At 41.4% G+C, this 57,671-nt stretch carries 51 protein-coding genes (1 of these 51 running past the window's edge); 29 read left to right on the top strand and 22 right to left on the bottom strand.

Annotation, left to right across the window (positions count from 1 at the left end; genetic code table 11):
* Positions 1 to 1,604, bottom strand: partial view of a threonine--tRNA ligase gene (gene thrS / locus U5J89_RS07690; protein WP_322575028.1) — the 5' portion only. 343 nt of this gene lie to the left of the window's left edge; the window shows 1,604 of its 1,947 coding nt (coding positions 1–1,604); its start codon is at positions 1,602 to 1,604; its stop codon lies off the left edge, out of view.
* Between the two features lie 209 nt (positions 1,605 to 1,813).
* On the opposite strand from thrS, the gene U5J89_RS07685 reads away from it, so the two are divergent.
* On the top strand, positions 1,814 to 4,285 hold the full coding sequence (locus U5J89_RS07685; RefSeq protein WP_322575027.1) for a PAS domain S-box protein: 2,472 nt from the start codon (positions 1,814 to 1,816) through the stop codon (positions 4,283 to 4,285).
* A 38-nt stretch (positions 4,286 to 4,323) separates the two neighbouring features.
* Here the strand turns inward: U5J89_RS07685 and U5J89_RS07680 are convergent, their stop codons facing one another.
* The gene (locus U5J89_RS07680) at positions 4,324 to 7,032 is read right to left on the bottom strand and encodes a UPF0182 family protein (RefSeq protein WP_322575026.1); all 2,709 of its coding nucleotides are present in this window, start codon (positions 7,030 to 7,032) and stop codon (positions 4,324 to 4,326) included.
* A gap of 218 nt (positions 7,033 to 7,250) precedes the next feature.
* Between U5J89_RS07680 and U5J89_RS07675 the strand changes: the two genes are divergently transcribed.
* The 4 genes from U5J89_RS07675 (at position 7,251) to U5J89_RS07660 (ending at position 8,928) form a co-directional block, all read left to right on the top strand.
* Positions 7,251 to 7,892, top strand: a complete 642-nt coding sequence (locus tag U5J89_RS07675) for a SatD family protein (protein ID WP_322575025.1) — start codon at positions 7,251 to 7,253, stop codon at positions 7,890 to 7,892.
* A 95-nt stretch (positions 7,893 to 7,987) separates the two neighbouring features.
* Positions 7,988 to 8,179, top strand: a complete 192-nt coding sequence (locus U5J89_RS07670; protein ID WP_322575024.1) for a hypothetical protein — start codon at positions 7,988 to 7,990, stop codon at positions 8,177 to 8,179.
* On the top strand, positions 8,139 to 8,636 hold the full coding sequence (locus tag U5J89_RS07665) for a hypothetical protein (protein ID WP_322575023.1): 498 nt from the start codon (positions 8,139 to 8,141) through the stop codon (positions 8,634 to 8,636). The genes U5J89_RS07670 and U5J89_RS07665 overlap by 41 nt, the downstream gene beginning before the upstream one ends.
* Before the next feature lie 100 nt (positions 8,637 to 8,736).
* On the top strand, positions 8,737 to 8,928 hold the full coding sequence (locus U5J89_RS07660) for a hypothetical protein (RefSeq protein WP_322575022.1): 192 nt from the start codon (positions 8,737 to 8,739) through the stop codon (positions 8,926 to 8,928).
* 611 nt (positions 8,929 to 9,539) lie between these two features.
* Here U5J89_RS07660 and U5J89_RS07655 read toward each other — a convergent pair.
* From U5J89_RS07655 to U5J89_RS15925, 8 genes are all read right to left on the bottom strand, one after another.
* Complete coding sequence (locus tag U5J89_RS07655) at positions 9,540 to 10,382, bottom strand: S1 RNA-binding domain-containing protein (protein ID WP_322575021.1); 843 nt, start codon at positions 10,380 to 10,382, stop codon at positions 9,540 to 9,542.
* Positions 10,383 to 10,467: 85 nt separating this feature from the next.
* On the bottom strand, positions 10,468 to 11,457 hold the full coding sequence (locus U5J89_RS07650; RefSeq protein WP_322575020.1) for a metal-dependent hydrolase: 990 nt from the start codon (positions 11,455 to 11,457) through the stop codon (positions 10,468 to 10,470).
* Between the two features lie 71 nt (positions 11,458 to 11,528).
* Positions 11,529 to 11,876: a cupin domain-containing protein gene (locus tag U5J89_RS07645; RefSeq protein WP_322575019.1), complete on the bottom strand. Its 348-nt coding sequence runs from the start codon at positions 11,874 to 11,876 to the stop codon at positions 11,529 to 11,531.
* Positions 11,877 to 11,951: 75 nt separating this feature from the next.
* A complete protein-coding gene (locus U5J89_RS07640) occupies positions 11,952 to 12,464 on the bottom strand; it encodes a GNAT family N-acetyltransferase (RefSeq protein ID WP_322575018.1) in 513 nt (170 codons plus the stop codon).
* An 8-nt stretch (positions 12,465 to 12,472) separates the two neighbouring features.
* On the bottom strand, positions 12,473 to 13,402 hold the full coding sequence (locus tag U5J89_RS07635) for a matrixin family metalloprotease (RefSeq protein ID WP_322575017.1): 930 nt from the start codon (positions 13,400 to 13,402) through the stop codon (positions 12,473 to 12,475).
* A 118-nt stretch (positions 13,403 to 13,520) separates the two neighbouring features.
* Positions 13,521 to 14,279 (bottom strand): lytic murein transglycosylase, encoded by a 759-nt coding sequence (locus tag U5J89_RS07630; RefSeq protein WP_322575016.1) that lies wholly within the window; start codon positions 14,277 to 14,279, stop codon positions 13,521 to 13,523.
* A gap of 107 nt (positions 14,280 to 14,386) precedes the next feature.
* On the bottom strand, positions 14,387 to 15,046 hold the full coding sequence (locus tag U5J89_RS07625; protein WP_322575015.1) for a DsbA family oxidoreductase: 660 nt from the start codon (positions 15,044 to 15,046) through the stop codon (positions 14,387 to 14,389).
* A 146-nt stretch (positions 15,047 to 15,192) separates the two neighbouring features.
* Entirely contained in the window at positions 15,193 to 15,402 is a 210-nt protein-coding gene (locus U5J89_RS15925) for a zinc ribbon domain-containing protein (RefSeq protein ID WP_416208506.1), read from the bottom strand.
* Positions 15,403 to 15,660: 258 nt separating this feature from the next.
* Here U5J89_RS15925 and rmuC point away from each other — a divergent pair, with 258 nt between their 5' ends.
* Together rmuC and U5J89_RS07615 are read left to right on the top strand one after the other, a co-directional pair.
* Positions 15,661 to 17,043 carry a DNA recombination protein RmuC gene (gene rmuC / locus U5J89_RS07620; RefSeq protein WP_322575014.1) on the top strand — a complete coding sequence of 461 codons (1,383 nt, stop codon included), beginning with the start codon at positions 15,661 to 15,663 and terminating at the stop codon, positions 17,041 to 17,043.
* Between the two features lie 108 nt (positions 17,044 to 17,151).
* Positions 17,152 to 17,673 (top strand): hypothetical protein, encoded by a 522-nt coding sequence (locus tag U5J89_RS07615; RefSeq protein ID WP_322575013.1) that lies wholly within the window; start codon positions 17,152 to 17,154, stop codon positions 17,671 to 17,673.
* Between the two features lie 6 nt (positions 17,674 to 17,679).
* Here U5J89_RS07615 and U5J89_RS07610 read toward each other — a convergent pair whose 3' ends face one another.
* The 3 genes from U5J89_RS07610 to U5J89_RS07600 all read right to left on the bottom strand — a co-directional run bounded on the left by U5J89_RS07610 (position 17,680) and on the right by U5J89_RS07600 (position 20,269).
* Positions 17,680 to 18,567 (bottom strand): hypothetical protein, encoded by an 888-nt coding sequence (locus U5J89_RS07610; protein WP_322575012.1) that lies wholly within the window; start codon positions 18,565 to 18,567, stop codon positions 17,680 to 17,682.
* Between the two features lie 127 nt (positions 18,568 to 18,694).
* On the bottom strand, positions 18,695 to 19,573 hold the full coding sequence (locus U5J89_RS07605; protein WP_322575011.1) for a class I SAM-dependent methyltransferase: 879 nt from the start codon (positions 19,571 to 19,573) through the stop codon (positions 18,695 to 18,697).
* Positions 19,574 to 19,576: 3 nt separating this feature from the next.
* Positions 19,577 to 20,269 (bottom strand): RluA family pseudouridine synthase, encoded by a 693-nt coding sequence (locus U5J89_RS07600; RefSeq protein WP_322575010.1) that lies wholly within the window; start codon positions 20,267 to 20,269, stop codon positions 19,577 to 19,579.
* 183 nt (positions 20,270 to 20,452) lie between these two features.
* Between U5J89_RS07600 and uvrC the strand changes: the two genes are divergently transcribed.
* The 7 genes from uvrC (at position 20,453) to U5J89_RS07565 (ending at position 26,992) form a co-directional block, all read left to right on the top strand.
* Positions 20,453 to 22,318, top strand: a complete 1,866-nt coding sequence (gene uvrC, locus U5J89_RS07595; protein ID WP_322575009.1) for an excinuclease ABC subunit UvrC — start codon at positions 20,453 to 20,455, stop codon at positions 22,316 to 22,318.
* Between the two features lie 435 nt (positions 22,319 to 22,753).
* Positions 22,754 to 23,401, top strand: coding sequence for an RNA polymerase sigma factor (locus tag U5J89_RS07590; protein WP_322575008.1), 648 nt, complete (start codon positions 22,754 to 22,756; stop codon positions 23,399 to 23,401).
* A complete protein-coding gene (locus U5J89_RS07585; protein ID WP_322575007.1) occupies positions 23,385 to 24,068 on the top strand; it encodes a hypothetical protein in 684 nt (227 codons plus the stop codon). The genes U5J89_RS07590 and U5J89_RS07585 overlap by 17 nt, the downstream gene beginning before the upstream one ends.
* A gap of 70 nt (positions 24,069 to 24,138) precedes the next feature.
* On the top strand, positions 24,139 to 24,876 hold the full coding sequence (gene recO, locus U5J89_RS07580) for a DNA repair protein RecO (RefSeq protein WP_322575006.1): 738 nt from the start codon (positions 24,139 to 24,141) through the stop codon (positions 24,874 to 24,876).
* Between the two features lie 2 nt (positions 24,877 to 24,878).
* Positions 24,879 to 25,889: a S1C family serine protease gene (locus U5J89_RS07575; protein WP_322575005.1), complete on the top strand. Its 1,011-nt coding sequence runs from the start codon at positions 24,879 to 24,881 to the stop codon at positions 25,887 to 25,889.
* Complete coding sequence (locus U5J89_RS07570; RefSeq protein ID WP_322575129.1) at positions 25,810 to 26,424, top strand: PDZ domain-containing protein; 615 nt, start codon at positions 25,810 to 25,812, stop codon at positions 26,422 to 26,424. Before U5J89_RS07575 ends, U5J89_RS07570 begins: the two co-directional genes overlap by 80 nt.
* Positions 26,425 to 26,440: 16 nt before the next feature.
* Complete coding sequence (locus U5J89_RS07565) at positions 26,441 to 26,992, top strand: hypothetical protein (RefSeq protein WP_322575004.1); 552 nt, start codon at positions 26,441 to 26,443, stop codon at positions 26,990 to 26,992.
* A gap of 180 nt (positions 26,993 to 27,172) precedes the next feature.
* Here the strand turns inward: U5J89_RS07565 and U5J89_RS07560 are convergent, their stop codons facing one another.
* Both U5J89_RS07560 and icd read right to left on the bottom strand, forming a co-directional pair.
* Positions 27,173 to 28,393: a ScyD/ScyE family protein gene (locus U5J89_RS07560; protein ID WP_322575003.1), complete on the bottom strand. Its 1,221-nt coding sequence runs from the start codon at positions 28,391 to 28,393 to the stop codon at positions 27,173 to 27,175.
* Positions 28,394 to 28,690: 297 nt separating this feature from the next.
* Positions 28,691 to 29,938 carry an NADP-dependent isocitrate dehydrogenase gene (gene icd / locus U5J89_RS07555; RefSeq protein WP_322575002.1) on the bottom strand — a complete coding sequence of 416 codons (1,248 nt, stop codon included), beginning with the start codon at positions 29,936 to 29,938 and terminating at the stop codon, positions 28,691 to 28,693.
* 458 nt (positions 29,939 to 30,396) lie between these two features.
* On the opposite strand from icd, the gene mutL reads away from it, so the two are divergent.
* From mutL to U5J89_RS07535, 4 genes are all read left to right on the top strand, one after another.
* Positions 30,397 to 32,244: a DNA mismatch repair endonuclease MutL gene (gene mutL, locus U5J89_RS07550; RefSeq protein WP_322575001.1), complete on the top strand. Its 1,848-nt coding sequence runs from the start codon at positions 30,397 to 30,399 to the stop codon at positions 32,242 to 32,244.
* Positions 32,245 to 32,305: 61 nt separating this feature from the next.
* Positions 32,306 to 33,439 (top strand): tRNA-queuosine alpha-mannosyltransferase domain-containing protein, encoded by a 1,134-nt coding sequence (locus U5J89_RS07545; RefSeq protein WP_322575000.1) that lies wholly within the window; start codon positions 32,306 to 32,308, stop codon positions 33,437 to 33,439.
* A 389-nt stretch (positions 33,440 to 33,828) separates the two neighbouring features.
* Positions 33,829 to 34,362, top strand: a complete 534-nt coding sequence (locus tag U5J89_RS07540; RefSeq protein WP_322574999.1) for a hypothetical protein — start codon at positions 33,829 to 33,831, stop codon at positions 34,360 to 34,362.
* A 16-nt stretch (positions 34,363 to 34,378) separates the two neighbouring features.
* Complete coding sequence (locus U5J89_RS07535) at positions 34,379 to 35,059, top strand: hypothetical protein (protein WP_322574998.1); 681 nt, start codon at positions 34,379 to 34,381, stop codon at positions 35,057 to 35,059.
* A gap of 15 nt (positions 35,060 to 35,074) precedes the next feature.
* Here U5J89_RS07535 and U5J89_RS07530 read toward each other — a convergent pair whose 3' ends face one another.
* Positions 35,075 to 37,060: an alpha-ketoacid dehydrogenase subunit alpha/beta gene (locus tag U5J89_RS07530; protein WP_322574997.1), complete on the bottom strand. Its 1,986-nt coding sequence runs from the start codon at positions 37,058 to 37,060 to the stop codon at positions 35,075 to 35,077.
* Positions 37,061 to 37,443: 383 nt separating this feature from the next.
* On the opposite strand from U5J89_RS07530, the gene U5J89_RS07525 reads away from it, so the two are divergent.
* Positions 37,444 to 38,343 (top strand): DMT family transporter, encoded by a 900-nt coding sequence (locus U5J89_RS07525; protein ID WP_322574996.1) that lies wholly within the window; start codon positions 37,444 to 37,446, stop codon positions 38,341 to 38,343.
* 36 nt (positions 38,344 to 38,379) lie between these two features.
* Entirely contained in the window at positions 38,380 to 39,129 is a 750-nt protein-coding gene (locus U5J89_RS07520) for a DUF1499 domain-containing protein (RefSeq protein WP_322574995.1), read from the top strand.
* 138 nt (positions 39,130 to 39,267) lie between these two features.
* Here the strand turns inward: U5J89_RS07520 and U5J89_RS07515 are convergent, their stop codons facing one another.
* Entirely contained in the window at positions 39,268 to 40,308 is a 1,041-nt protein-coding gene (locus tag U5J89_RS07515; RefSeq protein WP_322574994.1) for a hypothetical protein, read from the bottom strand.
* Positions 40,309 to 40,736: 428 nt separating this feature from the next.
* Between U5J89_RS07515 and recC the strand changes: the two genes are divergently transcribed.
* The 5 genes from recC to U5J89_RS07490 all read left to right on the top strand — a co-directional run bounded on the left by recC (position 40,737) and on the right by U5J89_RS07490 (position 50,383).
* Positions 40,737 to 43,943, top strand: coding sequence for an exodeoxyribonuclease V subunit gamma (gene recC / locus U5J89_RS07510; protein ID WP_322574993.1), 3,207 nt, complete (start codon positions 40,737 to 40,739; stop codon positions 43,941 to 43,943).
* Positions 43,944 to 43,953: 10 nt separating this feature from the next.
* A complete protein-coding gene (gene recB / locus U5J89_RS07505) occupies positions 43,954 to 47,574 on the top strand; it encodes an exodeoxyribonuclease V subunit beta (RefSeq protein WP_322574992.1) in 3,621 nt (1,206 codons plus the stop codon).
* Complete coding sequence (locus U5J89_RS07500; RefSeq protein WP_322574991.1) at positions 47,543 to 48,028, top strand: hypothetical protein; 486 nt, start codon at positions 47,543 to 47,545, stop codon at positions 48,026 to 48,028. The genes recB and U5J89_RS07500 overlap by 32 nt, the downstream gene beginning before the upstream one ends.
* On the top strand, positions 47,985 to 49,406 hold the full coding sequence (gene recD / locus U5J89_RS07495; protein ID WP_322574990.1) for an exodeoxyribonuclease V subunit alpha: 1,422 nt from the start codon (positions 47,985 to 47,987) through the stop codon (positions 49,404 to 49,406). The genes U5J89_RS07500 and recD overlap by 44 nt, the downstream gene beginning before the upstream one ends.
* A gap of 281 nt (positions 49,407 to 49,687) precedes the next feature.
* Positions 49,688 to 50,383: an inorganic pyrophosphatase gene (locus U5J89_RS07490; protein ID WP_322574989.1), complete on the top strand. Its 696-nt coding sequence runs from the start codon at positions 49,688 to 49,690 to the stop codon at positions 50,381 to 50,383.
* 67 nt (positions 50,384 to 50,450) lie between these two features.
* On the opposite strand, the gene U5J89_RS07485 is transcribed toward U5J89_RS07490, so the two are convergent.
* Positions 50,451 to 51,185, bottom strand: coding sequence for an FKBP-type peptidyl-prolyl cis-trans isomerase (locus U5J89_RS07485; protein WP_322574988.1), 735 nt, complete (start codon positions 51,183 to 51,185; stop codon positions 50,451 to 50,453).
* 179 nt (positions 51,186 to 51,364) lie between these two features.
* Here U5J89_RS07485 and U5J89_RS07480 point away from each other — a divergent pair, with 179 nt between their 5' ends.
* From U5J89_RS07480 to U5J89_RS07470, 3 genes are read left to right on the top strand one after another with little or no spacing between them, the layout of a single operon-like run.
* Positions 51,365 to 52,990: a DEAD/DEAH box helicase gene (locus tag U5J89_RS07480; protein ID WP_322574987.1), complete on the top strand. Its 1,626-nt coding sequence runs from the start codon at positions 51,365 to 51,367 to the stop codon at positions 52,988 to 52,990.
* Between the two features lie 18 nt (positions 52,991 to 53,008).
* Complete coding sequence (locus U5J89_RS07475; RefSeq protein WP_322574986.1) at positions 53,009 to 53,440, top strand: hypothetical protein; 432 nt, start codon at positions 53,009 to 53,011, stop codon at positions 53,438 to 53,440.
* A 43-nt stretch (positions 53,441 to 53,483) separates the two neighbouring features.
* Positions 53,484 to 54,248, top strand: a complete 765-nt coding sequence (locus U5J89_RS07470) for a lysophospholipid acyltransferase family protein (protein WP_322574985.1) — start codon at positions 53,484 to 53,486, stop codon at positions 54,246 to 54,248.
* On the opposite strand, the gene U5J89_RS07465 is transcribed toward U5J89_RS07470, so the two are convergent.
* From U5J89_RS07465 to U5J89_RS07455, 3 genes are read right to left on the bottom strand one after another with little or no spacing between them, the layout of a single operon-like run.
* A complete protein-coding gene (locus tag U5J89_RS07465) occupies positions 54,238 to 54,963 on the bottom strand; it encodes a sialidase family protein (RefSeq protein ID WP_322574984.1) in 726 nt (241 codons plus the stop codon). The genes U5J89_RS07470 and U5J89_RS07465 overlap by 11 nt on opposite strands.
* Positions 54,894 to 55,451 (bottom strand): hypothetical protein, encoded by a 558-nt coding sequence (locus U5J89_RS07460; RefSeq protein ID WP_322574983.1) that lies wholly within the window; start codon positions 55,449 to 55,451, stop codon positions 54,894 to 54,896. Before U5J89_RS07460 ends, U5J89_RS07465 begins: the two co-directional genes overlap by 70 nt.
* Positions 55,444 to 55,842: a hypothetical protein gene (locus U5J89_RS07455; RefSeq protein ID WP_322574982.1), complete on the bottom strand. Its 399-nt coding sequence runs from the start codon at positions 55,840 to 55,842 to the stop codon at positions 55,444 to 55,446. The genes U5J89_RS07460 and U5J89_RS07455 overlap by 8 nt, the downstream gene beginning before the upstream one ends.
* A 70-nt stretch (positions 55,843 to 55,912) precedes the next feature.
* On the opposite strand from U5J89_RS07455, the gene nei reads away from it, so the two are divergent.
* Entirely contained in the window at positions 55,913 to 56,737 is an 825-nt protein-coding gene (nei, locus tag U5J89_RS07450; RefSeq protein WP_322574981.1) for an endonuclease VIII, read from the top strand.
* A gap of 112 nt (positions 56,738 to 56,849) precedes the next feature.
* Here nei and U5J89_RS07445 read toward each other — a convergent pair whose 3' ends face one another.
* Positions 56,850 to 57,401 carry a transposase gene (locus U5J89_RS07445; RefSeq protein WP_322574980.1) on the bottom strand — a complete coding sequence of 184 codons (552 nt, stop codon included), beginning with the start codon at positions 57,399 to 57,401 and terminating at the stop codon, positions 56,850 to 56,852.
* Positions 57,402 to 57,671 lie beyond the last annotated feature (270 nt).

Below are 57,671 nucleotides of genomic sequence, written 5' to 3'. Positions count from 1 at the left end.
TCGATTAAAATACTGGTAAACCGCTCCATAGAACCAAATGGTGCGCGGTGGATAATGACCGGTCGATGCTTGCTGTTATCAGATCCTATATAAGTTAAGTCAAAGCGTTCGGGCATTACATAATCTACCTGTATAGTACCCAGCTGCCATTTTCGGCCGATGGCATCCCGGATAATAAAATCAATTTTTGGTCCGTAGAAGCTGGCTTCCCCGCGGGCAACTTTGTAATCCAGTTTCATCTCGTCGGCAACCTCTTTAATTTCGCGTTCGGCCCGATCCCAGAATTCGGTAGCACCGCCGTACTTATCTTCATTGTCATCACGGTAAGAAAGGCGAATATCTACCGGCATTTCGAAAGTGCCGAAAACGAGTTCCGTCAATTCTATTACATTGATGATTTCATCTTTAAGCTGATCGTGCGTACAGTAGATATGAGCATCATCTTGCGTAAAGCCACGAACGCGTGAAAGTCCATTTAATTCACCGGATTGTTCGTACCGATACACACTACCGAACTCCGCCAACCGCATTGGAAGATCGCGATAGCTGCGTAGTTCGTTCGAGTAGATGCGATGATGATGCGGACAGTTCATCGGTTTTAACAGGTATCCCTCACCGTCTTCTCCCATTTCAATGGGATTGTATTGCGATTCCCGATAATAGGGGAAGTGTCCGGAAGTTCGGTACAACTCCAGATTTCCTATATGCGGAGTGATGACTTCCTGATAGCCCCGTTTTTTCTGTTCCTCGCGCAAAAATGATTCAAGTGTACGACGCAAAACAGTTCCGTTGGGGAGCCAAACGGGCAATCCCTGTCCAACCATTGAATCGATCATATAAATGCCGAGCTCTTTGCCCAGCTTTTTGTGATCGCGTTTCTTGGCTTCCTCAACCTGTTCGATGTACTGATTGAGGAGTTTCTGTTTGGGAAAGGAGATTCCGTAAATTCGTGTTAGCTGTTCATTATCTTCATCTCCGCGCCAGTACGCTCCGGCCAGACTGGTTAATTTAACTGCTTTAATGCGACCGGTATCCGGAATGTGCGGACCACGACAGAGATCAGTGAAATTCCCTTGTTCATAAAAAGTAATATTGTCGTCTTCGAGATCTTCTATTAGCTCAATTTTATACTCATTGCCCACATCTTTATAAAAGTTGAGCGCATCTTCTTTGGAAACCGGTTTGCGAGTAAACTCATTTTTTTCGCGGGCCAGCTCAATCATTTTATTTTCGATCTTTTCGAGATCATCTTCGCCAACTGTTTGATCTCCAAAGTCGATATCATAATAAAAGCCATTTTCGACGGGCGGACCGATAGCAAATTTTGCGTTGGGATAAAGCTCCTGAATTGCTTCGGCCAATACGTGGGCAGATGAGTGCCAAAATGTATATTTACCATCCTCGCTGTCCCAAGTATTTATTGTAATAGTACCGTCGCGATTGATAGGACGATCCAAGTCCATAATTTCATCATCAAGAGTAATACTAAGTGCTTCACGAGCTAATCCCTTAGAAATCGATTCAGCAACTTCGCGACCGGTTGTACCTTTGGGGAATTTCTTTTCGCTACCGTCTGGAAATGTAATGGTAATCTGTTCAGCCATTAAGAGATAAATATACGTTTAAAAGATGTTCGTATTTCTAATTATTAAAGCCTCTAAAGATATAAAAATTAGAAAACAGGCACAGGTACATTTCTACTTAATTAAAATTTCGAAATATGGTTTTATTTATTGGTTTAGAATTATAGATTATCGCTGATAATATCTACTATCAGATGGTATACTTTATACAACGACATAGCACTTAAGAGATGGAAAGTGATTACCCCTCATTTTTTGATGATCAACCAATATTTATTCTCGATCATCAAACATTAAAAATATTAGACGTCAATAAGGCGGCAGTAAATTGTTACGGTTATTCTCGCGATGAATTTCTTGCAATGGATGTATACGATCTGGGAGATAAGAAAAAAAGAGTTGAATTGATCGATGGAGCGCCGGATAAAAATAAGAGTATAGATAAGATTTGGGTTCAACAAACCAAAAATGGGGATACACTCTATGTTCAGTTTACCTACCATACTTTTTACTATAAGGGTATACCGGCCAAAATAGCTATTGCCCATGATGTTAGTGAGTTAGTGCAAAAGAATGAAGTACGACGTGTTGAGTTTCCGAAATTTATTACTCACGAGTCGAATTTTCCGTTGGCAAGGATAGAATGGGATGCGAGTAAGAAAATTAAAGACTGGTCCGAAAAAGCCGAAGAGCTTTTTGGTTGGCGCGAAGATGAAGTGATCGGGTGGGATAACTTCCTGGATAAACTAATTGCCGATGATGAAATAGAGCAGGCGAAAAGAAATCTGGAAGAAGCTATAGCAAACCGAGAAACCCATTATTCGGTGGAGGGAAAATCGCTAACTAAAAGTGGGGAAACCATTATATGTGAGTGGCACAACTCCATAATTTATGATGAAAATGAGAATCTGCATTCGGTGCATTCTCTTGTTACTGATATCAGTAAGCGTAAAGAATCCCAGAATCTATTTCGTATACTTTCCGAAAAATCACTTGTTGGGGTTTTTCTAATCCAGGATGGGAAATTTAAATATGTGAATCCAAGATTTGCTGAGATTTTTGGATACGAGCAAGATGAAATTATTGATAGAATAGAACCGCAAGAATTAGCTCATCCAGATGATCGCGCATTGATTGTTACCAACATGAAAGAGCGTCTGAATAGAAATCCTGAAGCCGAAGATGAGTATGAGATTAAGGGAATTACTAAAGGCGGGCGTGTTATAGATGCAAGCCTATATGGTTCCAAGACGATGTATCAAGGCAAGTCGGCTATTGTAGGCACGTTGGTTGATATCACTGAGAATAAAGAGATTGTACAAAAATATCAGGCTAGTCTAAATACGTTTCAGGATCTATTTGATTCCATTTCTGATGCTATTTATATCCAGGATAAAGAAGGCCGTTTTCTTGAGGTGAATCAAGGAGCTGTAGATATGTATGGTTATGAAGAATCGTTCTTTATTGGGAAAACACCTGAAGTACTAGCTGCACCAGGAAAGGTAGATATGGAAGCGACAAAGAGAAAAGTGCAAAAAGCGTTAAATGGTACTCCGCAGAGCTTTGAATGGTGGGGGAAGCGTAAAAACGGAGAGGTGTTTCCAAAAGAAGTTGTAGCTAATCCGGGTACTTATTTTGGAGAAGATGTTGTAATTACAATAGCACGTGATATTACAAAACGCTATAAGGCGGAAGAAGAGCTGCGTAAAAACGAAGAAATGTTCCGCCAACTGTTCCAAAATTCCCCTATTTCTATCGCGCTTATGGATAAGCGGCAGGAGATTAAACAGGTAAATACTGCGTTTAGTGAAACTTTTGGTTATGGGACCGAAGAAATTCAGGGGCTGGATATTGATCAGCTGATTGTTCCCGAGCACGAGAAAAAAGAGGCTCGTGAAATATCTAATACTATTTTTGAAGGTAAACCAGCTTTTCATTCGGGCAAAAGATTGCGCAAAGACGGTAGCTATGTTGACGTACTCATTTATGGCGTTCCGGTAACGGTAAACGATAAAACGGTCGCTATTTTTGGAATTTATGTGGATATAAGCGAACGAAAACAGGCTGAGGAGAAGGTCAAAAAATCCCTGAGGGAGAAAGAAGTACTCTTAGCGGAGATTCATCACCGGGTAAAAAATAATTTAGCTGTTATCACCGGTTTGCTGGAGCTGCAGGCATTTAATACCAGTTCGGAAGAGGCCATCGAGGTGCTTAAAATTAGTCAAATGCGCGTGAATTCAATTGCCTTGATTCACGAAAAGCTCTATCAGAATGAAAACTTATCGGAGATCAGCTTTGAACAGTATGTAAAAGAACTGACTGACGTCATTTTGGATTCGATGGGTACTATGCAAACTGATATTGATGTTTCGATAAATGTTGATCCGGTTAATCTTACGGTAAATCAGGCGATACCGTGCGGACTCATTTTAAATGAGATTATTACCAATTCGTTTAAGCATGCATATCCCGAGAAGGAAAAAGGAAATATTGAAATCAACTTACATAGAAGGGGCGATGAAGTGTACCTATCTATTGTTGATGATGGTATCGGTATACCAGATGAGATTGATCTGGAGAATCCAACGTCACTGGGGATCGAATTGATACGTACGCTTTCCGAACAATTAGAGGCCGAGGCTGAATTCAGTAATGAAAATCCGGGTACTAAATTTGCCTTGCACTTTACCTTGGAGCATTAATCGCCGGGACTTAATGCCCGACGATTTTACAGTTTTGCTTACTGATTTATTTGATCCTCAATTTCTTTCATCTTTCTGCCAAACTCTTCCCAGTTGCCATTTTGAAGGGCTTCTTGAGCCTCATTCCACAGGTTTTGCAGCTGCGAATAATCTTGGGTTCTATTGCTTGTGGGTTGTTCAGGTAGTGCTGTAGTAGTATCAATTTCTGCAGTAGCAATTCGCTGATCCCGTTTACCATAGAGTGCTTCGATGGATTGCCAGAGTGTGGGTTGCATGGCAATTTTTTCGCCTGTAGTAGCAATTACGCGCTGTAGCTGTGGGATGTCGACACCTTCGGCAATTAGAAATACAGGTTCAACGTAAATAAATGAATCCTCGATTGGGATTACCATCAGGTTACCGCGAATAACGCGTGAGCCACGTTGATCCCATAGCGCCAACTGACGTGAGATTTCTGTATCCTGATCGATGCGTGCCTCAATCTGAGCCGGACCCAGAATGAGTCGGTCTTTAGGCAGCTGATAAACCGATACCTCACCGTAATTCGGGTAATCCGAATTTGCAGCCATCCAACCGATCATATTATCACGGTTATTTGGCGTCAGCGGACTAATCAACAAGTACTGCAGTTCTTCCTGATCAGGAAGTTTTGTGAGCACATAATAGGGTTCCATTTTAATGGATTGGCCGCCATACTTTTCATTTGGTCGAGTCCACAGGTCTTCATTATTGTAAAATACCTGAGGGTCGGTCATGTGATATTTGTTGTATTTATCCAATTGGGCTTTAAAGTAATATATCGGATATCGAACATGCTGTTTTAATGTGCCCGGCATATTATCAATGGGCTGAAACATATTCGGAAAAATGTCCTCATACATATTCAATATGGGATCGTTATCGTCGGAGACATAAAAATCAACCGAGCCATTGTAGGCATCTACAACTACTTTAACCGAATTCCGAATATAATTAAATGAGTTGTTAAAAGGTTCGGAGTAGGGGAAGTTGGCTGAAGTCGTGTAGGCGTCCTGTATCCAGTATAATTTTCCTTCATCCAAAACCATATAAGGGTCATCTTCCATTCGCAGAAATGGAGCAATTTTTCTAACACGATCCTGAATACGTTTCCAGAAGATGATTTTGCTGTCATCCTTAATGTAATCAGTTAGCAGGATATTGATATCCCCGAAGTTCCAGGCAAAAAGTAAGCGCGAGAAAATATTGCCGATCGGTACACCACTGGACCCTTGATAATTGGTATATACATTTTGATCTCCCTGGGGATAGTCAAGCTCGCGTATATTGGTATTAACGATTTTGTAGTCGTCGTTGTGTTCTCCGTAATAAATGGCCGGCTGATTAACTTCCAGCCCTATATCACTTACCGGTGGAATATCCTTAATAGCAAGACGGGGATCACCTTGTGAACCCTCTTGTGCTACGGGACTCATTACCAGTCCGTAACCGTGTGTATATTGCAATCGTCGGTTCACCCAGGTGTCTGACCCTTCGGGCATTTCCTCCGATAATTCACGGGCCGCAACCATCATTTGCAGGTATCCTTCATTGGTTTGGTAACGATCGACATCTACATTATAAAACTGATAATAAAGCCTGATTTCCTGCAGCTGGCGATAAGTTTGTATCAACAGCCGTGGATCCCATAGACGAATATTTTCAACAGTTTCTTCATTTCGTTCTATAGTAGGCCATCCCATCTCCTCGGATGGTTGCGCGCTGTAGGGTTGTGTTTCCATTTTATCGAGCGCATAGGCCTTGCGGGTTTGGTCGATACTGTGTTCTATATATGGTTCTTCAAGCTGTAGTTCACTGGGTTGTACTACAAACTGCTGAACCATACCAGGCAACAAGCCATTGCCTATTACGCCAATTAAAATAGTGGCGGCGGCAGCGTAGATAATCCACTTGAATTGATCTTTATACAGTTGAAAGAAAGAGAATAGTCCCATCAGGAAGGTGAGTCCGCAGAGGAGCCAGATAACCGGCAATTGAATGTTAATATCCACATAGCTGGCGCCAAATACTGCTCCGGTCGAGTTATAAAGCAGATTGTACCGCTCAAGATAATACCCCCATGAAAGCAACAGAAACCAGATGCCTAAATTGATAAAAATATGTTTCTTTACATCTTTGCTGGCGCTTAAACTACGTATGGATTGCAGCGACAGGGCACCCGAATAGATATACAGGATGATTATTCCCACGGTGATAAAAAAGACCAGGGATGTTAAGCTGTTTTGAACGAGCTCTAAAAAAGGCAGACGAAATATATAAAAGCCAATATCATGACCGAAGATAGGATCGATCTGACCGAACATTTCACTCCAGTGAAATCGAAAATAGGTATCCCATCGCATGAAAAACGCCAGCGAAAAGAAGACACTTATTGCTGCGCCGGCACCGTAGAACACTGTTTTAATTTTCTTGGCATCAATTTCGTGCAGTTTCAATTGAGCCAACGGCGACTGCCCAAAATGCATAGTGCTGAACTTCTTGCCCAGCTTGCCCATGTTTGGTAGTACATACATCAGGGCTACGCCCAGCGATGAAATAAGTAGCAATGCTTGAGTTATCTTAATGGTCCAAAATACCTGATCGTATCCCAGGTTATCCAACCACATCCATTCAATAATCCAATCTGAAAATACTCCAATCAGTACTACTATAAGCAAGATGGGAATAAGAACCCGAAATAGTTTTGATGATCCTAATGACTTATTCATGTAATATCTGTTAATCTCTGGTTTAATTTGGTACCGTATATTTTAGCGAACATAAAATAGCAACCATTTTGTACAAATAAGAATTTCGCTGATAATTAAAGTTAATTGCCAGCCTATTATTTTAACTGTAATGGATTAAAATCATAAATTTAAACTAATAAGGTTAAATATTTACTTTTTAAACTATTATGGTTATATAAAAGAAAAAAGAACTTATTATGAACAAGCAACTGGTATTAATTGGTGATCTGGAAGATTCTCAGTCGGTTCAAAATAGGGACAGGGAGGCCTTACAAGAGGTATTATTGAATAAACTGAAAGCTCTTAATACGGAGTATGGTGAGCACATTGTATCTCCCTATACGATTACGCTTGGGGATGAATTCCAGGCAGTTTTTGATCGAGCCGATGCTGTTTTTGTACAGATGTTAAAAATAATGTCTGCGATACATCCGATAGGTGTACGATTTTCGCTGGCAGTTGGAGATATAGATACGCCCATTAATACTGAGCAAGCTATTGGGATGGATGGTCCGGCTTTTCATCGGGCTCGGCGTGGTATTGAACAACTCAAAGAAAGCGGGTATCTATTTAATATTGGATTCGAGGATGAGGATTCGCCCGAACTGCGAATCATAAACAACAGTTTGCAACTTTTATCGGGAGAAATGAGAGGGTGGAATAAGAGACGTTTGATTATCTTACATATGATGAAAGATGGATACGATTATAAGGAGATTTCAGAGACTCTTGAAATTTCAAAACCGGCCTTTTACAAAAATAAAGATGCTGGTATGCTGGATGTTGTGGGCGAATTAGGCGATAATATTGAGGAAGTAATAAATCAAAAGTTAAGATAATGAACTACGCCATTTTTTTAGGGATTCTTAATCTAATCCTGCTTGTCCAGACTGCGTCTTATCTCACGGGATAAGGGAATAAATCGATCGGATCTGTGGGTGATGACGATCATCCCATTATTGTGTTTGCCATTTTTGACAGTAAGCCTAAGCTGGGTATTGCTAATATTCTATTTGATTGGTCATCCTTTCTTAATGTGGATGCTGGAAAAGCAGAAAACATCATTAAATCGGAACCGCATGTTGATGCTGCTATTGCATATAATTGTAGTAGCTGCTTTATGTAGCCCCTTATTTGAGCTATCAACGAATAAATTAGCAGCCAATCTTTTAGCTGGTATTGATAAGGTGTTCTTTCCCAATATTGTTATATCAGAGGGGAGGGTTGGCGTAGTTTATCTATTTATTTTTGGCTTTTTGATGGTGTTGAATGAAGCCAATATCATATTGCGATACGTGTTAAAGTTAGCGGGATTAAAATCGTTGGGTAAAACAAAAGAGGTCGATCAAAAGGAATATAACACGGGACGAATCATAGGATTACTCGAGCGCATTTTTATATTTCTATTTGTGCTCTTAAATCAATTTGCGGCGATAGGATTTATTTTAGCTGCTAAAGGTGTTACGCGTTTCAAGGATTTTGAAAGTCGCACCTTCGCTGAATATGTGTTGATTGGAACATTGCTTTCGGCTCTTTTGGCTATGGCAGTCGCTTTTTTGGTAAAGTCAGCTCCACTGTTATAGGAGAAAAGTAAACTGTAAGGGTTCATATTACACATCAAAGTGATTTTCTTGACTGCTTGCAAGCCCTCGATTTATGTAAATTGTGAACAATCAGAAGGGAGTGGAATTAGTAGCCATTTCTTTTTGTGGTTATGCTGTTGTCAAAAGGATAGCAGTAGAGAATAAACAATTAATGAGGTTTACTATGGATCCTAAAACCGGAAAAAAGGCTAAAAAAGCCGATAAGAAAAATGCTCATAAGACATCTTCATTCAAGAAAGAAGAGATCAAGAGCAATCCCAAAAAGCTATAAAATGGAGCTGTAACAGTCAGCACCAATAGTATTTTAAAGAGCATTAATACCAGCTTATTATTCAATAAATAGGAGGGATAATGCTCTTATTTTTTACTAACTAGATACCTTATAATGAGGTTTTCCCATAAATTTCTGTAACTCACTGAAAATATTAGCTTTATTAATAAGTTGGGAAGGAAGTATGAGGTGCAAAATATTATTAGGTCATTAGGGTAAGCTCCTATATACCAACAATATATAATGTTGTATCTATAAAAATTATAGATACAATGCAAATTGCGTAATTATTACTATTCACAAAATAATAACTGATATCTGCTGTTCATTTATGAACGCAGTTGTGCCATTAATCCAACGAAAAAAATACCGAAGATTAAAGCAACAATTCCTTCTACGGTCATTAGGTGAGTAATAATAAATTCAAGAGCTATACCAATATAAACTTCCAATAGATCTAACCATTTGTCTATCATAACTGCAGGGGTTAATTGGGGTTTTTAGGTACCTGCTTATAGGAGATCAACTTATAAAAGTTCCCATTTTGGGGAAGGAATAAGAAGACTTACCCCGATTATTCAAGTTATAATCTTTTATAGTCTTTTCAAGTGTTACTCTTCAAGATAAATGCCATCATCTTCAATCCGGATAATATTTTCTTTGTAGAGTCGGCCAATTGCTTTTTTGAAGGTCTTTTTGCTCATCTCAAGTCGCCTGTGAATTTCGTCAGGATCACTTTTGTCATGCAGATCCAGATATCCGCCAACTTGTTTAAGTCGCTTTAGGATAAAATCAGCATTGGGTCCTACTTTTTTATATCCGATAGGTCGAAGGGTAACATCAATCTTATTATCTTCTCTGATCTGCTTAATATAGCCTGTCGTTTGTTCACCAGTATATACGTCATGATAAAACTCATTGTGGTACACGAGTCCTTCATGGGTTTCATTAATTACTACCTTAAAGCCCAAATCAGTTTTATCCCAAATCCAAAGATCCACTTCGTCGCCCTCTTCGACGGTAATATTTTCGTTATCCAAAAATTTATCCAGTTTGGCACTGGCCGCTAGTCGATCGGTCTTTTTATCCAGATACATATATACCAAGTATGATTGGCCTTCAATCATGGTTCCAACCTGCTCTCGATGAGGGACAAAAAGATCTTTATCCAGCCCCCAGTCGAGATATGCCCCGTGACGGTTTGCATCTTTTACTTCAAGAAATGCTAAACTGTTGAGTGTTATCTTGGGATCTTGCATAGTTGCGGTAACACGCTCTTCCCCGTCTTTATAGATAAAAACGCGCACATTTTCTCCCTCTTGTAGGTCGCGAAGAGCCAGTTTATTAGGGAGGAGCACTTCTTCATCTCCGCGTGTGGATGTATTCTGAAGAAAATAGCCGAATTCTGTTTTTCGAGCTACATTAAGTGTTTGATATGTACCGAGATTGAACATGAAAATCCTTGTAATGAAGTGTAAAAAAATGAAGTAAGTAAGATAAGGGCCTTAAAATTGATTCCCCAACTTAAATTTCTATAAACTACTTGCCCAGCAGCATATCAAGATAAGCATCTTTGACTGCGGGCGTCACTTCCCGAAAGGTCTTAAAGGGCAGATGTTTGCCGGGCTGGGAAGTATCCACTTTAATCCCCCATAGCGGACTCATATCCGTAGGAAGCATGGCATAACGTCCATCGCCAATAATGTTATTTTTATCGGGATGTTGTATCAAATAACCCTCAGAAAGCTTGTCAAATCGCCGAATATCCTCATAGAGAGTAGTGCCTTTAAATTGCTGATACTGTTGTTGCCAGTTTAGCAATGGAGCTGATTCTCCGGAATACACTTTAGCATCCAGGCCGAGGCGAACCCCATTTGCATAAAGAGAATCTTGTGCTTCATACCGAATACTCCACAACAATTGATTGCCAAGTGTTGGTTTTACCACGAGGCGCTCTATTTGGTGATTCTGTTGCTTGGCAATGGTTTTTGCCACAGATTTACCGCGTTGCTGTTGCAATACCGCAAAAGATAGATATAGGGCAATCCATGGCCAGACAAACCAGCTTATTTTGGGATTCTTTTTGTAATGCGTAAAAATCACCAGTCCCAAGATTACGGCTGAAAACAGGGGATCGAAAACCGAAATAAGATCCCAAGAGAAACGGCTGTCTAAAAATGGCCAAAATAATTTTGTCCCATAACTGGTAAATGTATCTGTAATCCCCGCTGTAGCATAGCCTAAGAAGCTGAGTGCATAGAGCTTTTTGAATGACATTTTATTGCGAAAGAAATACCATAGAAGTCCGCTGGCAATAAGAGCTCCTACAGGAATAAATACAAATGAATGGGAAAATTGCCTATGAAGCTCAATATTGAGGAGGGGATCCGCCGGATCAGTGATAAAAACATCCAGATCAGCAAGCATGGCGGATACCAGGCCGATGATAGCGGCGGGACGTAATTGTTCCTTAGATACAACGGATTGAGATGCGGAGGCGCCAATAAGTCCGTGCGTAACAGGATCCATTCCTACGGTCTATGGTTAGATATATGACGCCTAAGATACCAATTTACGGGTAGCTGACGAAAGGCAATTTCTTACTCTTCTTCTGAACTGTCGCTAAGAAACAGAATGGTGACTAATAAAATTGAATCTCGTATTGCTCGCAGGGAATGAGATTGGTTACGCTTGAGATATAGCCAGTCGCCACTGGTAAGCACATGTTTTTCGCCCTCAACGGCAAATTCGGTTTTTCCCTCTAAACATTGAACAGAAATTTGTCCGTTAACACTATGTTCGGTGATATCTTTTTCTTTGGGGATGACCATTCTTATGACTTCCATATCCTTCGTTTTCATCAACGCGAGGGTAGCGTCTTCGGGTAAGTCGCTGGGTGGCGTATAGAGATTTACGACTTCAGCGGGATTTATTTTTCGTTGGGCCATAGCTGATAGTTTTCTTTGACAGTCTGTTAACCCAAGTAATGTAACATGCAGTGAGACAACTGCAAAGGATCTAAGCTAATTAAGATCGATTTCAAAGAGTTTATTTGGGCTATTAAATCCTGACAAGTTAATAGTTTTTTCTAACTGGAATCCAAGTTTGGTGAGCACTTTAATCGACTGTTCATTCTCAGGATGGGTAATTGCTGCTATGCGAGATAATTTCAATTCTTTCCTGGCATAGTCGAGCACAGCCCGTCCGGCTTCGGTGGCGTATCCTTGTTCCCAGTACTTTTTGAGAAAAGCGTATCCAAGATCGGGTATTTTGAGAACTTCTCGTTTCTTTAATCCACAGATGCCAATTGAACAATCGGATACCGTTATATTTACTAAATAAAGCCCATAACCATGATTTCTGTAACTTGCCAAGGGACCATCTTCCAGATACTCCAGGGCACCTTTTTTCTTTCGTATGCCTTTATCACCAATATATTTGTGGAACGCAGGCTCGTTTAATAATTCCAAGATAAAGGGGGCATCGCTTGGTGTAAGTTGTTGAAGAGTTAAACGTTCGGTTTGAAGAATCTTCATGCTGAAGCCTACATATCACACTGTTTTTTTAGAGCCGAAATATCTTCTTCTGTAAGCTGAAGATTTGCCATATTCTGTTTGGCCATCATGTTGTGCATAATGGATTTTGGATTATCGACGTGATCTAATCCCAGAGCATGTCCCACTTCATGAGCCAGAACAGTTTTAAGCTGAGCACGATTGCCAAATTGATAAATGTTTATCGCCTGATTTTCACCACGTTTTACAAACCGTCCCTGATCAAATTTTCTGGGCTTACTAAAACGATCGTTATACTCGGCAATCAGGTTATTATGCTCCTTGATAAGATTATTCAGCTTTTCTGTCTTGGCGTTGGTTCGTTCTCTGAGTGATTCCAGGTTTTTCTTTTTCCGTTTTAATGAAGCTTCAAGAGTACTAATTTCTTGTTCCAGGGTTTTAAATTTGGCAATAATTTTTGATGATGCTTCTTTTCCTTCCCATTCTTTAGCTAATTGGTTATAGGTCGATATTTTACTGTTGTATTCATTTAGTGTTTGGCGAACATCTTTTTCAGCCTTCTCGTATCGATCAGAAAGCCGCTTGTATTCCCGTTCAACAGTTGAGACCTGTTGTTCCTTTGCTGTAATCCGATCAGAAAATTGCCGTTCCGCATCTGTTCTTTTTTGTTCTTCACTGTAAATCAGGTTTAAAGCTACCTGTCCATCTTGTGATAAATTGATCAGGTCTTTGTCTATTGCTGATTCCCATAACTGTTCCACTTCATCCATAATTTTGGCCAGCTCTTTTTGAGTGATATCAAAGCGCGAATCGATATCTCCAAGTCGATAGGTGAGGGGATCCTGGCAAGGAGAAGGTGCCTTTTGATCGGAACGGTTTATTGTTGAGCCATTGCTAAATATTAACCATCCCGCAAAAACGGTAAGGACAAATAGTGCCGAGTAAATTTTGGAATTCACTATGTATAATTCTTATTCAGAAGTTAAAACGTATCTATGGGACAGAGACGAAAGAGCAAAGAAAAATTGATAAGCTTCTCACAGCAATTTTTGTGCCTGTTAGCTGATAACAGTAAAATTATGATCGGGCTTGTTCGGCTAAATCCATAACAGCTTTTGTATATAACCGGCTGGGATTATATCGTAAAACGGCTGTCTCGATATCTCCCGTGCGTTTCTTAAAATATGCCAGGTAATTGCCAACAGACATGATGTTATTATTCATGTCAAAAATATCATCTCCAACAAACCATTTGTTAAGGGAATAGGGGATAAACTGGGCAAATGTTATGGCCCCGGCATAGCTCGATTTTAAATCAAAAACATCTATATTTTTACGTTTCGTAAATTTCAAGAGTTCCAATATTTGAGCCTTGGCAAAGTCCTTGCGGTATTCATTGGCATACATCGATACATATGCATTAAAAGGATTATAGGAGCCCACATTTTTCCCAAAATCAGATTCTATTCCAATAATAGCAGCAATAACAGATGAGGGAATTCCATATTCTTGTTCTGCCTGTTTAAGCTGGTCAGAGTATTTCGCCATAAATTCATCAATCTTACGGGCTTTATCCTCAAAGTTGAGCACCCTTTTGTACGAATCCAGGCTCTGTGATTTTCGCTCCGCTGATTTTCTGAATCGATCAGCGATATCTTGATATAGCTCAAAGCGGGGATCATCCAGCAGTGATTGCACTTCAAAGCCTTTCTTTTCAAGATAGGAGATAAGGGAAGACAGATTCTCATTATCGGGATCTTCATACGCCAAAGCAGGAGTAGTGAGTATTAAAAGCAGAAGATATACCAGTGAGGCTTTGAGTCGTCTGAAGAACATAATATTGCCTTTGTATTTTTTTATAGCCGTATCTGTATTTAATTATAAAAATTCTGCATCCAAATGGAAGTCTTTTTTACAGAAAATTAAATGCTATAAAAAAGTTGTTACTTAGACTTTTGCTGACCCTCAACCTTTGCATTCCAGGATTGTTTCAGCGCTTTTAAAAACACTTCTGTTTCACGGGCTCCCGATACGGCAAATTTTCGATCAAACAGAAAAAAGGGCACTCCTGTTATATTGATATTTTGAGCCAGCTGTATATCGTGATTGACAGCGTTAGCATATTTCTCGCTTTCTAATATACTTTTTGCCTCAGTAGGATCAATTCCGATACTCTCTGCCAACGCAATGAGCGTTTGATGATCGGCTATATTTTTCCCGTCAGTGAAGTATGCTTTAAAAAGGGCTTCCTCCATCTCATCTCCCTTTCCCCGGTCTTTAGCAAATTGTACCAGTCGATGGGCATCGTATGAATTAGCTACTACAGCCTGATCCATATTGTATTCCAATCCCTCATCGGCTGCCATATCGGTGACTCGTTGATTCATTTGCTGCGCCTGTTCGAGAGACCATCCCTTAGCTTCCGCTAAGTACTCATTGATATTAGCATCGGGATCGGTTTCCATATCGGGATTGAGCTGAAAGCTGCGCCAGGTAACGTCAATCTCATTGTTATATTCGAAATTCGCCAAAGCATTTTCGAAGCGCCGCTTGCCGATATAGCAAAAAGGACACATTACATCGGACCAGATTTCTACTTCCATAAAGATGATATCTTATTATTAAAATTACTTTCACATTAAAATAAACAAAATGCAGTGAAATCCATTCGCAAATGGAGTTGTTGCTGTTTTGTTAAATTATGAGCGGAAATAGATATTGAAAAATCCGGACCTTAATTAGATATACATTAGTTACCGAAAAAGTCTAATACATTATATAGTGTGCTGGTTTCACCTTTATAAAGCTCAGTATATTTGCAACTCGAACAAGTTACAGTAGTGAATTTTTTAGTCTGTACGTTAAAAAATTTGGATACTCCACCGCCCGTACCCGATAGCTCGTCTACTTCAAAATGTTGATTCCCGCATTTAGGACATTCCCAGTTTTGTTGAGGCATCTTTATATTGGTTTAAAAACTAAAATGGATTTGATTTTCAATGGTAGAAAAACACTTTTCAAAATCCAAGATTCCTTGCACCGGCCTTTAAATTCTTTAATAATAAATCCTCCTTTTACTGCAATAGGTAGACTGCCAGTATGTTGTCATTCTGCATCGCTAATTTTTAATACATTGGAATCTGGGTATTAGAACTGTGATATTGACAACAGCCCAGATTTATCATTCAATATTGAATCTCCAACATTAAAAAGCTTCATGGAACTTATATCTATCATCTATATCATTGTCGGCCTGATTCTTGGCTACGTTATTGCCCACTTCAAATACAAAAGCAGTCAGGCTTTAAGCAAAGAAGAAGCGGATACTCTGGAGAAAGAGCGTGAGGAGGCGATGCAGATAATCTCGCGTCTTGAGGAGCGAAACGAACGTCTCGATGCCGAGGTATCGGAAGTCAAGAATAATTATCACAAAGAACAGAGTCGGGCAAATGAAGCCGAAAAAGAGAATGTCCGCCTCAAATCGGTTAATGATAATTTGAAGGAACGTCTCGATGAGCAAAAGGAGGAGATGAAAAATCTCCAGGAGCGGTTTAAGGATGAATTCGAGAATCTGGCAAATAAAATCTTGGAAGAAAAATCCAAGAAGTTTACCGAGCAGAATAAAGAGAAGCTGGATCAGCTGCTTAAGCCGCTCGGTGAAAAGATGGAGGAGTTTAAAAAGAAAGTAGAGGAGACTCATAAAGAAGATATTGAAGGACGCAGTTCGCTGAAGCAGCATCTGGAACATCTTAAAGAGATGAATCAGCAGATGGCACAGGAGGCCAAGGATTTGACTCGTGCTTTAAAGGGAGATTCAAAAACGCAGGGTAGCTGGGGCGAAGTAATCCTGCAGCGGATTCTTGAGAAATCGGGATTGACAAAAGGACGGGAGTATGAAATTCAGGAAAATCATCGCAGTGAGGATGGTCGCAATTTATATCCCGATGTAGTAGTATATCTGCCGGATGAGAAACGGCTGGTGATTGATTCGAAGGTTTCGCTGAAGGCATACGAGCAATTTAGTTCTGCCGAAGATGAGGCTGAACGTGAGAGGGCGTTGAAACAACACGTGAGTTCACTGCGCAGCCACGTAAAGGGACTTAGCAGCAAAAATTATGAACAGCTGTATGGGGGAAACAGTCCCGATTTTGTGCTGATGTTTGTCCCTATCGAATCGGCATTTGGGGTAGCGCTTCAGCAGGATTCCAGTCTCTATTACGATGCCTTCGACAAAAATATTGTAATTGTAAGTCCGTCTACGCTGCTGGCTACACTAGCCACAATCGATAGTGTATGGAAGCAGGAATATCAGAATAAAAATGCCCAAAAAATTGCTGAACGGGGTGGCAAACTGTACGATAAGTTTGTGCTTTTTGTAGAGAGTCTCGAGGAGATTGGCATGCGTATTCGTCAGTCGCAGGAAAGCTATGATCAGGCAATGAATAGACTTAAAACCGGTCGGGGCGATTTGATTGGACAAGCTGACAAACTGCGAAAATTAGGCGCAAGCAATACTAAAAAGTTATCCAGTAATCTGCTTGATCAGGAAGAAACTCCTAATGGGATGGATGATGTAGAAGAAGAAAAAGAATCCGATTAATAATTTTCTTTTTCCGCAAAGGTTTTGATATTCCGCCTTATGCAAAAAACAATTCTTTTTTTCTGTTTACTATTTGGGATAACATTTTCAGCAGACGCACAGAGTGAGGTGAGCATTAATAGTCCGTTTGTCAGCGGTCAGCAAAAAACTGTTTCGAAAGCTCGTAGCATTGCCTTAACTAATACCGTAGTATCTATTGGGTCAGGAGTAGCAGCAGTTGCACTTTTTGATAATAATACTATCCAAAAAACGGGGGCTTATCTTACTCTGTATGGAATTGTGGCTGGGGCTTCAACAGGAAATTTCTATGCCGAAGATTATCCTCGCGGTGTAATTGGGATGGGAGCCAGGGCTGTGGGAACTATCCTGATGTTGGATGGGACCCGTGAGGTTTTTGGTCAGCGTTTTTCCAATACATTGGGTGTCGACAATGAAGAAGTATCACTTACTGACACCAAAATGTTAATAGGGGAAGGACTTATTTTAGCTGGATTTATCTACAACATGATAAGCTTAAATGCTTCTGTTAAGGAGCACAATTCTGGCGGGAGAAACTTTTCAATTAATATAACTCCGGCTGTTGTGGATGATGAGGTTGCGCCGGTGCTTACCGCAAGTCTACGTTTTTAGAAGAGTTTAATCCTTAGAAGGTTCGTATGCCAATGGTTTTACAAGAGAAGCCAGCGTATTACCGTCGTGATTAGATATTGCAGCATACCAGATATTATTCCATTTCCAGGAGACAACATGCTTTCCATTTACATTTCGGATATGAAAATCCCGTGATTTAGTACAGGTCTTTACAGCCTCTTGATTACGTACCAGCTGGCCAAATTGCTCTATTTCATCGATGTTAAAAGCAAAAATATAAATAAACTGGTCTTCGCCGGGTACGTAATATTCCAGCATTGGTGCTTTAAAATCAGGGACAAACTCCTCATAGACTACCCCTTTAAATTCAGCCTTATCCAATTCCGGGATAGTCATAGACATGTTATAATTTTGTGCTAATTCAATTTCAGCTGATCCCAGGCTGGCGGTGGAGATGGTTGGAGGAACCAGCTTGCCACCGTGTTTCATAAAATGTTGGTAGGCATACTCCTCAATATTATATGTAGGGTTTTCAACTGCCGAGCTTCCGTAGTTCAAAAAGCTCCAAACAGAAATTGTGAACACAACGACAGCAGCTGCAGCATAATACCACCAGTTTGATTGCTGAGCAGAAGAAACAGAAGGTTCTGTTTGCTCTTGCTGGGTTACAGAATTTTTGCGGGAAATTTCATCGACGGAAGTAGAGGAGCAATAGGATGAGAGAAAATCTTTTAACGATTCCGGAGCTTTTGCACAGGGACATCGGTCCGCCATTAGTGCCTTAACCCGTTTCATTGACTCATATTCTTGCTTTAAATTCTTGTCATCAGCAATGTATTCCAGAAATGCATCGCGCTCTTCAGCACTAACTTCATTGTCAACTACGGGCGTTAAAAGCTCCAGTGCTTCTGATTTTGTTAATTTACGATCCATAATATTTAGTGTTCATCTGGCAGGTATATAATCGAGTTGCTTATAATTTATCTTATTAACATAGTGGGTAAATGTTGTGTTCCAATTCTAATCAGATTTTACATCTAAAAAAATAGAAAAAAGCAATCTATTTACTCATTAACAAATAGAATCCATTCAGCATGGGAAGACTTGTCTTAATTTTTTCTTGTAGCTTCGAAGCCATGGTGAGATGATCAAATTGCTTTTTTATAATGAATCCATTTTTCGTGAGCAGTTTACCAAATTCATTGATATCATGATGAAGCTTAAGTTCTTCTCCCACCGTTTTAACACCGGTTTTAAATGACCACCGGTGATGGATCGGTAGCTCGTCCAGGGCAAAATGTGTGCTAATAAGGGCGGGACCATCAGAAAAAAAGTGCTGCAGTTGATTAAGAATATTCCCCACGAGATCTGGATGCAGATAATCGAAAAAACCTTCAGCAATGACGATGGTTTTATTATCTCGATTGATTGTAGAATCGGAGCTAAATGGTAATTTCTGTTGATTGTCAGTTAGGTGAACATCAATTATATCGGGATGCTTGCTGTCCGGATAATATCTATTTAAAAACTGTTGCTTGTATTTAGCCATATGGGGGACGTCAAATTCATAGCAAGAAAATCCCTTTTGTGAATAGGTGAAAGCCAGATCATCAAAACCCGCACCGAGAACAACTATTTGGTTATATTCATCATCTTTTAACTCATTTATAAGTTGCCTGATGTAGTATTTACGGGCGATAATATGTAGCAGATCACCCGGCAAAAGAAGTTCTTCTGACCAGATATATAATCTTCGGACCCAACTATATTTGAGCCAATAATGATATTGATTTAGCGGAAAAGGTAAGTTTCTGACAACACGGTCGTAAAAGTTGATTACTGAATCATCAAAAAGTGATTGAAATGCCGGAATACGGGTTAATCCATATAATTTTATTGCGATAAAAGCGGCCGTTTTACTCAGCTGATCAGGTTTCATAGGCTATTGATGGGCGATGGAAAATTGCGACCAGGGATGTTCACTTGGAGTGGCCAATTCAAAATGTACGTGTTGGCTTGTTTGTGGATGTTTAAAGACAATTTCTACAGCTCGTAAAGCCATTTTTCGACCGTCGGGTTGGTCCTGTCCATATTTATAATCGCCCCAAATCGGATACCCTTCATGCGAGAGTTGCACGCGAATTTGATGGGGACGCCCCGTTTGCAGGTGAACAGAAAGTAGATGCAGATCATCTGATTCTTCGAGCTTCGCAAAAGAAAGTTCAGCTTGTTTCCCCTTTTGCTGATTGTCGGTTACAACTTCAACAATATTGGTGTCCCTGTCTTTATGAAGGCGATGTGTCAGCACTCCATTTCGGGGTGGAGATCCTGAAGTTACCGCCCAGTATGTTTTTTGTATGGTGCGATCACGAATCTGTTTTGATAGATTCTCTGCAGCGTTCCGGTTTTTTGCCAGAAGCATGAGTCCACTTACCGGACGATCGAGGCGATGAATTAATCCCAAGAAAGCATTATTGTTTTGTGATCTATTTAGATATTGCTTGCACAGCGTTAATACATCCGCATCACCGGTATGATCTTCCTGGGAAAGCAGGCCAGCCGGTTTATCAATGAGGAGCAGATGTTCATCTTCATAAATAATGGGAATATTGGGATCAGTTTGGGTCTTTTTCATGATAGTGAATTATATCTGCCTGCAAGATATTTTTAGGCGTACAAAACTAATGATTTTATGTAAAGCATCGAAGTAGGGCAAGGATAAAGTTTGACAAATTAAGATGTATTGGTTTCTAATCAAGCGTCAGTATCAGTAAGTTTACAGGTGTCTTTTGATCAGTAGAATTTAAGGTTTTTTAGAATGAGTGATAATGACAATACCGAGGTGGATGTCCGGGAGAAAGTTGACAATCTGCCGCTTTCACCCGGAGTTTATATGTTTAAGGATAAAAAAGAACGCTTGCTTTATATAGGCAAGGCCAAACGGCTTCGCAACAGGGTGCGTTCCTATTTTCAGGATTCCAGTGATCACGATGGGCGTATTCGGGTGATGATAGGGAAGATTGAGGACCTTGAGGTAATTGTTACAGATTCTGAGGCCGAAGCACTTATCCTTGAAAATAATTTGATTAAAAAGCATCATCCTCGCTACAATATTTTGTATAGAGATGATAAATCGTATCCGTATATCTGTGTGACTAACGACGAGCGTCCGCGTGTATATCCCACCCGCACGGTTATCAATGACGGTAGCAAATACTACGGTCCTTATGACAGCGTGACGCACATGAAACGCATGCTCGATACTATTCGTAAGGCCTTTGATTTATGCACCTGTGCGGTATCCCGCAAAAATATTGATCGCACCAAGGGTCCTCCCAAGTGGCATTCCTGTTTTGATGATTATCTTGAAAGCTGTTCCGGTGATTGGGATCTGGAAAAGTATCAGGCGACGATTGATAAGGTGGAACGGATGCTCAATGGCCGAACGGATGCGCTAATCCGTGATCTTAAAGAGGAGATGTCTATTGCCTCGGATGCGCTGGAATTTGAGCAGGCCGCACAAATTCGTGATAGCCTTGAAGCCGTCAAAAAATACAGCAAGAAGATGAAGATGGTGGCTGATAAGAAGGTAGACCGTGATCTCTTTGCTGTTAAAGTGGATGAGGAGATTAACGAGGCTTGCGGAGTGCTGTTTAAAGTTCGTGAAGGAAAGCTAATCAGCAAGTTTCATCGATTTTTGAAGAATATTAAGCACCTCGAAAAAGGAGAGATGTTGCAGTCATTTGTTGAGGATTACTATACGGGTCAGCATGCGGGGGGCATTCCCGATGAGGTGTACGTAAGTGACGAGTTGGTAAATGAGGAACCATTGGCACAGTATCTTTGGGAGGAACGAGGTAAAAAAGTACGGATCCATCGTCCACAACGGGGAGAAAAAGCCAAGATGATTCGCATGGCGCTTTCAAATGCGAAATACCTATTGGGTGAACGGAAGCTTGAAAAAGAGAAAGCAGCACAGAAACGAATTCCGCATTCGGTTAAAGAGCTTAAGGAACAGCTCAACCTGCAGCAGTTACCCCGACGTATTGAATGTTTTGATAACTCCAATTTGCAGGGCAGCGATCCGGTTGCCTCGATGGTTTGCTTTGTGGATGCGCGTCCTAAAAAGAGTGAATACAAGCGATTCAATATCAAAACTGTGGAGGGACCGGATGATTTTGCTTCGATGAAAGAAGTGTTAAGCCGTCGTTATAAAAGAGTTATGGATGAAAAGCAGCAAATACCAGATTTAATTGTTGTTGACGGCGGGAAAGGACAGCTTAGCAGTGCGGTTGATGCTCTTAAAAAGATTGGGTTTTACGGTGAATGCGAAATTATTGGACTGGCTAAGCGACTGGAGGAAGTATTTGTGCCGGAAAAATCTAATGCTATCATGATTCCTAAAAAATCGTCGGCCCTTAAACTATTGCAGAAAGTGAGAGATGAGGCCCATCGCTTTGCGGTATCCTTTCATCGTAATAAGCGTTCAAAACGGACAATTAAAACAGAGCTTACTCAGATCAATGGCATTGGTAAGAAGACGGCACAACAGTTGCTAAAAGAATTTGGCTCTGTTAAATCAGTGCAGAATGCTGAACTTGAAGATTTACAGGAAGAAGTAGGGGAAAAGACCGGTCAGAAAGTATATCAATACTTTCATGACTCATCATCTGAAGAAGAATAGAGCATAGTAAATCTTAATCTACTTGGGTTATGTTTTTAGCACACTAATCGAATATTTAACATATTATAGGATGTATAGTGTTCATTTATCGGAATTTTATATTGTGAATAATAGATTATTTTTCTTATTAATAATGCATTCTGTCAGTAAAAAGGGCTTCGGCATAAATATTGCAACTAATACTCTTGTAACATTAACATGTGATGGAAAGTCGGTTAAGCAGCGCTTACAATTATAATAAGCAATGTTGATAGCTGATCTTAATCGATGAGGAACATATACTTGTAAAGTTCGTAAGTACATCACACGATGGTAATGAACTCTTTGCAAATAAAATTTTGTTCTGATTGGAGGTTAAGGTCAATATGTAGGCAGAGTAGGTAATTATTGCTTGCAGGAATGACTAAATTTACTTAAATCAGACGTGAGGTTATTATGAAACTCGAACAGTCAAATCACATAAGTAAAAAGTATCAGCAGCTGGATGATAAAGATCTGGTTCGTTTTTACCGTCAGAACGGTGACGAGCAGGCATTCAGTGAATTAATGAACCGTCACCAGACTAAGATATACTCTTATATCTACAGTATGGTGAAAGATGGCGGTAAGGCTGATGATATTTTCCAGGAGACGTTCACGAAGGTGATTACTAAAATGGACGATACGTACAATGAACAGGGGAAATGGATCGCCTGGGTCATGCGTATTGCTCATAATGCAACAATTGATTATCTAAGAAAACAAAAACGGTTTGTGGACGTTAGTTCTAACTACGACAAAGAATCAAACACTGATTTCTATGATCGTTTGCCTGATGAGGATTTAGTCAGCGCACAGGAACAGCTCGAAAAAGATGAGGCGAAAAGTAGCTTAATGCGCCATATTGACGAGCTTCCTAAGGAACAACGTCAAGTAGTTATGCTGCGACATTATTATGAAATGCCGTTTAAAGAAATTGCAGAACTTACAGATGTTTCCATTAACACCGCACTGGGACGTATGCGGTACGCGCTCATAAATCTTCGAAAACTTTTTGATAAAGAAAAAGAACAAGAAGAGAATAGTTATGCGGAACGAGGATAATAATGATTGCATTCGGTACCTGATGAAGGAGATGGATCCTTCTGAAGAACTGCTCATGGAACGTGCTATGATGGAGGATGAGGATCTGCTTATTGAAGTTGAGAGTATGCGGCAGACCCTCAAAAAGCTCGACCAGTTGCCCGAGGTTGAGCCGCCATCTCATGTTACCGAAGCTGTAAAGAAAAAGGCAGCTGAACAGGCTGAGAAAAATCGAAAACAGAATAAAACCTTTAAGCCGGCCTACAAATATGCTGTTGCTGCAACACTGGCGCTAACTATTACGGCCGGAGGAGCTTGGCTATTTATTGACAGTGAGGGGGCGAAGTCTAACAATTCTCAGCAAACGGCTGCGGCTTCTGTTTCATCGCCTGCTACACAAGCACAGGATATTAATCAGGTAAGTACCGGTAATGACGGATCAAGTTCTACACAATTTGCCGGCAGTAATATGCAAAGACAACCCACTACAGCTACTCCCGAAACCAGTAACATTGATCCTTGGGTTGACCGCGAGGATATTCTTCGCTTTGAGGATCAATTCTCAAATCAACAAGAGCAGTTCCAAACTATTCTACAGAGATCTACTGAAAGGTTGCAGCTTATTCAAGATTCGAATATTCAAAACAATAGAGTCAAATCTATTCAACTTACAGGATCGGGAAATTAAGTACTGTTTTTTCAGCCTTAAAGCTTCTATACTTCTCTATCTGATGGATTATGATTTAAATGGATAGAGGATGATTACCCATACCGAAGCAATAATATTCAAATCTGTTGATTTCCAAGAGTCCAGTAAAATTGTTACGGCTTTTACCCTTGAACACGGTAAAATTGCCCTGATGGTTCGAGGCGTAAAGAAGCCCAAAAGTAAATTCTCAGGGCTTATAGAAATTGGCAATATTCTGGATGTCGTTTATTATTACAAATCTTCCAGATCGGTACAGATTCTCTCAGAGGCCAGCTACTCAGTAAAGAATAAGAATTTACGGTCCGATTTTGAGAAGATGGCCACCATGACTTCAGCTATCGAGCTCATCAGTCAGCTGCTGCACGATGATGAAATAAATGAGCCGCTTTTTATCTTCACAAAGAAGATGCTCAGCTGGTTGAATTCTGCTGAAGTGCATCCCCCGAAACTTTTTCCGTATATTCAAATTCGTTTGGCTGAGTTAACAGGTATAGGACTTCAGCTGGATACGAATAATGGAGACCAGAAAACGAACTATTTGAACCTCGAATCTGGTTTGGTTACTAATGAACAAGTTTCATCGCATTCATATAAATTAACTTCAAACCAGTTTTCCTACATACGGATAGCACTGCTGGCCAAAAGTTCTATATTATTTGATATAAATTTTGAAACCGGTGAACTGCGACAGCTGATTGAGCACCTTGATAGATATTTAAAATATCATGTGGAAGGACTTAAGGCTCGAAAATCAGATGCCATCTTTGAACAAATATTACAGGAGTAGTTATGAGATTTCGTAATCGATATTTAAGCGGCGTCCTTCTCATCCTTATTGGGATTGTTGCAGGTACTTTATTCGCTTTCTACAGCTTTTACAGTCCCGTTGATGATCGAGCCGATGTTGCAATTACGGAAGTCAAGCACAGTTCTAAGCCTCTTTTTACCAATGAACAGCTGGAAAAACTTGATGCCCGGTTCCTTTTTGAACGTGTAGCTGAACGAGTTACGCCAATGGTGGTTTATATTGAAACCACTGTTCCTTTTTCAAGAAGCGATATGCCGGATGATGAATTTCATGAGGAGGACAGCTTTTGGGGGGATATGTTACCTAAACGAGCTCGAACTGTTGGGTCTGGAATCCTTATAAGCAGTGATGGCTATATCCTTACCAATAATCACGTTATTGATGGAGCCGTAAATGATGAAATTGAAGTTGTTCTTAATGACAAGCGTGCGTTTAAGGGACGGATTGTCGGGCAGGATCCTACGACAGATTTGGCCGTTTTGAAAATTGATGCCCGGGGATTACCTGCTATTACTATTGGTAATTCTGATAAAGTAGGCGTGGGTGAGTGGGTCCTTGCTATTGGGAATCCTTTTAGACTCCGATCAACTGTTACGGCGGGTATTGTAAGTGCCTTAAGTCGAGATGTTCAGATTATTGATGATCAGATGCGGGTAGAGAGTTTTATCCAAACAGATGCCGCTATTAACAAGGGGAACAGCGGTGGGGCACTGGTAAATACCAGCGGTGAGCTTATTGGAGTGAATACGGCCATAGCATCCCAAAGTGGCAGTTACCAGGGTTATGGATTTGCAGTGCCTTCTAACCTGGCATCAAAAGTTGCCGAAGATATTATTGAATATGGACATGTGCGACGTGCACTGCTTGGTGTAACGATTGTAAGTGTTGATGCCAGTATGGCTGAGCAGTTAGATATGGATAGCATTCGGGGGGTATATCATATCAGGAATAACACCCGGAAGTGCGGCAGAAAAACACGGACTCCGTGCTAATGATGTTATTTTAAGCGTCAACGGAGAGAAGGTGAATGAATCTAATCAGCTTCAGCAGAAGATTGCGGTATTGAATCCCGGAGATATCGTTGAACTCGAAATTTATAGAGAAGGTAAAGAGATCAAAAAGCAAGTAGTGCTGGGAATGCTGGAGCGGGAGGAGGAAGAACTTGCTGATCGTCAACAAGATCGTAGAGAGTCTGTTGAGCCACAACAAAGAGATCAGGAAATGGATAACGAAGAGGGAGCCCGCGAAGTTGAGTTTGCTGCTTTTGATTTAGGGTTTCGGATTATGGCTATTGGTAATTCTGAACAGGGACAATATAAATTGATTGTAATAGATGTAGTAAACGGATCGCATGCTGATAGCATGGGATTAGAAGAAGGAGATACAATCTTAAAAGTTAACGGCCATAAAGTTGAAGATCTGCAATCTTTGAAGCATTTTATAGCGCAAAATTCTGGGTCTGCGCAAGACTATTCTTTTGAAGTACAGGCACAGAATGGAAACATAAAAACCATACAATCCAAATAGTTTAGGTATTAATTTAATGCGGCATATTATTTTATCAATAGCGGTATTGGGCTTAGTGGGATTATTTATTTCTTGTTCTGGCTCGGCAGAAATGGCAGAACTACAAGATGAACCTCAGAAAGAGGTGTCAAATTACCCATCATGGTACCCACAGCAGGAATTTGTTTCTGATGAAGAAAAACTTTTTGCCTATTCCACAGCTATTGACAGTGACTCGGCAGCATCTATTGAAAAAGCGAAATCCTGGGCTGTTAAAGAGCTGAAATCTTCGGTATCCGATAAGCTCGAACAAATACGTTCTGAGGCACTCGTAGAATATGGAAGTGAATCAGGATTAGATGAAGCAAAATTTCTGATGGCGCTTCGTAGGGTCAAGAATGCTGTTGACCCTCTTGTTGAAACAGGTAAAACAGAGGTGAAAAGAACGGAGGGATATGAAAGTGTCTATGGCTTTGCGGAGGTTAGCGTTCCCAAGGATGAGCTTATTAAACGCATTGGAAAACGGCTGGGCGCTCATGAAAAAGCCTGGAATGCGATGAAAGATTCGAAAGCGTTCAGTAAGTTTTAGTTAACTTAGGCCAATTAAATAAATAAGAAACCCCGCAAAATTTTAGTGAATTTTGCGGGGTTTAGTTTTAGTAGGAAATCATCAGTAATTTATTTGAGATATTTTTTTTCTCTAAACTTCTAACATACTTGGAGCGAAATATTATTCCCTGCTCATTCAAGATCAAGAAGGGATTAACTCCTATGGCAGAGAAATTTTACGTACGGTAGGATTTCCAATAGTACCCAGGTTATCCAACAGGCTCCAGAGATTACCCCATTTATCAAATGTCAGTGCTGATGGCAGGGGAAGGTCGGGATATATCCCGGCCTCTTCCACAATTACACATCCCTTATTGCTGCTCGTGGGAATATTCGATACGTCACATTTTTTTATGGCACCTCCTGCTGGAGTTCCACCAAAAAGACTCAACCAGCTATTTTTGTCATATTCGGCCACGTAAAGCATGCCATCGGGACCGAATGTTAGGTCAATGATCGAGGTAAGACCGGTAACAGCCAACGTGCAATCATCCGAGGGACATACCGTATTCATGGCGTCCGATTCAACACGCCAGATGCGAGACCAGCCCGGTTGAGCCGGTGTGCCTGTCAGTTCCCCCACGTAGTACGCGCCGTCTGGTCCAACCGCCACCGATGTGGGTACGGGTTGGGCTTTACAGGATATTACCTCTCCATTGTTGAGCGTGATCGGAACGGTCGGAATATTTCCCTGATCATCCACAGCAGGAGGAAACAGGGCCACCCAATCTATGGAGCCATCCGTTTTTGCCGAGAGCAGCGTATTTCCGGCGGCATCGGCTATAAGGACTTCTCGTCCATTGAGTGTTGTAATATGATATGGATCAGATTGCGGACCTGCCACAAATGGGAAGACATTATTGCATCGTGGATCATAGATTTGGGCATCCGGATCCTGGGCTTCTTCAAAGGCCTGAATATCTGATATTTTTCGAGCTTCTCCCCGGGATACACGCCATAAAATGGCTTCCTGATCATTAGAAAAGACACGACCGCTGATAGCAAAGAAGTTGCCCCTGCCAATATCGCTTATACCAGTAATGGGAGAACCATTTGCCGTAGGCAGAGTGGTAACGGTATTGACCTTATTTTTTCTTATTTCCTTGATTACGTTGTTGTACGTAACCAATATACTTCCATCAGAAACAGCATCGATGTCGAATGCGACTGCTGAAAAATCGCTGTACGGTCCCTCGTTTGAGGCAGGTGAGTTCGGACTTTTGCTCTCTATCACGCTGATAGTATCAAGCTCATCAGTCGAGATTATATCAGTATCCGAACATGCGGCAGCAGTCAAAATTAGAATAGAAAGTGATCCAAACAGCAGGAACCACTTCGAATTCTGGTAAGTGTTAATTATGAATCTAATCTTAGTAGACATATTTCCCTCTCATTAAGAATTATAAATGAGGGGTAATAAATATCTATAGATAAGGGGTAGATTAGCCTTGAGCGCCGATAATATATAGTAATTCCATCATTACTCTGAATAAAATAGATGAATTTATAAAATTAATATAGAAATAAGCTGTAATTAAACAAATGAAATGAAGGGATTTGCAAGCTAATAAATAGTAAGTCAGGCGTGGTTATTTTAAAAAACGGATAACATCCTTTAGTAGGATGTTATCCGTCAAATAAATTAGTGCGTTATCAAGAATTGCAGGCTAAGACTAAATTACATATTCTTGATAATCTCTTCTCCAAATTCTGAACACTTCAGGAGCGTAGCGTCATCCATAAGACGTTCGAAATCGTAGGTGACTCGTTTATCCATGATGGATGCTTCTATGCCTTTCTCGATGAGATCAGCTGCTTCACTCCATCCCATATATCGCAGCATAATAACGCCGGATAGAATTAGCGAACCGGGATTCACTTTATCCTGTCCGGTGTATTTAGGGGCGGTTCCGTGCGTGGCTTCAAATACAGCCAATCCGGTGTTATAGTTAATATTGGCACCGGGTGCAATACCGATTCCGCCTACACATGCAGCCAAAGCATCAGATATATAATCTCCATTCAGGTTCATGGTAGCAATCACGTCGTATTCGTCGGGACGAGTTAGAATCTGCTGCAAGAATGCATCGGCAATCACATCCTTAATCACAATACCGTTGGGTAGCTTGCACCAGGGACCTTCGCCGATGACTTCAGCATCATATTCTTCGCGGGCTACCTCATATCCCCAGTCCTTAAAGCTTCCTTCCGTAAACTTCATGATATTCCCTTTATGAACCAGCGTAACGTTGTCACGTCCCTCAGAAATAGCGTAATCAATTGCAGAACGGACTAACCTTTTTGTGCCTTCTTCGGAGATCGGCTTAATACCTAAAGAAGTAGTATCGGGAAAACGAATCTGATCGACGCCCATTTCATTGATAAGAAAATCTTTCAACTTTTCGTTTTCAGGTGTTCCGGTCTGATATTCAATGCCGGCATAAATATCCTCGGTATTTTCACGAAAGATGACCATATCCGTTTTTTCGGGGTGCTTAACCGGACTTGGCGTTCCTTTGTAATACTTCACCGGGCGCACGCAGGCAAAAAGATCCTTTTGCTGACGAATGGCTACATTCAATGAGCGAATTCCACCGCCAACAGGAGTAGTTAATGGTCCTTTGATGGCAACTTTATAATCCTCAATGGCTTGTAGCGTATCCTCTGGAAGCCACTCATCTTCTCCGTAAAAATCAACGGCTTTTTCTCCGGCATAAATTTCAAACCATTCGATTTTCTTTTGTCCGTTATAGGCCTTTTCAACAGCACTGTCTAACACTTTGCGCATCGTAGGTGTTATATCAATACCTATGCCGTCACCTTGTATAAAAGGGATAACGGGATTGTCAGGGACAACGAGTGAGCCATCAGCTTTTACTTTAACTTTAGTACCAGATTCGGGTGGTGTAATCTTCTCGTAACTCATGAATTTTGGAATGATTTTCGAATTAAATTTGGGAACGAAGTATAGTAAAAATAATCGCCACCTGCATGCTGACAGTCATCGCTGGGAAGTGATAAAAATTGAATGAAATTCTCATTATATTAGGTTATTAGAAAGCAAAGTCAGTTAAGTAACGGAGGCTGTTATGATAAGAGGCATGTTTAGTTACCGGCCTAAGAACAAGAAGTTTAAATACAAGTACCGGTATTACGATCCTGAAAAGGAGATGAGTCGTCGAGAACGGATTAAAATTCGTCGTACCCATAAGAAATACCACCAGGGACGGTCGGTTATGTTATATGCATTAGGATTAGCACTGGTTATTTATATTATGTATTTACTGTAATCCTGTTGTATTAGGCTCGTTAAATTTCTTACATCCAGAGTTAGAATTTAGTATCATCCCGCCAATTCAAAATCAATAAAAGAAGTACAGACATTTGAGCCAGGAAACGGAATCTGAACAATCCATAATACGAGAACTTCCTCCCGAAATTTCCAATAAAATCGCTGCTGGTGAGGTTATTCAACGCCCCAGTTCGGTGGTTAAGGAACTGTTGGATAATGCCATTGATGCCGGTGCTGATCATCTCAAGATTGTTATTCAAAATGCCGGACGTACGCTTATTCAAGTGATTGATAATGGCAGCGGAATGGGAAAGGAAGATATCCGCCTTTGTTTTGAGCAGCATGCCACATCCAAAATACAGGATGTAGACGATCTGTTTAAAGTTCGTACGCTTGGTTTTCGCGGTGAGGCTATGGCTTCTATTGCTTCGGTATCACAGGTTACGCTTAAGACCAAGCGTCCCGGTGATGAGATGGGATGGAAATATGAAATATGGGGGGGAGAGGAAAAATCATTTGAACCCGCTGCTGTCGAAAGTGGTACCTCCGTGGCAGTTCGAAACCTCTTTTATAACGTACGGGCACGCCGCCAGTTTTTAAAAACGGATGCTACTGAGTTTCGACATATACTGAAAACGGTTCAGCAGGCGGCTCTTGCTAATCCTGATTTAGGATTTGAAATGATTGCCGATACCGATACTATTTATGATCTGCCAAAAGAGCAGAGTTTGAAAGATCGCATTACTGATATGTTTGGCAAGAGCTATAAGGCCAGTCTCATACATTTCCGGGAGGAGACGAGTTATCTAACGGTACACGGGGTGCTCGCAGATCCCAAGCTGACGAAACGAAGTCGTGGCGAGCAGTTTCTGTTTGTTAACGGACGTCCTATTCAACATCGTTATCTTACTCATGTTATTCTCAATATTTATGACGCGTGGACCGGTGAAAAGGACTACCCGTTTTATGCCATATTTTTAGAAATTGATCCTAAGCAAGTGGATGTGAACGTGCACCCGGCCAAAGAAGAGGTCAAATTTGAGGATGAACGTAGTGTTATTAAACTCACAAAATCGGTTGTAAAGAAAGCACTGCATGAAGAGTTTATGGTTCCGGATGTTCCTAATAGGGATGAGGAAAGCAGTTTTTCTTCCTCAAAGGGATTTTCATCTGACTTCAATTTTGGTGGGGCAAAGAATAAACAGCACAGTGGAGGGGAGAAGGAGCCTGTAAAATTTCCATCGCGTATTAATTTTGATCGACCGAAATCACAAAAGGGCGATCAGGATAATTTTTCAAAACAACTGTACGATTTTGATCAAGCCGAAAAAAATGAGCAGGATAAATCTAATCAAGATAGTCGTCCACAACGTATGCGCGACCGCGGCTTTTGGCAGCTGCACGATCGCTATATTTTAACACAGACGCGTTCCGGATTGTGTATGATTGATCAGCATGCGGCCCACAAGCGCATTATATTTGAAAAGGCATTGAGTGCTACCGAAGCCGCTATTCCAAGTACCCAGCAACTCCTTTTTGCGCAAACAATGGATTTTTCGGCGTCGGAATTTTCGCTTCTCGAAGAATTGCATCCCATCATTCAGCGCATGGGTTTTAACATTCAATTGATGAGCGGTAACACAGCCATGATTAGCGGAGTACCCGCCGATATTGATGTGGGAGACGAGCAGTCGGTTTTAAAGTCTATGCTACAACAGTACCGGGAGCTGGACGGAAGGTTTGAGTTCGATGAGCGCCGAAAGCTGGCTATTGCCTTTGCGTCAAAGACGGCCATCCCCAAAGGAAAAAAACTAACCGATATGGAGATGGAAAATCTGCTTGATCAGCTTTTTGCCTGTGATGAACCGTATAAAGATCCGCTGAAGAAACCTACGTTGGAGTATATTCCGCTTGAGGATATTGAGGCGCGCTTTCGATAAAAAATATGAGCTTTACTACACTTTCAAAGTGTAGTAAAGCTTTTAAAGTTTAAAACTGATTATGAATATTTTAGCTGTGGAGCCGTTTTTTAGCGGTTCGCATAAAGCTTTTTTAAGGGGACTGGAAAAGTTCTCCCAGCACAATATTATCCCGATAAATCTTAGTTACAAGGGACGAAAGTGGCGCATGCACGGCAATTCGGTAGTGCTGGCGGGAATGACCCAGGAAGTTGAAGAAGATATTGATCTGCTGTTGGTAAGTAGCATGACGAACCTGCCGGCTTTTTTATCACTGACTAATCCTCGTTTTGCTGAAGTACCCAAAGTGATGTACATGCATGAGAATCAGTTTACCCAGCCAATGCCCGAGGGAGAGGAGCGCGATCTAACCTACAGCTACCTCAACTATTTAAGCATGCTTTCCGCGGATCGACTTATTTTTTCATCTGAATTCCATCGCAATGATTTCCTGAATGCGCTGCCTGAATTTTTAGAGAATTATCCCGACGACAAGTATTATTACCCGGTCGATAAGATTGCGGAAAAGAGCATGGTATTATATCCCGGACTCGATTTGAAACGCTTTGATGCCCAGCCCGACCAGCGCAAAGAAAATGAGAACCCTGTTATTGTCTGGAATCAGCGCTGGCAGTTCGATCGTAATCCCGCCATGTTTTTCCGGGTGCTCAATCGCTTAAATGATATTGATCTAACCTTTGACCTTATTCTGGCGGGCGATACACAGCATGAAAAACCCGAAGAGTTTGAGAAAGCATGGGAGCGATACGGGCGCCATATTACTCATTTTGGTTATGTTGAGGATCGTGAAAACTATAGTCGATTGCTTCACAGCGGGGATATCGTGGTTTCAACGGCAACGTACGAGTTTTTCTGCGTGGCCATCATGGAAGCCATTTATTGTGGATGTCATCCCTTGGTGCCCAACCGCTTGCATTATCCTGAGTTGATTCCGGAGAGCCTGCATAAACCGCTTTTGCACGCTCCTGTGTTGTATGATACTGAAGATGATCTATTTCACTATCTCAAAGATCTATTAACTAAAGAGTCAAAACCGCTTCCCAAAGCCTCATTGCAAAAGATCAACAAGCACCTCGATTGGTCCAAGCGTATCGACGAGTTCGACGCTATGTTTGAGGAGTGCCTGGATATGGAAATATCTTCGGCCTTGTCGTAAAATAGTAGATAGCTTTTTCGAGATACTTTTTTACGCTATTACCATCGCGGGAATTAATTCCCGCGATAATTATTATATAGCAACTGTTTTACTCTGCCTATTGCCTCCGGACAGAGCACCGATGGCAGATGTGTTTGCTAATATCTCATCTTGTTAATTCACACCGTACATTATTCTGTAGTTCTGCAGCGGAATGAAAAGTATCAACCGTGGCGGACGTTTTAGCTATTTTTTTAATTGCATTTACCCTGTTCTTTGTATGGTAATCGTTTTTTTAGATTTGAGATGGTTGATTAGTAAAGGATGGTTAATACTTATCAAATATGTGTAGGTAAGTATTACTGTTTTAAGTCTTCTAACGTAATAAAAAACTAAATTTAAGGAGAGTTATGCTACGATTTAAGACATTATTATTTATCTCAAGCTTGTTATTGGTTGTGTTTACTATTTCCTGTGAAAATAAGTCATCAAAAACCGATAAGCAGTCAACACAACATGCTGAGATAGATACTACAAATATGGATGAGGTACAGGGAGAACCTATCATAGAAGCACCCGGTGCCCAGATAGATCGGGATAAAGTGACGACAATGCTGGATGAGGAAAATTTATCTTTCAGGGAGATCACTAATCCGGATGCTACAGCAGAAGAAACTGAAGAAAGTATAGAGCAATTAAATACCTTGCTTGATACTGATAGCGTTCGCAATGACGAGGAGTTGGAATACTTTGTGCATACTATTTTAAGCAGTACCTACCTGAGGCTCTATGAAAAAACAGGAGAGAAGGAGCAATTAGATAAGGCTGAAAACCATGTGGATGCGGCTATTTCTATTTTCAAAGATCAACCAAAGTATAAAGCGGATCTTGTTGACGCTTATACCGGGCGATTAGCTGTGCTGACTCTAAAAGACGAATCATGAGGAAGCTATTTCCCAGATGAAATATTTGATTGAGGAGTTTCAGGATATCGGTTACGGTTCGTATAAAAATTGGTTCGCATCAAGGCAGGTAGAACGGCTATATCATTTGATAGAACGAGAAGAAGTATCCAAAGAAAAGGCAAATGACATTATTACCTATCTTAAACAGGTAGCCAAACAGTATAATAATGAGGTGGGAGCTACGGCACAGATGTCTCTTGCCCAGTATTATGCAATGCAAGATAAACAGGAAAAGGTAGATGAACTTATTGAATCTATCGAGCAGAGATTGACATCAATAGATAATCCAAAATTTAAAGAGGACAAATGGATGCGGGTAAAAACTCGCTTAGAGAGTATAAAGAATAGAAATGAACAAACTGCATCTATGAAAGACCGTGATACGCTGTTTTATGAGGTTCAGCCGAATATGATCGATCAGATGGAAATATATAAAGATGACGTTGGAGAACGTCGATATCGTATCAATGTGCTTCTGAAAAAAGAGTATCATCCGGAGTTTGCAGTAGTGACCAGTAAAAATATTGGCAACTTTTTGGCAGTGACCTATCAAGAGGAAATGTTAGCTTCGGGATTACCGACGATACAAACGGGTATTTCTGAAGGTCGTTTCTCCTTAGGACCGTATGAAAAGAAGAAAAAAGCAGAACAGGTTCTCCGGCGAATTTCTGACTGAGAGCAAAAGGTCAGATTAGTATTTTAGTAGCTTCTCCAGTGTTCCTTTCAGGCGATCATCGGCCAGGTAGTGCTTTTCCAGTTCGGGACTAAAAGGCACAGGCATATCCAGCGATGAGCAGCGCATGACCGGGGCATCGAGATCTTCGAAACATTCTTCAGTAATCTGAGATGAAAGCTCGCTCATGGGTCCGAGTGTGGTCGAAGGCTCCTGCAGCAAAAGTACTTTGTTGGTTTTTGCTACTGATTGTTTAACAGTTTCCATATCCAGCGGAGCCAGACAGCGAAGATCTATAATTTCAAGTTCTGTCCCTCGTGAGGAGTATTCCTCAGCAATATTTTGCGCCCAGTGAACGCCCATTCCATAGGTGATGATGGAGGCATCGGTCCCTTTACGGATCACTTTTGCTTTCCCAAGTTCTTCTGGGGTACAGTGATCGGGAGTAGTATCACGAATACTGCGATAGAGTTTTTTATGCTCGAAAAATAGGACGGGGTTCGGATCATATAATGCGCTGTACAACAAGTTCTGGGCATCTTCTACCGTTGATGGTACCACAATTTTGAGTCCCGGATGCTGCATAAACCATCCTTCGGGAGACTGTGAGTGAAACGGACCTGCGCCAACGCCGGCACCATGGGGAGCACGGATGGTGATATTAATGGGAGGCATCCAGCGATACTGTCCCTTGGAAATATTGTTAATGATCTGGTTGAACCCGCAGGAAATAAAATCGGCAAACTGCATTTCTACCACGGGTTTAAATCCCTCAAGTGCCAATCCAAGTGCAGCGCCTAATGCTCCGGCCTCAATAATGGGCGTGTTCCGAATACGATCTTTGCCAAACTGCTCAACAAATCCTTCGGTAATCTTGAACACCCCGCCATATTCGGCAATATCTTGTCCCATGATGAGATAGTCTTCATCTTCTTCAAATGCCTGTTTAAGCGAGAATTGAATAGCATCAACAAATCTTTTTTCTGAAGAAGAATCATTCTTGGTACTCTTCTTGGGCAATTTGGTCGGGGTAAACAAGCGATTTTCTTCGGTCTCTCGATCAAAAATGGGGTCTTCAGCTTCAAGGGCACGATCCAATTCCGGAAGAAAAGAATTATCCACTTCTTCTTGAATTTCATCTAATTCATCTTCTCCCGAAACAATCTGCTCACTTTTAAGCCACTCAGCCATCCGGTCGATGGGGTCGTATTCATCCCATTTTTCAAACTTCTCGTCGGGAACGTAAAAGGTGCCGGACGCCTCCTCATGTCCTCGCATGCGAAAGGTTTTGGCCTCGATAAGTGTCGGTTCGCCCTGCAGGGCATGTTCTTTAGCTTCGGAGACCGCATCCATCACAGCAAAAATATCGTTCCCGTCAATTTTTACGCCTCGCATACCGTAACCCTGGGCGCGATCAACGAGATCGTCACAAGCGTACTGCTCGTGGGTAGGTGTGGATAGACCATAGCCGTTGTTTTCAATCACAAAAATCACCGGCAACTCCCAGACGGCGGCCAGATTGAGCGCCTCGTGAAATTCACCTTCGCTGGTGGCTCCATCTCCGCAAAAGCTGGCGGCAACATAACCTTCATTACGCAATTTCGAGGCAAGGGCCAATCCATCAGCAACGGGCATGGTGGCAGCCAAGTGAGAGATCATTCCCACAATGCGTTTTTCGGGCACGCCAAAGTGAAACGAGCGATCACGTCCACCGGTAAAGCCGTCGGCCTTGCCTAAAAGTTGACAAAAGAGTGTATAAAGATCCACGCCTCGGGTGGTAAAAAGGCTAATATTTCGGTGCATGGGCAGCAGATAATCGTCATCGGAGAGGGCAGAGGTGACGCCAACCGCAATGGCTTCCTGTCCCATGCCGGAAAACCACTTACTGATTTTGTTTTGGCGAAGCAGTTTAAGCATTCGCTCCTCAATGCGACGGGGAAGAAGTAGATTTTTATAAAGTGATATCGCCTGCTTCTGGGATAAATCGGTTTGCGGTCGAATCATCTGAAAGTACTAAAATAAATTTTTAAAATACCTAATTTATAAAGCCAAACATGCAGCAGTTTCTTTATAATTGCAACAAATAATTAGGCGGCACGGAAAGATTCATTTTTGAAGTAAGTGTTGGAATATTCCAGTAAGTCTGTGTATTATCCGACGAACTAAGTAAGATTATTAACAGGTAAGAGACCTTTGCAAAACCCAATAAATTTAGCTTGTCATTGCGAGCCTGAGAAGCCTGCCTGCGCGGAGCCTTTCTGTATATGGCACTTGTGTAAAAAAGCTTCGGCATAGGCAGGCAATCTCCCGATCAAAGCTTCTAAAAGGAGATCGCCGCATTACATTCGCGATGACAGTTCGGTTTTGCGAAGGTCTCAGGTAAGATATTGTCTCAATCAAACAATCGGTTGGCCTATATTTATGTATTTCTTGGGGCTTCGCTCTGGGGTATTATTGGTATTTTTGTTGATAATCTATCGCAGCAGGGGTTTTCAGCTCTTCAAATTGTTACGGTTCGGGTCATCAGTGCATCAATAATGTTAGTGGCTTTCGTAGCTGCCATAGATGTTAAGCTATTAAAAATTGATTGGATGGATTCAATGAGTTTCATCGGGACGGGTATTTTCAGCACGGTCTTTTTTAGCTGGGCGTATTTTACGGCTATCGAAGAAGTATCACTATCTGTCGCTGTAATTTTACTCTACACCGGACCTGCTTTCGTGGTGGTGTTATCCCGGATTTTCTTCGGGGAACCGATGACGTCGCGTAAGATTGGAGCCCTCGTGCTAACATTATTTGGTTGCGTACTCGTCATAAAAGTTTTTCCCATAAATGCTGATCGCATTTCGCTGTATGGGGTTTTGGTAGGCTTGGGATCGGGATTCGGTTATGCTCTTTACAGTATTTTTGGCAAGTATGCGCTTAAAAAATATCATCCCCTAACTGTTATTAGCTATACCTTTATTTTTGCCTCTATTGTGATGCTGCCAACCAGCGGATTCACTATTTCACCTCAGCAACTACAATCACAAACGGTTTGGCTAAATATTTTGGGACTTGGCTTTTTTCCGACAGCGCTGGCGTACTTTTTATATACCATGGGATTATCGATGGTTGAAAGTGGACGGGCATCTATTGCAGCTACGGTTGAGCCGCTTGTAGCAACTTTGATAGGCGTATGGCTCTTCAATGAGATTCTTACCATTTTTCAAATTATTGGAATGCTTTTCATATTATCAGCCGTTGTATTGGTACAGTTTAAGCGAATAGGCGGTGTGCGTAATTAAAATCAGTATGTTAAATATTAACTAATTAATATGACTATGGATCAGCAGAAAACTTCGAAATGGGCGGTGTCAAGTGCAGTATTTGGAATCATAGCAGTCGTAGTAATAGTACTTGCAGGATATGGATATCAGTGGAACTGGTGGGGATTGGGCACCGCCTTTACATGGCTGCTTCCGGGTAGCGGAGTGCTGGCACTCATCGGATTTTCGCTGGCCGTTGTTTTTGGATTTGCTCGCAGAAATGAACCCCAGATGGGTGGAATCGGACTTGTAGCATTGGGACTCGTTCTTAGTATCGGTGTGATGGGGACCATTGGATACTGGTTCACCGAAGCTCAGAAATATCCGCCAATTCATGATATTAGCACCGATATTGAAAATCCCCCGTCATTTAGGGCAATTGTTCCTCTGCGTGCTGATGCGCCCAATGATACTACCTATGGGGATCAAGACAAAGCAGAAATGCAAAGGGAAGCTTATCCCAATGTAGAAACGCTCTATTTAGAAGTTGGATATGACCAAGCCTTTGACCGTGCTCTTGCCGCGGCTAAGCAGATGCCGTGGGAGGAGATTGTGACGCAGGACCGTGAGGCCGGACTCATCGAAGCTTACGACAAGTTGCCTTGGTTTGGTTTTATTGATGATGTCGTTATTCGCGTGGATACCGCCGAAACTGCTAATCAGAGTAAAATTGATGTCCGTTCAGTTTCACGTATTGGTCGCGGTGATATAGGGGTAAATGCTCATCGTATCCGCGATTACCTCGATGCGGTACGAGATCAATAGCATAAAATTGCTCTTACTTATAATTTAATTCAATTCCGAGTTCTGATACAAAGTGACAGTTGTAACTCGGATATGCTGGAGGAAATAACGACTCAAGATGAACAATCAAAGCAGTTATTAAATTGTAAAATATCGGCTTTAATTGCTGGAATCTCCTTCCTCTGCAATGGTAAAAGTTTTCAACATATTGTGCTCGGCGGGATCAGGAACTTCAGCAATCCAAGCATAATCGCCCGGCAGGAGGTTCACATGAAAATAAGCGGTGCTACCTTCGGTCATTTCCATAGTGCCACCCCAAAATTCTGCTCCTTTAGGGGCCCGGTTAACAAGGCTACCGGCTTGCCTCCAATCCATCCAGGTTGAGAGGCTATCCAACAGCTCCATATCTTCATTATTACTTAATTTTACCAATTGTACATTGTGGCCTTGAAGGTGGGCATAAGACTGCTGATCCTTAAAATGAATCTCGAAAATATGCTTTCCTTCATTTAGCTGCTCGTCAAACTGTATCCCTTCGGTAGATGAAATTGTAAGAGTGCTGGTGGGATTAGGTTCTTTGATACCTGATTCTTCTTCAGTAACCTGTAGATGTTCAAGCATGCCGATATAAGAATGGAATATCTCGTCTTCATTTTTTACATAACATTCAACAATATATTCACCCGGTTCCAAATGGACCGTAGTTTTAGATTTCATCCCTGCTGCAGTAAAGCCCGGGCCTCCCATAGTTTTTGCACCGGGATCAAAAAACCAGGGTGCCTTGTCCGAAATGGATGCCACCAGGTTATTTGTGAAAGTGTCAAAGTCAATCTCATCTTCTATGTATGGATTAAACTCCATTTGGAATGGCTCGGTAATACTCTGGAACCAATAGTCAAGGAGTGTTTGATCGGCCGTTTCAGCAGCCTCAATTCCTTCCATCGGAACTTGCCATATCAAAAAGAAATGGTCGAATCCTGAAGCATTGTTGAATTCAAATGTCGTCCATCCGGAGGGGATTTTATGAGTATTCATCTTAAATAGATGTTTATTGTCCTCAGCCTCGTGAACAGCAGTTACTTCTACAATATTTTTATTAGAACTCCCCGTATCGTTACAGGCTGTTAATAAACCTATAAAAGATAGTACTAATGTGAGCGTAAATATTATTGAGTTTTTAAAAAATGTCGATAAATGCATAACTCCCCCTTTAATTATCCCTTAATTTTAGCTGTTTTTAGATATTAGTAAATTTTTTCCTTATCAAATAATCAAATTGGCAAATTACCTCTTGATCTTTTCATATTGTCTTATTCAGATATTTAAACCCAATAAAGGAAGATGGTCAATTTATCTGTTGTTAAGCTATTAAGACAACAACAAAACTCTGATTATCGAAGTACCGAGTTGTATATGAAATGTTATCTGTTTAGTGATATAAAGTTTGATAAATAAATACTATGCTCGCAATTTTTATTTATTCAAGTATATAATATTAGTTCGTTTTAAAATAATATTTCCAGAATTTTTAAATGTATGGGTGGGCTTTTGGGGTTTACTTTTGTGTGGTTTTTTCGGTTTTTGCTATCACTTGAAACCATGGCAGATACCCGATCAAGCGAGGAATAATGCTCAAATTTTATTACGGTACCGAACTGGAAAAACTGGCTGACCAACTGTTCCGGGAGCTGGATGAAAATCCGCCCTCCAATCCGCTGGCGGAAGAAGTATTTGTGGTACAAAATCATGGCATCGGTCAGTGGTTATCGCTGCGTATGGCCGAAAAAGAGGGCATAGCTGCCAACCTGAAATTTGAATTTCCCTCCGAGCGTATCTGGAGTCTTATCCGAATGCTGGATGATGATATTCCGCAAACTTTGCCGTCTGATCGCGGTCCCATGACGTGGACACTGATGGAGCTTTTTAAGGATGAGCAGTTCCTGGATGAATTTGATAATTTACGGCATTACATCGATGAGGAAGACCCTGATCAGCGTTCGATGCGCAGCTGGAAGCTGGCGTCCAAAATTGCTGACGTCTTTGATCAGTACCTGATTTACCGTCCGCAAATGATATTGGAATGGGAGCAAAGAAAGCTAACAACTCACAGTGTAGAGGCCGAAAAATGGCAGGCTACATTATGGAGAAGGCTTATTTCGTATTGGGAAAAACATTACGAAGGCGACTATCTTCATCGAGCCGAATTACAGCAGCGACTTTGGCAAGCAATTGATGGAGCGAGCTTGCCAACAGATGAGCTTCCCAATCGCATTACGGTATTTGGCGTTTCGTCGGTCTCTCCGGCTTTTATCAAAACAATGACTAAACTCTCAAAACTGACCGATGTCTATTTTTATCATCTCTCCGTTGATCCGACTATCAAAGAAACAGGACAGTTCAAAAATCCCCTACTGCAGTCAATGGGCCAGGAGGGAGCAAAATTTATGTCGCTATTTACAAATTATTCAAATACGGATGTTAAACCTGTTGGTGAGTCAACTGTATCTGAACAATCATTATTTACGGCCGTTCAGTCCGATTTAAGAAATGATGACTTTTTATCGGGGCATAAATTAGCAGTTCCGCCTGCAGATCAATCCATACAGGTCCATAACTGTCATAGCCCCATGCGTGAGGTGGAAGTGCTTTACGATCAGCTGCTGGCACTGCTGGATGAAAATACAGAGCTGAATCCCGATGAAATTTTAATCATGACGCCAGATATCGAAACCTATGCGCCCTTTATTGAGGCTGTATTTGCCACTCCGGATGAAGGTCAGCCGGAGATCCCATACGCTATTGCAGACCGTGGTGTAGGAGGAAAACAACCTGCTGCTGATACGTTCTTAAAAATTATGGAGCTAAGCGTGAGCCGTTTTAAAGTCACCGATGTACTTGACCTGCTGGATAGCAGTCCAATACGGGAGGCATTTAATTTTACTGAAGATGAATTGAACCGCCTTGAGCAGTGGGTGGGAGATAATCAAATTCGCTGGGGTATAGATGGAAAGGACAAAAAGGATCTGGATCTGCCCGAGAGTGATCATTTTACGTGGCGTGCGGGGCTACGACGTATTTTGCTGGGATACGCCATGCGTTCGTCGGATGATCAGCTCTATGAGGGTATTTATGCCTATAATGAGATAGAAACATCTGATGATGCAAATTTGGCTGGGAAAATATCATTTTTTCTCAATCAGCTTTTTATTATTTCCAATCGTACAGATACACCTCGAACACCTGGAGAGTGGAAAGAAGTATTGAAACAGATCGTCAATACTTTTATCCCGGATAATCGAGATTATTTTTGGGAACTATCCACTATTAGGGAAGAGATCAATAAGTTGACAGACTATGCAGCGCTGGCGGGATACAATCATGACATTCCGTTTTCGGTGGTACGTCGATGGCTCGGAGAGCAGTTACAGCAGCAGTCTACCGGCGGTGGACGTATTGGTCGCGGGGTTACCTTCAGTTCGCTGATGCCGATGCGAAGTATACCGTTTAATGTTATTGGAATGATTGGGATGAATGAAGGGGCTTTCCCACGGTCTAAAATCCCCATAGAATTTGATCTGATGCATCTTGATACGCAGATCGGGGATCCGGTCCAGTCGGAACAGGATCGGTACTTGTTTCTGGAAAATTTACTCTCAGCCCGTAGTCATATTTATTTCAGTTATGTGGGACAAAGTAATCGTCAAGATACCGATTTTCCTCCCTCGGTAGTACTTAGAGAATTTATTGATTACCTGGAAGAATATTATAGCTTAAAAGCAGATAATTTTATTACAAAGCATCGTTTACAGTCATTTAGTCCGGCCTATTTTAAAAAGAATGAATACTTTAGCTATTCCCAAATCCGCAAGAAGATTGCGAAGCGATTGGAATCTTCTGACAAAAATGATACTGACTTTTTCGAAAATCCATTGCCGGAACCAGAAGAGGAGTGGAATCAGCTTTCGGTATCAGATCTAATCTCTTTCTTTCAACATCCGGCCAAGTATTTGTTGCGAAATCGACTGGGTATTTACTTAAGGGATGAGGATATACTGACGGATGAGCGGGAGCCTTTTGAGCTGGATAATCTTTCGGGATACCAGCTTAAACAGGAGCTACTGGATCGATTTCTAAAAGAGCAGTCGCTTGAAGAGTATTACAAAGTAATGCAATCGCGTGATTTATTGCCCGAGGGTTGGAGTGGGGAGCAGGAATATCAGCAAAAATCCATGGAGGTGCGTGCATTTGGGGAGGAAATACAGCTCCGGCTGCAGGATCAACCCCTTGATGATATTGATGTTGATATTGAGATCAATGGATTTAGAATTTTGGGGAAGTTGGAGAATATCTATCAGGGTGCACAGATGGATTACCGCTTTGGAAAAGCAAAAGCAAAATATCGTACATCATTTTGGATTCGGCACATACTTTTTCAGCTGACGAAACCTGATGGGCATCCCGGTCAAAGTAAATATTATAGCTGGGATGACGGTTCTTTTGAGGAGTTGAGTCTGCCCGCTTATGACGAGGCTCAAAAGATTCTGACAGATCTTTTGGAACTATACAGCCAGGGATTGGTAAAGCCAATCAGGTTGTTTTGCAAGTCCTCATATGCATTCGGGGAAACGGTTTACAAACAGAAAAAAGATATTAAAGAAGGGATAAGCAGTGCCGAAAAGGAGTGGGATCCGAACTGGGATGGTGCAAGGGCCGAAAAGGATGATGCTTATTATAAATTAGTAACACAGGGTAAAGATCCGTTTGACCAAACATTTGTAGAGACTGCTGAAAAGGTATGGGCTCCGTTTTTTAAGGTTTTAAGTCAGGAGGAGTAAGATGAAAGAAATGAAACTATTACAACCCTTTGATATTGATTTGGCGGGCATTAACCTGGTGGAGGCCAGCGCCGGGACGGGTAAAACATATAACATTACCTCGCTGTATATACGGGCGCTTATTGAGCAGGATATAACGGTGGGAAAAATACTGGTTGTGACCTATACCGAAGCTGCTACCAAAGAGCTTAAAGACCGGTTGCTTAGTCGTATTCGGGAGTCGATTGAGGTTTTAAAGTTGGGCAAGGTTGATAATAAGTCCGATGACTTTCTGGAAGATTTGCTGGATGAGATCGAACACCCCCAAAAAGCAGTGGCAAAATTGGAAAATGCCGTTCGCATGTTTGATGAGGCTTCTGTTTATACTATCCACGGATTTTGTTACCAGGCGCTGCAGGAACAGGCCTTTGAGAGCCGGGCGATGTACGATGCCGAAATGATTGGCGACGACAAGGAACTGGTGCAGGAGGCGGTGGATGACTACTGGCGCAGTTGGGTGGCAGAGGTTTCCGCCAATCCTCAAAAGCAGCCATTGCTGAAGTTACTGAACGATAGGGGCATACATCCCAATTCGCTGGCCAGCGAGCTGAAAAATGTTATCGGCAAGCCTTACTTAAAAGTGTTACCTGAAAACGCGGATATTGAAGGCTTAGAATCTCGACTACGGCGGTTAAAAACGCTACATAATGAGATGCAAACTATTTGGAAAGATGAGCGCTCACAACTTTTAGATTTGCTTAGCAGAGATGAGATGAGCAATTACAGGTCGGACTGGCTTTCAGGATGGTTCGCCCAAATGGATGAAATCTTCCATTTGGACACTGCGACCATTAATGTTTTTGACAAATTCGAACGGTTTATTCAAAGTTATATTGATGATAGCCTTAAGAAAGATGCGGTCAAAAAGGGTATTAATCCACCGCAACACAAGTTTTTCAAACTTGCTGATGAATATTGGGAGATTACTCAATCACTTCAGGGTTTTGATATCATATTTAAAAAAGAACTGTTGAACTTTTTACGAAAGGAGCTCATTCAGAAAAAAGAAGAGAAGCAGGTGCTTTCGTATGATGACTTATTACTTCGGCTTCGTAATGCCCTTATGGATGAGAAGCGGGGACCGCGATTGGCTTCTAAACTGCGCCAAAAATATCCCATTTCGCTGGTGGATGAATTCCAGGATACCGATCCCAACCAGTATGATATTTTTCGAACGGTGTACAAGGATTCGGATGGCGTATTGTTCATGATAGGCGATCCTAAACAGTCAATTTATGGTTTTCGCGGGGCGGATGTTTATTCCTATATCAAGGCCCGACGGGATGCTCCGGAGGAAAATCGGTACAAGTTGAATCGCAACTTCCGGTCGACCCCACAATTGCTTCGTGGATTGAATGCTTTCTGGGGGCGTCATGATGATCCCTTTGCCGTGGGAGAAGATATCCAATATAAAGAGGTAACATGGGGCAAAAATGAAGATGATTATTTAAAACTAACCGAGTTTGGGAAAGAACGTCCTCCTATCCGGTTTCGTCGCCTGTCTGAGTTGGGACAGGGTTTGTCAGGCAAGGGAGATGCCCGAAAGCGGGTGGCAGACGATACGGCCAAGGAAATTAATCGATTGATTGAGGGCGGAAGGCATGGAGATATCGTAATAGGGGAGAATAACGTTCATGCCAAAGATATAGCGGTACTGGTCCGTACGCATAAACAAGCCAACCTGATGAGTAATGCCCTGCAAGCATATGGGATTAAAAGCGTACGCCATAGCGAGCAGAGTGTGTTCGAAAGTGATGAGGCCGCACATCTTGAGCAGCTGCTTAAAGCCGTTGCTGAGCCGGGAAATGAAATGCTCATTAAAACAGCGTTATCACTTCCGCTCACAGGGTATTCGGCGGAGCAACTGTTTGCTATAGAGGAGGATAATGATATCTGGCCGGAGATGCTTCAGCAATTTTCCGAATGGCACCGAATCTGGAATGGGCAGGGATTTTCTGCAATGTATCGCTCGCTGTTGACAAAGCTGAATGTTCAGGAACAGGTTATTACATACAGTGATGGCGAACGGCGGCTCACAAATTTACTGCATCTTGGAGAATTGCTGGAGGAGGAATCCCGCAAGCATAAAGAAGGAACGCGCTCTTTGCTGCAATGGCTGGCTCGCAAGCGTCAGGATACGACTAAAAATAAGAGCGATGAAGAACAAATGCGCCTGGAGAGTGATGAGGCGCTGGTTAAGATTGTTACGATGCACAAAAGTAAAGGGCTACAATATCCTATCGTGTTTTGCCCATTTCTGTGGCACGGACCCAAAATTGAGAATAAAGACACCCCGCTGGAGTATCATGATCCTGAAAATCCGGATATCACTTACCTTGATTTGAATAGTAAGCGGGATCCTGATCGGTCGGAAAAGCGATTTTATAAAGAAAAGGAAGAACTGGCTGAGAATTTACGACTTGCGTATGTAGCTATGACCCGCGCAGAATATTGCCTGTACATATCATGGGAATTTGCCCGAGCGACCCAATTTTCTCCCTTTGGATACCTGCTTCAGGATCCCGAGCAGGCTATTGCACTGCTAAAAGAAAAAGTGGGCTTTGGTTCAAATAACGATATAGATTGGTCTGGGGATGAACTCCACCAAACCATCGAAAATCTTTGTGATGAGCATCCCCATTTATTTACGCTCAAAGATGGGAAGGAAGTTGATTACCAGAAAGCAACAGACAAAGAACATCAGACTAAAGAAGCGGAGGCAAAGCATTTTAAGCGATCATTGCCCCTTGCTACGAGTTACCAAGTGTCAAGCTTTTCATCTCTCAGTAGCTGGATGGATGAAGATGATCCTGATGTACCTGATTATGATCAGTTTATGAATTATAGTGATATGGAGGAGCAGACAACTAAAAAGTCTGTTGAGAAAACCATGTTTACCTTTCCCAAAGGTCCGCAGCCCGGGACCTGTATTCATAATATTTTTGAAAATTATTTCTCAAAATCGGGAGAAAAAGATGAAGTGATCACCAATCAATTGCAGTTGAACGGGATTGATTTGGAGTGGAAAAATACTGTTTCTGACATGCTCGACCTGGTATTACAAAAGTCACTCCACCAAGATATTAAAGAACTCAGTTTATCTGCTGTAAAAGACAGCCAAATTCCAGAAATGGAATTCTATTATCAGAATGATGAAATCGAAACCCGGGAACTGTTGTCTATCATTCGAAATGGAGCTGCTCCGGGTTGGGAAAACAAGGGCAGGGCGGAATCCGGTTTTTTAAAAGGATTTATCGATCTGACCTTTGAGTTTAATGGAAAGTATTACCTGCTGGATTACAAGACGAATTACCTGGGAGATGCAATCAGTGATTATGGTCAAGATGAATTGCAGCACGAAATGAGAGATGCATCTTATGATCTGCAGTATCATATCTATACGGTGGCACTTCACCGATTTCTTAAGAAACGATTATCAGGCTATTCCTATAACAAACATTTTGGAGGTGCATTCTATCTCTTTCTGCGGGGAATGAATAAAGAGAGCATGGAAGGTATTTTCTTTGATCGTCCCGAAAAAAAGATAATTACTGCATTGGATGAATATATCAAGGGAGGGAGCGATGGATAATATCTTGCAAAAGCTGGATGAGCTTCGTCAAAAAGAAATTATTCGTCCCATAGATCTGGAGCTGTGTCGTTTTCTGAGGGAACGTCATCCCCAAATTTCATCGGAAGTTCTGCTGGCCGCCAGCTTGGTTAGTCATTTGTATCAGCAGGGACACGTGTGTTTACCCTTGGATGAATACGCCGGTAAACCTTTATTCGATAATGAACAGGTGGAGGCAAAAATGAGAGCCCCAGCCTTGGATACATGGCTTACGGCCTTGGAGGATTGTCCCGCCGTTGGTAAACCCGGTGATTATAAGCCACTGATTTTGGATAATTCTGATCGCCTGTACATGCATAAATTATGGCATTATGAACGCACTCTGGCTGAAGAGCTGGTGAAGCGGAGCCGCCAGCAGGATGATAATGTTGATGAATCAGCTATTGCAAGATGGATTGAATCGTCTTTTTGCTGATTCATCTGAAACACCGGACTGGCAGCAGGTAGCAGCGGTAACCTCGGTTCGCAATAATCTCTCCATTATTTCGGGCGGACCCGGAACAGGTAAAACCTCGACTGTGGTTCGAGTGCTGGCATTAGTTCTTGAACAGTACAAAGATAGAGAAAAAAAGCTGCAAGTTGCATTAGCTGCTCCAACAGGTAAGGCTGCGGCCCGTCTTCAGGATTCAATCGTAAGTGCTAAAGAGGAACTTAATGTTACTGATGAAATTCGGGAAGCGATCCCGGAAAAGGCTCAAACTCTTCATCAGCTGCTGGGAGCCCGTCGTTACAGTTCACAATTTAAGCACAATGCCGACAATCCTGTTCCATATGATCTTGTGGTTGTGGATGAAGCCTCGATGGTCGACCAAGCGTTGATGAGTAAGCTCGTCGAAGCGTTACTCGAGGATGCGCGACTCATATTGTTGGGAGATAAAGATCAGCTGGCCTCAGTAGAGGCGGGCTCGGTACTCGGGGATATTTGTGATATGGAAGGTAATCAGTATTCCCGGGATTATGCCGACTGGCTGAATGCCTTATCGTTCGATATTTCAGATAAATTTGTTTTCAACGAGGATAAACCACTGACTAATAATATTACTCTCCTTACCAAGAGTTATCGGTTTTCATCCGACAGCGGAATCGCCCGGTTGAGTAAAGAGGTTAATAAAGGAGATGCTGGTCGTACTATTTCACTACTTGAATCAGCTGATATTAATGATATCACCTTTGAAGATATTGGCGATAGTTCGCAATTGGAATCTCTTTTAGATGAAAAAATTCCGACTTATTTTCAAAATATTTTAGATGCAGATACTCCGCGCGAAGCCGTTAGCAAGCTTAATCAGTTTGGGATATTAGCTGCACATAGGAAGGGGCCTTGGGGTATTTTACATCTAAATAAAGTTGTAGAAAAAATACTGCAAGCTCACTCATTAATCCCCAAATATAATCAATGGTACTCCGGTAAACCCGTGATTATCAATACCAATGATTATACACTGGGATTATTCAACGGGGATACCGGGGTTTGTTTGCCCGATCAGAATGGAGAATTGAAAGTATACTTTGAAAATGAGGGAGAAGTCCGTGGAATAGCGCCCAGCCGGTTACCTAATCACAATACGGCCTATGCCCTGACTGTTCACAAAAGCCAAGGATCTGAGATTGATGAAGTGATGCTCGTATTACCGCGAACAGTTTCAAAGGTAGTGAACAGGGAGCTTTTGTATACGGCTATTACGAGGGCACGCAATAAAGTTATTATCGCCGGTAAACGGTCGGTACTTAAAAAGGGTATACAACGGAAAATTAGCCGATCATCGGGTTTAAGAGACTATCTTTGGTCTTAAAAAATGTTGAGCTTGTACCAAATAAAATATTGATTCGGCCGTTATAATATTTCAAGAATTAAGAAAAAAATATTGGAACAAAGTTAATTGTTTTGAGTAGTAATAAATGAACATACTGATCCCTGGTTACTTATCTATTGTAACCATTGATTTGTACCCCGAAAAGCCAACGTACAAAAACAGGGCCGGTTGATCCCGGCCCTGTTTATTTTTTTGCCCTTCTTAGCCCATAATTTTTTAATATCTTGTGGCTTCGTACTGAACCCAATCTATTACTGGTTATGAATCGTTCTCAAATTCGTCGTTTCTTAAAACTTTCGAAGCTTTTCTCTAAACCGCATCCCTGGCACGGTATCGAAATTGGTAAAGAGCAACCCGATGTTGTAAAAGTATTTATCGAGATTGTCCCGGGTGATACCATGAAATATGAGCTGGATAAAGACAGTGGCTATCTTAAAGTGGATCGTCCGCAGCGTTTTTCAAATATTTGTCCCATGCCGTATGGATTCATCCCCCAGACATTGTGTGATGATCTTGTAGGAAAATATTGCATGCAAAAAACGGGTCGTAATGACGTCGAAGGCGACCAGGATCCGCTGGATATCTGTGTGATTACCGAGCGAAATATTCCGCATGGAAATCTAATACTTGATGCTATTCCGGTTGGGGGTTTTCGAATGATTGATGGGGGAGAAGCCGATGATAAGATTATTGCCGTTATGAAAGGGGACGCTACTTTTGGGAGTATGGAAAACATTCAAGATATCCCAAAGCATATCGTGGAACGTCTTTCTCATTATTTTCTGACGTATAAACAGCGTCCGTTTAGCGATGAGAAAAGGGAAGTAGAAATAACACATATCTACAATCAAAAAGAGGCGAAAGAAGTTATTACCCGAAGTGTAAATGATTATAACAACCGCTTTAATGTCGATAAGAAAGAACTGTTTGAGCTTATCGGAACAGGTTTAGAGTAAGTAATAAAAAAGCCTGACAAGTTGTTTATAACCCGTCAGGCTTTAAAACAAAATTTACAGATACTATTTACTGTTCCGTAGTATCTGTGGGATTAACCTCAAGAAGTTCTACTTCAAAAATGAGTGTTTCATTTACTCCAATTTGACTTCTGGGCGGAGGATTTTGTCCGTAAGCCAAGTCACCCGGTATAAAGAACTTGTATTTTGCTCCTTCTTTCATCATTTGCAGTCCTTCTGTCCAGCCAGGAATTACGCGGTTTACGGGAAAGGTAGCAGGTTGGCCCCTATCGTAGGAGCTGTCGAATACCGTGCCATCAATGAGAGCGCCTTCATAGTCCACCCGCACTTTGTCTTCTTCGGTTGGCGATTCACCTGTACCTTCTTCGAGCACTTTGTACTGTAGCCCGCTATCGGTTACTTTTACGCCTTCTTTATCTTTATTTTCAGCCAGAAATTCTTCTCCTTCTTTCTTATTACCCTGACCCTCTTCGATTTTTTTCTGTTGGGCTTTTTGTCGCGCCTCAATCTGAAACTTCTGGATAGCCTGTTTCATTTCCATATCAGACAGCAACCCTTCTTTCTTGTTAAGCGCTTGCTCTAGTCCGGCTTTTACTAATTCCGGATCAATCTCTTCACCCATTCCGCTTTCGGTCATAAACTGTCCGTTTTGAAAGCCTAAACTGTAACTGAGACTATCAGCTTCGGTTTCGAGAGATATATCGCCAGAAGAACTGGAATTACAACCGGTAAAGAAAAGGCTACCGGCTAAAAGAAAACAAAATATATAGGTTGTATACTTCATAAATATCTTTAAAAGTTAATTCTTGTTTTTAAATTTCTGAGTAGTTTCGAAGTTATCTAAATTTTAGCTTTTAAAAAATTATGGTCTGTGTTAAGTGAATTGCTCAGAAAATCGTATCTTAGGGCTTCATATTTATAGGAATATTATATCATCGTAATCAGAAATTAAAAGAAAGCATATTGAGTTTCGAAAAGTTTAATTTGAGCAATGAGCTCATGATGGGGTTAAAAGATTTGCGGTACAGCGAACCCACACCCATCCAGGAAGAATGTATCCCATTAATTTTAGACGGCAAAGATGTTATTGGGGCAGCACAGACGGGAACAGGTAAAACAGGTGCATTCGTCATACCGTTGCTGCAGAAAATTACAAATAACAAGTCTGATGATACGCAAGCGCTTATATTATCGCCTACACGTGAGCTTGCGCAACAGATTGAAGAACAGATTTTTGCGTTGGGATATCATACCGGAATTACCTCCGCGACGGTTACCGGCGGCAGTGACTACGGGACACAAGTGAAGGCCATTCGTGCGGGAGTTGACATTATTGTAGCAACGCCTGGTCGATTGATAGACCAGATGAATGTGCTTAACCTTGATTTCAGTGGTCTGAAGTATTTGGTTTTGGATGAAGCCGACCGCATGCTCGACATGGGATTTTTACCGGATGTAATGAAAATTGTTGAGCAGCTTCCCAAAGGGCGTCAAACGATGCTGTTTTCGGCTACTATGGTAGAGGAAGTACAAAAAGTCGTTGATCAGGTAATGGTAGATCCCGTTGAGGTAGAGTTTGAGGTTTCGAAGCCGGTCGACAGTGTTGATCAACAGATTTATTTTGTAGATCCAAATAAGAAACTCTCTTTATTTGAACAACTTTTTGATGCCGATAAGTATAAAACAGCTATCGTATTTTGTGCTACCAAGCGCGGTACCGATGAAGTGGAGCGGATGCTCAAGAAACGGGGCGTCAATGCGGTGAGTATGCACGGAGATCGCGATCAGGAGGAGCGAAACGAAGCGCTTCGCCTATTTAAAAACAAGACGCATCCTGTGATGGTTGCTACCGATGTGCTATCGCGCGGCATCGATATCGATGATGTATCTCTTATTGTTAACTTTGATGTGCCCAACAATCCCGAAGACTATATTCACCGTATTGGTCGTACTGGTCGGTATGATAAAGAGGGAACAGCCATTACATTTGTCAGCAATAAAGACAAAAAGTATTACCATGCGATTAAAAATGTGGTTGGTGACCAGCTGACAGTTAAGGATATTTCCGAAGAAACCTCTCCCAAGGAAACGGGCAGAGAGAAAAAGGAACGTTCTGCCAAAGAAGAACCCCAAAAACAATCGGAGCAACAGGAAGAGAAAAAAGAAAAGAAGAAGCCTGTCTCAAGAGAGGAAAGTAAGTTTGCCAAAGAGTCTGACAAGAAAAAAAGCGATTCTCAGGCTAACAAACAGGATAAAGAGGCTGAGGAGCCAAAAGAGAAAGCAGATCAACAGAAGCCTAAGCAGAAGAAGGAACGCAAGCCTCGTCCGGGTAGATCTAAAGATAGATCGCAGAGGCAGAAAAAATCAGAGAACGGGAAGTCCGGGAATAAGAAAAGTTCTCCGAAGAAAAATGATTCTGCCCGATCTGGTAAGAATATTAGTATTCCCAAACATATCAGGGAAGCAGAACAAGAAGAGGATATTTTTCAGCCCGAAATTATCGAAAAAGCGGTCTCCAGAAATAGAAAATCCCTAAAACCGGCGAAAGGGATATGGGGGGTAATAAAAAGCCTGTTTCCAAAGTTTTAGAAAGATATGAAGCGGCCAATGCGTTTCCTTTCGATTGTGCCTCTACTGTTACTTTTGGGATGTTCAGATGATAAGGAATATTCATCCCAAACGCTGTCGTTGGCCTTGGGTGAGCATAATGGTCGTTTACATGTTGTCGACTACCAGGTACGAAATAATGCCTTCGTTAAGTCCCAGCAACAGGGCCGCTATCAGGCTCATATTTTTGATGATAATGGCAATCTGTTGCAAAAGATTAATTTTGAGAGGATAGAACTATCTTCCGCGAACAATGCCAATCCGGAGATCGACTTTTATGTAGCTATGCCGTTACTTGAACAAGCTAATTGGATAGAGATTTATATGCTTGACGGCAGTTCCGGCCATTACCAGTTGAAGACTGATAATCCTTTGTTGAAATGGCAATTGCCTAAAGGTATTGCACTCGAAAGCCAGTCAGTTAAAGAATAGGATATTGAACAACGATTTGTAATTATTGAAAGAAACAAATTCTATGTCATCGACTGTTAAATCACTTGCAATTTGGTTTGGGGTCGTGATCCTCATTTTGATATGGCTGCCCATGCTGGCTGTTGTTCGTCTTTTTGATCGTGATCCGGCTCGATATAGGACGGGAAAACTATTTCGTAATCTCGGAAAGTACATCTCCAAGATAAATCCCAATTGGCAGATCACCATTACCGGATATGAAGATATCGATGATCGCAGGCCTTATGTGATGGTTTGCAACCATCTGTCACAGGCCGATATTCCTTTGATCTCAAATTTACCCTGGGAGATGAAATGGGTCGCCAAAAAAGAACTCTTTGATACCCCGGTGGTGGGATGGATGATGAAACTTGCGGGCGATATTTCCGTAGATCGAAAGGCGCCTGACCGTAGGGTACAGACCTATCAACAAGCAAGGTATTACCTAGGCCACAACTGTTCTGTAATGTTTTTTCCGGAGGGAACCCGATCGAGGAATGGTAATCTTAATCGTTTTAAAGCCGGTGCTTTTGATCTTGCTATCCGAGAAGAGATACCCATTTTGCCGATGGTGATTGATGGGACGCAAAATACACTGCCGAAACGCAGCTGGAAGTTTGGCGTAGCTAAACATATTAAACTAAAGATCCTTGATCCGATCTCAACAGAGGGAATGGACAAGTCTGATATTCGGAAGCTTACAAATCAGGTTAGGCAGGAAATATTAGATCAGCTATCCCAATGGCGGGATCAAAAACCGGAAAAAATTGATAATTTGATTAAGGATTAAGAGTCATTTTCTTAGTGATTATCTTTGTTCCTGTACTATCAGGATGGGTCCATGCAAAAAACAAGGCATTACCCAGGCGCTCCATTTGCGGAAAACCGGTTCTCCGGGATTCATTGAGTTTTGCAACGGTTTTAGTTTGATTAATCTGCTTATCTTTGTCGAATGAAGCCATTTTTAGTACTGCGTCGCTTTCTCCTTTTTCCATCCAAGTTAGGTAAGAGATACCCTTGTATATTTCAGTATCTACGCGTCCCAATGAAGTACTGTCATTTAGTATGATCGGTTCGCTGAATGTTGTTCCCTGATCCGCAGAATAAGCATATTTCGCTGTATGTTTATCATTAGCGCCCGTATGCCAAGCGATTGATACCATTGAATCCTGAGCCGCTAGTTTTGGACCATTTACGGGACAGGCGTTTATTTTCCAATTATCGTTAAAAACAGCTTTGGGATCACTCCATTGTTCTCCGTTAAAACGACTGGTATAGATATCACGGATCTCATCTTCAGTTCTGTTTCGATAGGCAACTATAGCACCGTTATTTGTTTTAGCGAGTGATGTGGGGCAGCAGTCACAAACCGAGTCATCAATAAGAAATGACTTCTTAATATCTCCACTGTTTGATATCAGTGCTCCTCGCAGCGTCATGGCGTAATCCAAATTATAATACTTTTCGGCAGTGACCGACCATCCGTTTTTCGGCCGTCTAGCCACACAGCTAAAATAGTCTGATTATCCCATGGAACCATTGATACAAAGCCATGTTCGGTGGGCGTGCCATCGTTATGGGGCACTAAAGCTTTACTCCAGTTGCCCGATCTATCAGCAGTTGAAATATTGACGTCATAGGCATATGGTCCGCCCGGTTTTTTGTTTAACCAATGTGCTGCAACGAGACCACTGTCATCAGCAATGATAGAAGGGAAGTCGGCCCAGTTCACAAACCAGGTTGAATCAGTGGTGACGGTTTTTGTAGAAGACCAATTGTTGTTGGAATATGAGGCGTAATTGAGGGAATGTGTTTGATTGTCATTGTTCGTAATCCAGCTCATATATAGCTGGTCACCGGTACTATACAGGTAGGGATAAACACTGTTTTCTGCTGCTGGATTTGAAAATTCTGTAGAAGATTCCGGGGTTGAATTACATCCCACTACAATTACTGCAAGTACTAAAACGAAAATAAGTTTACTGTTATTCATTGGATGTTGGTTTTGATTCTTGCGTTTGGAGACGGTATCCCATATATATGCCGCCAATGGTTAATATAGGAGCTGTGATCAGGTACCAGAGCGGTTCGCTATCCATCATTACGGCGTAGTTGAGGAGCGATACAGCTACCATTGTTAAGATAAAACCTAATATTACTTTTGTGGCATTTTTAGCGATGGTGGTGGCAAGCAATCCTCCGAAAAGACCGAATGCAAACTGTAAAATTGTAATGCCGATGATCCATGGGGTAGACGGCAAATGACTGACACCTGTAAGCGTAATATCTGCCCTGAAATAAATGGAGGTGATAACATGGATAAAACTGTTTAGCGCCGCGATGGAGAAATATCCTGCAGCGATTGCGATCATGGTTCTGACCATAATGTACGAACGATTTAAAGCTTAAAGTTGTAAAGACAATAAAATTTTCAACAGATAAAAATACTCTTTTATGCCAGAAGGACCAGAAATTTGGAGAACTGCAGATTCCCTAACAAATGCTCTTAAAGATCGACCTATAGAGGATCTGTATTTTGCCTTTGATGAATTAAAGGATTACGAAGCAAAGCTTAAAGGACAATCTGTTAAAAATGTGGAGGCTCGCGGGAAAGCTCTCCTTACTTTTTTCAGTAATAACAAAGTAATGTACAGCCACAACCAGTTGTATGGAAAATGGATGATTAGCGATTCAGGTAAGCAACCCGATACCAATCGCTCGTTAAGGGTAGCTATCCACAATGGTAAAAAGTCTGCCTACTTATATTCGGCCTCTGATATTGAAATGCTCGACAGGGAGGAGGTGGATGAACACTCGTATATTCAGAAATTGGGGCCTGATGTTTTACATCCGGAAACCACATATGAAGATGTTTTGAAGCAGTTTCAGTCTGATGAATTTAAGAATAGAAAGCTGACGACTTTGCTGCTGGATCAGGGATTTGTGAGCGGAATTGGGAATTATCTTCGCAGTGAAATTATGTTTTATGCAAAAGTAAATCCACACAAAAAATTGCGGGAATACACTGATAAACAGCAAGAAGAACTTGCCAGAGCTGCGTATAAACTTACAACGCGCTCGTACGAAACGGGAGGGATTACCAATGATCCAAAGATTGTAAAAGCGCTGAAGCGTGAGAACGCATCATATAAGGATTATCGACACTTCGTCTATAAACGAACGGATGATCGCTGTCACAAATGCGGTTCTATTATTGAAGAAGAAAAAACTGGCGGACGGAAAATCTACTTCTGTCCCAATTGTCAATTAGAAGATTAACAATCCCCATCGGATGGCTGAAGTTGCCATCCGATGGATTTATTTGCATCCGGTGGATTAACAAATAATTAGCACCCATCCGACCGCAAAACCAGCGTTCGGATGGGAGTTCTTAGTAAATGTGCTTAATATTTTGTGGATCGATAGCTTGTTGTGATTCTTGTATAAATTGTTTCTCAGTGATCTCTAAATATTTGTGAGTGAACTCTTTACTAATGAGTGATCCATCTCGTAGGTTTGCGTAATCTATATAAGATGAAAAAGGCCAGTCTTCCATATTCTTCACAAGATTAGCACGTATGGGATTTTGATGAATATAATGAAAACAGGTTTGAGCATAGTTTCTATTTGCTAATTCAATAGCTTTTGTTTTCTGTTGAAACAGCGAGCCTGTTCGCCCATATCTTTTATTTATTGCCTGAGTGTAAGAACTTAATAGGGTACCGATATTTTTGTTTAAACAAGTTTTTTCGACTGGTTTGACCCATATCAACCAATGAAAATGATTAGGCATTAAGCAGTATGCTAGCATTTTGACATTTGGAATCAAAAGAATTCTCATCTTTTTAAGAAAGAAGAAATAATTTTCACTTGAATAAAAAATAAACTGGCTGTTATTACCTCTATTATAAACGTGATATAATTTTTCGGGATGAAATTTCATGAGTTAATTATTTATGGATTACCTTTAACGTTAGTGTTATTAATAAATCAGTCCACTGTTGATTTAAACATCTAATTATTAAGAATTCACTTTTTAGTAAGAGTGTTGTGTTGGCAAATCCTTACAACTATCCCCATCGGATGGCTGAAGTTGTCATCCGATGGATTTATTTGCATTCAATAGATTTTAAAGCATTAACACCCATCCGACCGCAAGATCAGCGATCGGATGGGTGCGGGCTATATCATTACAATATTTTTTTATTTCGGA

The organism is Fodinibius sp., assembly GCF_034521915.1.
Lineage (GTDB): Bacteria > Bacteroidota > Rhodothermia > Balneolales > Balneolaceae > Fodinibius.
Note: the sequence above shows the minus strand (reverse complement) of the source record. Positions and strands in the feature narration are given on the sequence as shown.

What these genes read in the sequence shown, in the direction of transcription:
- U5J89_RS07685 (WP_322575027.1), top strand. Translation starts at nt 1,814, where the DNA reads ATGGAAAGTGATTACCCCTCATTTTTTGATGATCAACCAATATTTATT.
- U5J89_RS07680 (WP_322575026.1), bottom strand. Translation starts at nt 7,032, where the DNA reads ATGAATAAGTCATTAGGATCATCAAAACTATTTCGGGTTCTTATTCCC.
- U5J89_RS07675 (WP_322575025.1), top strand. Translation starts at nt 7,251, where the DNA reads ATGAACAAGCAACTGGTATTAATTGGTGATCTGGAAGATTCTCAGTCG.
- U5J89_RS07665 (WP_322575023.1), top strand. Translation starts at nt 8,139, where the DNA reads ATGCTGCTATTGCATATAATTGTAGTAGCTGCTTTATGTAGCCCCTTA.
- U5J89_RS07655 (WP_322575021.1), bottom strand. Translation starts at nt 10,382, where the DNA reads ATGTTCAATCTCGGTACATATCAAACACTTAATGTAGCTCGAAAAACA.
- U5J89_RS07650 (WP_322575020.1), bottom strand. Translation starts at nt 11,457, where the DNA reads ATGGATCCTGTTACGCACGGACTTATTGGCGCCTCCGCATCTCAATCC.
- U5J89_RS07645 (WP_322575019.1), bottom strand. Translation starts at nt 11,876, where the DNA reads ATGGCCCAACGAAAAATAAATCCCGCTGAAGTCGTAAATCTCTATACG.
- U5J89_RS07640 (WP_322575018.1), bottom strand. Translation starts at nt 12,464, where the DNA reads ATGAAGATTCTTCAAACCGAACGTTTAACTCTTCAACAACTTACACCA.
- U5J89_RS07630 (WP_322575016.1), bottom strand. Translation starts at nt 14,279, where the DNA reads ATGTTCTTCAGACGACTCAAAGCCTCACTGGTATATCTTCTGCTTTTA.
- U5J89_RS07625 (WP_322575015.1), bottom strand. Translation starts at nt 15,046, where the DNA reads ATGGAAGTAGAAATCTGGTCCGATGTAATGTGTCCTTTTTGCTATATC.
- U5J89_RS15925 (WP_416208506.1), bottom strand. Translation starts at nt 15,402, where the DNA reads ATGCCTCAACAAAACTGGGAATGTCCTAAATGCGGGAATCAACATTTT.
- rmuC (WP_322575014.1), top strand. Translation starts at nt 15,661, where the DNA reads ATGGAACTTATATCTATCATCTATATCATTGTCGGCCTGATTCTTGGC.
- U5J89_RS07610 (WP_322575012.1), bottom strand. Translation starts at nt 18,567, where the DNA reads ATGGATCGTAAATTAACAAAATCAGAAGCACTGGAGCTTTTAACGCCC.
- U5J89_RS07605 (WP_322575011.1), bottom strand. Translation starts at nt 19,573, where the DNA reads ATGAAACCTGATCAGCTGAGTAAAACGGCCGCTTTTATCGCAATAAAA.
- U5J89_RS07600 (WP_322575010.1), bottom strand. Translation starts at nt 20,269, where the DNA reads ATGAAAAAGACCCAAACTGATCCCAATATTCCCATTATTTATGAAGAT.
- uvrC (WP_322575009.1), top strand. Translation starts at nt 20,453, where the DNA reads ATGAGTGATAATGACAATACCGAGGTGGATGTCCGGGAGAAAGTTGAC.
- U5J89_RS07590 (WP_322575008.1), top strand. Translation starts at nt 22,754, where the DNA reads ATGAAACTCGAACAGTCAAATCACATAAGTAAAAAGTATCAGCAGCTG.
- U5J89_RS07585 (WP_322575007.1), top strand. Translation starts at nt 23,385, where the DNA reads ATGCGGAACGAGGATAATAATGATTGCATTCGGTACCTGATGAAGGAG.
- recO (WP_322575006.1), top strand. Translation starts at nt 24,139, where the DNA reads ATGATTACCCATACCGAAGCAATAATATTCAAATCTGTTGATTTCCAA.
- U5J89_RS07575 (WP_322575005.1), top strand. Translation starts at nt 24,879, where the DNA reads ATGAGATTTCGTAATCGATATTTAAGCGGCGTCCTTCTCATCCTTATT.
- U5J89_RS07565 (WP_322575004.1), top strand. Translation starts at nt 26,441, where the DNA reads ATGCGGCATATTATTTTATCAATAGCGGTATTGGGCTTAGTGGGATTA.
- U5J89_RS07560 (WP_322575003.1), bottom strand. Translation starts at nt 28,393, where the DNA reads ATGTCTACTAAGATTAGATTCATAATTAACACTTACCAGAATTCGAAG.
- icd (WP_322575002.1), bottom strand. Translation starts at nt 29,938, where the DNA reads ATGAGTTACGAGAAGATTACACCACCCGAATCTGGTACTAAAGTTAAA.
- U5J89_RS07545 (WP_322575000.1), top strand. Translation starts at nt 32,306, where the DNA reads ATGAATATTTTAGCTGTGGAGCCGTTTTTTAGCGGTTCGCATAAAGCT.
- U5J89_RS07540 (WP_322574999.1), top strand. Translation starts at nt 33,829, where the DNA reads ATGCTACGATTTAAGACATTATTATTTATCTCAAGCTTGTTATTGGTT.
- U5J89_RS07535 (WP_322574998.1), top strand. Translation starts at nt 34,379, where the DNA reads ATGAAATATTTGATTGAGGAGTTTCAGGATATCGGTTACGGTTCGTAT.
- U5J89_RS07530 (WP_322574997.1), bottom strand. Translation starts at nt 37,060, where the DNA reads ATGATTCGACCGCAAACCGATTTATCCCAGAAGCAGGCGATATCACTT.
- U5J89_RS07520 (WP_322574995.1), top strand. Translation starts at nt 38,380, where the DNA reads ATGGATCAGCAGAAAACTTCGAAATGGGCGGTGTCAAGTGCAGTATTT.
- U5J89_RS07515 (WP_322574994.1), bottom strand. Translation starts at nt 40,308, where the DNA reads ATGCATTTATCGACATTTTTTAAAAACTCAATAATATTTACGCTCACA.
- recC (WP_322574993.1), top strand. Translation starts at nt 40,737, where the DNA reads ATGCTCAAATTTTATTACGGTACCGAACTGGAAAAACTGGCTGACCAA.
- recB (WP_322574992.1), top strand. Translation starts at nt 43,954, where the DNA reads ATGAAACTATTACAACCCTTTGATATTGATTTGGCGGGCATTAACCTG.
- U5J89_RS07500 (WP_322574991.1), top strand. Translation starts at nt 47,543, where the DNA reads ATGAATATATCAAGGGAGGGAGCGATGGATAATATCTTGCAAAAGCTG.
- recD (WP_322574990.1), top strand. Translation starts at nt 47,985, where the DNA reads ATGAATCAGCTATTGCAAGATGGATTGAATCGTCTTTTTGCTGATTCA.
- U5J89_RS07490 (WP_322574989.1), top strand. Translation starts at nt 49,688, where the DNA reads ATGAATCGTTCTCAAATTCGTCGTTTCTTAAAACTTTCGAAGCTTTTC.
- U5J89_RS07485 (WP_322574988.1), bottom strand. Translation starts at nt 51,185, where the DNA reads ATGAAGTATACAACCTATATATTTTGTTTTCTTTTAGCCGGTAGCCTT.
- U5J89_RS07475 (WP_322574986.1), top strand. Translation starts at nt 53,009, where the DNA reads ATGCGTTTCCTTTCGATTGTGCCTCTACTGTTACTTTTGGGATGTTCA.
- U5J89_RS07470 (WP_322574985.1), top strand. Translation starts at nt 53,484, where the DNA reads ATGTCATCGACTGTTAAATCACTTGCAATTTGGTTTGGGGTCGTGATC.
- U5J89_RS07460 (WP_322574983.1), bottom strand. Translation starts at nt 55,451, where the DNA reads ATGAATAACAGTAAACTTATTTTCGTTTTAGTACTTGCAGTAATTGTA.
- U5J89_RS07455 (WP_322574982.1), bottom strand. Translation starts at nt 55,842, where the DNA reads ATGGTCAGAACCATGATCGCAATCGCTGCAGGATATTTCTCCATCGCG.
- nei (WP_322574981.1), top strand. Translation starts at nt 55,913, where the DNA reads ATGCCAGAAGGACCAGAAATTTGGAGAACTGCAGATTCCCTAACAAAT.
- U5J89_RS07445 (WP_322574980.1), bottom strand. Translation starts at nt 57,401, where the DNA reads ATGAAATTTCATCCCGAAAAATTATATCACGTTTATAATAGAGGTAAT.